Consider the following 53,384-nt stretch of genomic DNA (forward strand, 5'->3'; position numbering starts at 1 on the left):
AGACAAAGCCCCTGACATTCTCATGTCAAGGGCTAAGTCAATGGCGGAGAGAGGGGGATTCGAACCCCCGATACGGTTTCCCGTATGCACGCCTTCCAAGCGTGTGCCTTCAACCACTCGGCCACCTCTCCCCACTTGATAAGTGGGCAACATTGCCGCGCTTCAGTTTTCGATTGCTCCTAAAATTGCGCGCGGACTTCTGTTCTCTATTTCTTCTTGCGCGCCCACATCTTTTCGATATAAGGAATTGCCTCAGGTGTCTTGCAGCCGGTTTCGCCGTGATCGACATGGACTCTACCGATTCTCTCCGCCGCCGCTATCGCGAGTTTGCGCAGTTTTTCGCTGCGGGCACCTATGCTGATCAGTGCGTTGTTCATGGCATAACGCGTGTAATTCTTCACGCCATGAATCTCCTTTTCGATGATCTTAAGCCGATCCTCGAAATATGAGTCCGGTAATCCTGAATCGGGATTCAGTGCTAATCCGCCCACTATCGTCCAGCCTGTTTGGCTGATCCACTCATCCTTCGACTTGATCCATGTCTCAGCCTTTGTGTGAGCGAATTTCGTTTTCCCGATTAGATCGCCGATCATCATACAAACACCATAGTTGCCCAAGTCCTTCACCCAGAGATCGATTTCACTTGATGTGAATTGATCCGGGTCTGCGATCATCATCGCCAGATTCCGCGCATCTGCGTTCTTTGATGCCCACAACTTTTGAGCCAATGCGTGATTTGTCTTGATCTTCTTCTTAAGTTCCTTCAAATCCGCGAAGCTCACACCGAAGAGAGGTTCGGTCGCACCATGCCGTTTATAAATCTTGACATTTTGCGCCGTGCCGCGTTTCTTCAGTTCAGCCATGACGCTGTCAAACGTGAATGAATCTGCCGGAGCTGCCTCCGCCTTCTTTGCCGGCTTTGCCGCTGCGCTCGTCTTTGTTGCCGGTGTCGCGGATTTCTTTGCCTTACTCTCGGTCAGCTTCGCAGCTTCCTTCAGCAATGCAGCGAAGCTGCGAGACTGAATCTCCTCAACAGAGGATACCTTGATATGCCGCATTCCCTTGCCTGTGCCTTCCAGCAAATCACTCGCAAGCTCGGCTCCATTCGGAAATCCGAAGTTCACACGGTTGGCCACACCCGCAAGGTATGCGACATTCCCGCCATTGAGTTCATACCAAGGATATCCCCACTTGACACGCACTTCAGCTTTCGGCAGAGTCTTCATAATCAGCGCGTGCAGCGACTCTGCGATTTCCCTTTGAGTCTTGTTCAGGCTTTTCAAGTATCCTGCAATACCCTTGTCGCCATCCTTCAGCTTGACGGTTGTAGTGCTCATCGGTAAGCCTCAGGCCGCGTTAGAATCGCCTTGGAACATCCCGAAAATATTGCCGTCCAAATCCTTTCCGTAGGCAACCCAACCCATGCCCGGAATCGGCATCTTCGGCACAACGATAGTCCCTCCTGCATGCTCGACTTTTTGCATATGGCTGTCGAGATTCTCAACATCCATCGTGCACACCCAATTCTGCAAACCGTTGGACGGCATCAATCCTCCGTCAATCCCCGGTCCCTCACCGGTCATAGCCAACCAGTACTCGTGTCCGCCGAACTGCTGAAACTTCCAGCCGAACAAATCACCGTAGAATTTCTGTGCCTTCTCACAATCCTTGCTCTGCAGTTCGAAATGAATCGGTCGTCCCATGCTTCTCCCCTTTCGAGAATTGTACGAACTATATTTTTCCCGGCAACCCTAAGACTCTTCTCAAACTCCCCAGCTGTCCGGCATGGTAAGCCTCGTGCATCATAAAGAACTGCGCACGCTGCCCGAATGTCTGCGGACGATCAGTGGTGCTTTCAGGATATCGCTCGTCCCAATTCCCAGAAAAGCCTTGAATTGCAGACTTCAATTGCTCATATGTCTCAAGCTCCTCCCGCTTCAGCTCTGCAAGCGACAGGACTTTTGTCTTATCCACTTCATCCCACGATGCATTGTAGAACTTTGCCCACTCGATGTTCAGCGGCATGGGCAGTCCGAACATTTTGAACAGGCTTCTGCGAACAACCACGATGTGACCGAGGACACGATTAACAGGATTGCCGCCGGGTTGCGGTTCCGTAAGCGCCATCGATTCCGTCACACCTTCAAGGTTCGTGACGATACAAAAGTGACTGAACTCAAGTTGAGCAAGTAAATCCGCTGCAGTCATGTTTGTGTTTATGTTTGCCCGTGAATCCGCTGACATTGAATATTCCCTCAATAACCTTCGACAAACCTTGCGGCAGTCACTCCGTACTTACTTGGCCTCTCGCCACCACGGCTCCGTGATCGGACCGTATTCCACGTACATCAGTTGCCCCGGACGGGGTGTTGCCACACGTACATCCGCCGCCGCTGCGGCTTTCAACAGTCGCTCCGCCGGCTCGTCCCACGCATGAAAAGCCAAATTGAAGGTGCCCCAATGAATCGGCAGCATCATCTCGCCGCGCAAGTCCATATGCGCTTGCACCGCTTGTTCCGGCCACATGTGCACACTCGGCCACAGCTCTTCATGATATGCGGCCATCTCAATCATCGTCAATTCGAACGGCCCGAATTTCTCGCCGATCTCCTTGAAACCCTCGAAGTAGCCGCTGTCACCGCTGAAATAAATGGAGCGCGCATTTGTGCGAATCACCCAGGACGCCCACAACGTCTGATTGCGCGTAAACCCGCGTCCCGAAAAATGCCGTGCAGGTGTGCAGACAAATTCAAGCGCTCCCTCTGCAAAGCTCGCCGTTTCCCACCACACGTGCTCGCGGATTCTGGTTGTCGGAACTCCCCATGATTCCAAATGCGCGCCTACTCCCAGCGGTACCACAAATGGCACATCCAGTTCTGCCAGTTTTTCAATCGTCGGCATATCCAGATGATCGAAGTGGTCATGGGAAATCAGCACGACGTCAAGCGTTCGCAGAAGGTCGTCGGGTATATTCACCTCGTGAAATCTCACAGGCCCCATCAGACTTGTCGGCGAACAGCGTTTGCTGAACACCGGATCGGTTAAGATGCGAAAACCGTCCATTTCGATTAGAACCGTCGAATGCCCGATCCACACGATCCGCACGCCATTCGAATCTCGCTCCGCAAACGCATGTGTGTCAAACTCAGCCGTCTGCACCGGAGTCAATGGAGTTCGCTGCTCCCTGCCCAGCAACATTTCCTTGAGCATGGTCAGAAACGATCCCATCTCATCAGACCCGAACGAACTTGGATTCTGCAGCGATTTCCCGTTATAAAGCGGTGACGTATGCAGCCTCTGCAGTCGTTCACCCGCTGGTGTCGCACCGAATTGTCTGAACATACTAGTGCTGAAAAACGCGAGCGCGAACAATGCCGTGGCCGCGGTGAGAAAGAACAAACCTGTTACTTTCAGGATTTTGCGCACGCCGCCTCACAAATTTCCCCGCGGTACTGTCTTTCAATTAAACCGGACGCGGCGGAAGTCATCATCGTTCACGACAACTCCCGCCGCTGTCCCGGCGGAGAGAGAGGGATTCGAACCCCCGGTACCGACAAGCGGTACAACGGCTTTCGAGGCCGCCGCATTCGACCACTCTGCCATCTCTCCACACTTTCAAAATGCCGTTGTGAGCTACCTGACCCGCAATGGCATTGCACTCATTATCTTCCGCCATCTACTCCTTGAGCAGTTTCGACACTTCCTTCGTAAACACTTGGCCGAAAATCTGCATCGTGCGCATCAGTTCGGCCATGTCCGGAAAATCTTTGCCGTCGAGACTTGCCGAATCGAATATCGCATCGCTGACGTCCTTGCCCGTCGCGGCGGAAGTAATCTGTCCGCTCACAATCTGCACGTCGCTTTGCACAGCGCGCATCGAGTGCGGAATCATGTAGCCCTCTATGCCGCGCAAGTCGCCAAACTCCATGCGAACCGGTTTCGTGTCGAGCGTACTCTCCGACTGCACCAGAACGAAATGCTCCTTGTCGTACCAGCTTTTCATCGTTACGGCGGTACCGTCTTCTTCGCGCAGCGGAGTGGTAATCACCCAGCATGCCCGACCGTTAACGGTCTCTTCTCCGGCAATGGTCGAACCTGCTGCAGGCTCTTCCCAATATAAGTATCCGCGTACACGATTGTCAACATCTCCGCGCGGAACTTCGAGCTTCATCCCCAGAATCTGTGCCCAGACCTTTTGACCGTCAAACAGCACGGATAGCGGAAACCCTTCCGTCTTGCCGGTTTGCCTAAGCGTCGCGTCCGTGCGCCAGCGTCTGCCGCGCGTGTAGTACTTGGCCTCAATGTCATAGCTCTCGTGACCCGGCTGGGAAATGGTGCCTGTCACGTCCAGCCGCAAACCTCCCAAAGTTTCAAGCTGGCGCGCGTGATGCGCCTTTGCATCACGCGTGAATTCCTCAATGTCATATGCGTACGTGTGTCCTGCCAGCGCAAGCAGACAAGACAAAACTGCGATTCTCATATACCCTCCACTTTCCCTCACCATCAAACTCAAACCGGCGTACAGCGAAACCCTTCCGGTTCGCTCTCTTCCCACTCCTCAATCGGATCGTCTTTTATCGCTTCAAGCATGACGGGACGTGCCGCCAGCCAATCCTCTTTTGTCTCCCAAATCGCCAATCCAATCAGCGCGCCTGTGTCCTTGTCCTCAAGTTGATACACATCCCGCAGACCCTTGCACGTCTTCATTGCCGCGCCGAATCTGCGCATGGAGTCAATCAGAAGGTCACGCTTCTCAGGCTTGGGATGTCGATGTATGCCAATGGAAACAAACAAGCTGCGTACTCCGGTTGGAAGGGCTTAAGGCACGACCGCAAGGCACTTTTGAGACACAATAGGTATTTATCGCATGCTATTGCAAATACCGAATCTTGTCATTAACTTATTTCGGAGGCGGGCACCGCACGCATTCGTTACCGCAGCCTTTGTTTGTAAGTTCCGCCAAATTAAAGAACGGGAGAAACCATGAAGACACTGTGCCTTGCATTAATCATCTGCGCTTGTGTGCTGACCGCGGCCGCGCAGACCACGGGCGAAGCCGCAACAACGGCAGCTGCGATTCACAAGACCTTTGCCAAACCCGATGAAGTCCGCGAGTTTCCGCTGGGGAAACTGGAACTGGTCAATGTCGGCGGGGTCATGATCGGCCGCGCTACCTTCCAGCCGGGCTGGAAGTGGTCAACATCGCTAAAGGAAGCTTCGGGAACCGCGAGCTGTGAGGCACCGCACTTTCAATATCACGTCGCCGGTGTCCTGCATGTCAAGATGGATGACGGAACTGAATTTGATTTGAAGCCCGGCGATGTTTCCATGCTGCCTTCAGGCCACGATGCTTGGGTGGTCGGAGATGAGCCTGTCGTTGTGGTCGATTGGCACGGGATGACAGCGTACGCCGGTTCCAAATAATTTCGCCAGACTCTGAATATGATAGCCCTGCGTCCCGTGACGCGGGGCTTTCTTTACCCAACCCTCACCACCAAATATTCCTTCTTCCCCTTGCGCAATACCAGCAATTCCCCGTCAATCAGCAAATTCGGATTCACAGTGCTCGCCGCATCCGTTATCCGGCCCGATTCAATCATGCGGCGGGCTTCTCAGGCTTAGGATGTCTATGTATTCCAATCGAGACGAACATACTCAAGTCTTTTACTTAATGCTACTTCTTCGCTTTAGTGCAAAACAAACACTCAGGCAGGGCTACTTCTTATTCTGCGATTTTCGCTTCAGTTTTCTTATCTCAGACTTTACGGCATCAACAACACCTGTAGTAGGCCTTGATGCTACAAGTAACTCTTGAGGTGTTCCTATATGGTCCTTTTCCCCCAAATAGAACTGTCGAAACTGTTCAATTGAAGTTACCGAAATCGCTTTTACACTTCTTGCCATTCCTCACCTCCTAGTATCGTGCCATATGACGTGGATTCAGCGACGAATCAAAATACAATTTGCGTTCCTTCCATACAAAGCCGTCATTCTTGGAAATGATGGCAACATCGACAGGTCCTCCGACTGTCTCTTCGTCAGTTGAAACTCGCCTCTTAAAAGAAGTCAAGTTTACCAATGTCAGTGCCATTTCAGCCAAATCTGCTTTATCGAGAGATTTAACAATACTCACAATCGGAGAGACAAAGTTCTTGCGCCTATACTCTTCCAGTTTTCCAGAAAAGGCCGACTTCGCCTTCTTACCAAGATCAGTGGCAAAGTCATTTGTTAACTGTTTCTGGTTCGGCGCTAAGCCAGCGATACCATCGACATGTGCAATAGTTTCTCCAACTATTATGTCAATTACAGAACCAATATCGTTTTCAATGGCCTTTTGATACCCTGGGTCAACACCTTCCATAACTGTGCTTATCATGTCACCTTGCGCAAACGGTACAACAAGTGCGCCGCTTTCAAGTGTTACTTCCCTTTTTGCAATCTCTTGAATTCTCAAACCATTTTGAAATATACCAAAGAACCTTTGATAAACAAGATGCGGAAAATACTCAGCTTCACCATACCCTGCAAACACAATCCCAGAGTAATTTTCTGGGAAAAGTGATTCACGAGTCACAGCCATCGTAGCAATTTTGCGAAGGTTCTTTTGGTCAACTTGTGACAACGGCAATTTTGCAAAGGCGGCAGAAATTGTCTTATCAATTTCGGCAGAAAGCGAAGCTTCAAGTTGCCGCTCAATGCGCTTATTGTAACCAGCGCGGTAGCTTTTCTTGCCAAAATCCAGCTTTGAGCGCTCAATTGCCGCCGACAAAACTGCCCTAACATCTCTTGGTGTGGCGCGTCCTTTGTTTCTTATTGTCCTTTTTATGCCGGGTTCGACCAAAGTTTTTATCAATGACACAAAACAATTATAGAAAACCGTCATTATGTAGTTTTGCTGTACATCATTGGAAAACAAATCAGTTCTTGACGCAAGGTATCGCTGAAAATCACTTGAGTATTCTTCGAGTGTTCCAAAAGTGCGTTGTTTAAGGTCTTCATCGCGATACGATTTTATTAAGAGATCCCATGGAAAACCAATAAACTCTGCTGATCCAAAGATCATTACACCTATTGGTCTTGTGGCCGAAAGCGCAAAAATCTTTTCAGCTGTTGGCTTTATCTTTGTTGCACCTGTGGTTGAAAAAGTTGCAGCGCTGTCCGCCGCAAGCACTACGCCACGTTTGTTTAGGATTGCAATTTCAGCTGTCAAAACGTGTTTCCTCGTTCTTGTTTTCAGACCTGAACGCTACAACTCGCCCCTTCAGAAAATCCTCACCACCAAATATTCCTTCTTCCCCTTGCGCAATACCAGCAATTCCCCGTCAATCAGCAAATTCGGATTCACAGTGCTCGCCGCATCCGTTATCCGCCGATTCAATCATCCGCCGCGCTTCGCCTTTAGATTTGAATAAGCCAGTTTCGACGATCAAATCAACAACATTTTTGCCGCTTTGAATTTCACCCTTTGCAATCGAGTGCGAGGGTACGTCGGCAAATATTCCCGCGACGTCTTTGGCAGACAAACCATCCAACGCTCCGCCAAACAAAACTCTCGCCGCGCGTTCCGCCGCTTGCACTCCGCCCTCCCCATGCACGAGCTTCGTCACTTCTCTCGCCAGCTCCGTCTGCGCAATTCTCTTCTCCGGTGAACTCGCCGTCACCTGCGCAAGTTCCTCAATCCGCTCGCGCGTCAGGAACGTAAACGTCTTCAAATAGCGGTCTACGTCGCGGTCGTCGGTGTTATACCAGTATTGATAAAACTGGTACGGCGACGTCATATCGGCATCCAGCCAAACTGTTCCCGCCTCGGTTTTCCCGAATTTCTGTCCGGTGGAAGTTGTCAGCAGCGGAAACACCATCGCGTGCGCCTTCCCCTGCCGTTTGCGGCGAATCAAATCCGCCCCCGCCGTAATATTTCCCCACTGGTCACTGCCGCCGATTTGCAGCGTGCAGTTGTAACGGTCAAACAGTTCAAGATAGTCGTACGCCTGCATCAAGCTGTACGTGAATTCCGTGTAGGAGATACCTGTCTCACTCTCAAGCCGTCTGCGCACGGACTCCTTTTGCATCATCACATTGACGGAAAAATTCTTGCCGATTTCCCGCAGAAACTCCACCATCGTGACGGTGTTGAGCCATTCGGCATTGTCAACGAAAATCGCGCGATTCGCCACTCCGTCAAATTCGAGAAACTGCCGCAGTTGTCTCGCCATTCCTGCGACATTCTCGGCAATCTGATCCACCGTCTGCAAATTCCGTTCAGCAGATTTTCCCGACGGATCTCCAATCATACCGGTTCCGCCGCCCATCAGCACAATGGGGGTATGACCGAATAGCTGGCAACGGCGCAATTGCAGCAGCGGAACGAGACTGCCAACGTGCAGCGATTTCGCAGTCGGGTCAAAGCCCGAATAGACCACCAGCGGCTGCTTAACGGCTTCAGCGGTTTCCGCAGTCGCATCGAAGACCAGTCCGCGCCATTGAAACTCTTCAAAGAGCGTCACGAATCTAACCTTTCGGAGTCGGTGTCGCGCGCTGCTTGCGCGTACGCAATGCGCGCAATCTGCTCGACACGGTGAGCGCTTCCAGTGCGGCGAGTGTAGAAATTTCGGTGACGCTGACGCGTTTGTCGACACCGGTCGCGTACACGTTTAGTGCGGAATCGTGCCACCACTTCGTATCATCGTCCTGCCGCATTGTCAGATGAGTGCGCGCGGTGGCAAGCTGTTCGGCATACTTTGCCGGGCGCAGACTCAAGCCGCGAATCGCCATGGCCGTATGCCACGACGTCAGGCCGAGCTCATCGCCGAAACCGCCGAGCACATGCTGTTGAGTGATAATCCAATCGAGCGCCCGTTCAACCTGCGCACGAGCGCCGCCAAAAGCATCGAGGGCTTCGGCAGCCAGCACGGTACTGGCCAATTGCGACTTCATGGTTGACGCGGGGAAGGCGCCGTTCTTCAACTGCTGTCTCTTGACGAAGGCAGCCGCTTTGTTCATCACTCCAATAGAGCTCTGTTCACCGCATTCGCAAAGCGCGAACAAGGCCGCGCTTGTTGCATCGGCACTCGCTTCACGCAGGCCGCGCATGCGATACCATCTGTATTCAGGAATCACAGAGTAGCTGCCGTCCGGGTTCTGTGCCGCTGCCAGAAATGCCGCAGCACGGCGTCTGGCCCAATGTGTTTCGAGCGGAACGTCTCCGAACAGCGAGAGCGCATCCAGCACAGCGGCGGTGGTTAAGACATCCACATCCTGGCCGCTGCCTATGGCCCAGCCGCCCGACGGGTCTTGTTGATGCAGAAGCAGCATAACTGACGGTGCGACGTCGTTGTTTTCGGCACCCGCCAAGAGCAATGCGCGCACGGTCGCGGCATGCAATGCCACGGTCATATCGCAAGGCGATTGAATTAAATCCTTCCCGTCCCACTGCTGCAGCACGCGCATGAAGCGAAAGCCGCGTTCAAAGAGCGAATCCGAACCGGGCAATCCGGCCTGCCGGAGCGCGGCCATGGCCAACGCAGTCGTGCGCACATTGCCTTCCCAGCTGCCGTCACTGAGTTGTCTGCGGATGAGCTCTGACATTCGAGTGTTGTCACGTCCTGCGTCGTTCATGAGCAGATGCGCGGCGAGCTTGCGGGACGTGTTGTGGTTGCGGAAGCTCCATTCGACCGCAACTCGGAGCGCGGGCTTGAGCAGATTCTTGAAGCGTATCGGTGCACCAAGTCCGGTCGTGTGCCCCAAGAGCAACAGCGTTTCGGCGCGCAGCTGCTTGCGCTTCGGATGCTCTTCAAGCCAAGTCACAGCCTTATTCAGATGAGGGCGCGCTTCAGGTCGTTGTGATTGCGACAGTGCCTGGACGATTTCGAGTGTCCGAGATAAATCATTGCTCCAACTCCCGTTTTCTTCCTGCTCGTTGAGAATCGGCCGCACGAGCGGCGCAACGTCATCGGCGGGAAGTTTGCCAAGAAGCGTTCCCAAAAGCAAAGCCATGGCATTTCGTTCAGCGCACGGTCTGATGGAGACCGGCCAAACGGGAATGCTGCTTTCTGCGCGCTGCATCAAGCGAGTGCGAAGTTGCTCAAGAGAATTAGGAGTCGGATTGGCCAAGTTTTTTTTCGTCCCGCTTTTTGGCGAAGAAACGTGAGAGCGCTTCCGAGCATTCGGCTTCGCGCACTTTTCGCACGAGATGCGAGCGGTGGTTCAAGCGCGGATCGGAGAGCAAAGTGTAAAGTGAGTCGCAGGCACCGGCTTTAGGGTCGGCGGCGCCATAGACAACATAAGGAACGCGAGCGAGCACAATCGCACCGGCGCACATGGCGCAAGGTTCGAGGGTGACGTAGAGGGTACAATCTAACAAACGGCGGCTGCCGAGTGCTTCAGCCGCCGCCGTTATCGCAATGATTTCCGCGTGCGCGGTCGGGTCCTGGAGACTTTCCGTGAGGTTGTGACCCCGCCCGATCACCAGCCCGTTGTGCACGATGACACAGCCGATAGGAACTTCGTCTTTCTCAGCTGCGAGTTCCGCTTCTGCCAGAGCCGCGCCCATCCAGCGGTCGTGGTCAGGTTTTCCGAAGGATTCGAGGAAGCTGTTGAAGCTCATTGTGCGACAATTTCCACCAGATTCTGCTTCACCGGATCAACCTCGATTTTCGGTTGTCTGTACGCCCGTAGGGATTCGAACCCCAAACCTTCTGGTCCGTAGCCAGACGCTCTATCCAGTTGAGCTACGGGCGCAAGTGCTGACTTCTTAAAAATTAAGGACTTCCAAAAAGTCGCAAGTGAACCCAAGTATATGAATTTTGAGGACTAAAGTCAACTGGCAACTTGGACGGGTTTCTGGATCTCGGGACAGCTGGCAGAGTGCGAGCAGAAAAGTGCAGAGGTTTACTAAAACACAGCCTTAAGATAACAATAATTGAACGCATGGTCAATAACTATTTTCTGAATATTGAATTTATGAAAGCTATATAAAATAGATAATTAATGGATTTTCTTCCAATTTGGAGGCAAGATAGAGAAACTGTGAAAAAGAAACAGCCCGACGAACACCGGGCTGTTAATTTACATATAGTTTAGAAAAAGGCATCGAGATCGTCCTTGACAAGAGATTGCCTGACGACGAGGAAACAGTATTCCCTTTAACAAGACATTGCCGCGAGCAAAGCCTTGACTTCCCCCCGCTCATGTGAGCCACGAATGGAGTTCCGTAACGAAATCAGGGCCGCCGTCTTCTTGTTTCTGGAGTCGCCGGCCTAGACTTCAGGTAACGACTTACCGATTACTCCTCTTCTTCCCGTCCGGCGTCAAGCCTGCTCATCAGCTTGTGCATTGCGGTCATGACCATAGAGAAGCTCACGTGATAGAGTCCGATGAGCACGCTCAGGACAATTAACATGACACCGGCAAGCCGGATGTACGAATCTGTCATCGCGGTGACAATGAGTCCGGTGATGGTGCCAAACACAACAACGACGTATCCAACGGATTGCAGGACTTGCGACATGCGGTCAAAGCTACGCCACGAGAAAACCGGCTGTTCCATGCGAACCTCCTTTACGAGTTCAAGGACACTCCGCGCAGGCGTCGAAAAGCTGCTCAGTGAGCGCGGTCGGATTGCGGATGCTCCTGCCACGGTGGCAGAAGCTTGATTAAGAGAGCAAGAATGAGGACTGGAAGTATGGCCTGACCAAGCGCCATGAGACCTCCTTCCCAGCCAACAAGACCAACCTTGTAGGTTGTGAACCCGCGCAGACTCTTGCTGAAGAGCTGCCCGCCGATCACCACGTTCCAGCGCATGAAAAATATCCCGGCAAGTGTCAGCACAGAGGAGAGCCAATACATCCAGACTCTTGTTTGCGGCTCAATATTGCGAAGCTGGATAAGTCCAAGCATCGTGATGGGAATCAGCGTGCCCAGAATCAACTGGAAGAGGATATGCGTCTCAAACAGGTGTCCATGTACGAGCGCGTAGAGAATGTCGAAGGATTCCTCGGAAGTGTAGGTACGCTGTATCACGTCCAGCCCTTCGAGAGCGAAATCGATGATAAACACATACAGCAGATACCGTCCCAGCGTGTCCAGGCATTCCATGTTCTGCCCTACGCGCCGGATCTTGTTGGAGAGCAGATAGATCAGCATCACCAGTGCAATTCCCGAAACAATCGCGGAAAACAGGAAAATGACGGGCATCAGTACACTCGACCACCACGGATTGGCCTTCACCGATCCGAAGATGAAGCCGACGTAGCCGTGCAGAAGAAACGCGGAAGGGATACCGATTATGGTAATGGTTTTTACCGCAGCCTCGTCGAAGCGAATAGCTTTTTCGGAGATATCCGTCACACCCAGAGTGAGAGTTTTGTAAAGGAACTTCTTGAAGCCCGTGCTCTGCTGCGACCAGACGACGAAATCACGGCGATAGTCGAACCAGATTTCGAGGAGAAGCACGACCATCAGGTACCACATGTAAACGAAGCCGAACATGGCCATGGCAGAGGTGAGATGCGGGGTCACGAGGATCTCCCAAAACCGCCACGGTTTGGAGAGGTGCGACAGCAACGGCAGCGGGGCAATGAGCATGAAGGCCAACGCGGTTAGCAAGGCCAAACGATAGGTTGGCCGCACTTCGCGCACGTTAAACACCCGTTCGAGAGAGGCAAGAATGAACGCGCCCGCGACGAGTCCTGTCAGATAGGGATAGAGAACGATGAGGATGCTCCAATGCGCCTCGACATCATTGGGATAAATATACCCAACGACATTTTTCAAGGCCTCATAGAGGTGACTGTAGTCGGGCATCAGCGCACCTCCTTATCGATGCCGTGGTAGAACACCTTCGGATAGGTGTTAAGGTGAGGCTTCAATACATGTATTTTGTGTTCGCGCAGGAATTGGTTGAGAGGCCCCTGTTTGTCTTTCAAGTCGCCGAAGAGTCTCGCCTGAGTGGGACAATTCTCGACGCAGGCCGGCTGCCGGCCGTCATGGATACGATGATAACACAAGGTGCATTTGTCGGCGACGCCTGTAATCGGATTCAAGAAGCGTGTGCCGTACGGACAGGCCTGAATGCAGTATCGGCAGCCGATACAGTATTCGGCATCGACAAGCACTGCGCCATCTGGAGTTTCAAACGTCGCGCCGACGGGACAAACTTGCACGCACGGCGAGTGCTCGCACGCATTGCAGAGTTTCGGGACAAAGAACGATTTGTCGGGCTTTTCCTCGCGCTGGTTTTCGAGTGAAAATCCTTCGTATCCGCCGTTCGGCGAATCGACAACCGTCTCCTCGCCATACTGCTGATACCGCTCGACCCATGTGCGGAAATAGAACGGCTCTTTGGGTACGCCGTTTTCTTCTTTACAGGCGACCACGCAATGACCACAGCCGATGCACTTCTCGACGTCAATGGCCATTCCCCACTTATGCTTACTCCAGTCGTAATCGGCGGGAATTTGTTTGTCCGACGCAACTTCGTCCGCAAGAGCAAGTTTTTCAGCGAGCGGCGCAAGAGCAATCGCAACGCAGGCGGTGCCGAGCGTTTTCAAGAAATCACGCCGCGACGCATCAGCCATTTCAGCGGGGCTGACACCAAGTTCAGGAATTGGATTATTCGCCTGACTGAGCATGCACGTCTTATTCTCCATCACAGCCTCACTTGGTTTCAGACGGGTTGTGCACGACATGGCAAGAGTTGCAAGGCTCGTTGTCTGCGTGCTCCGCAGTCTCTATTTGCGGAAAACGCGCCGGTCGAGCGGCGCGTTTTTCATGACAGCGTTGACAAGTTGAGGTAACTTCGGGCTTACGGATGTTGGAGGCTTGGGGATCCTCGGCATGTACGGCTCCCGCGCCGTGACAGATTTGGCACGAGACTTTCTTATGCGGTCCGGCGACATGCAGCGCGGCTTCTTCATCATGACACTCGACGCACACCGACTTGTTGATGTAGTGAGGTTCTTTGTCCACTGCGGCGGACAGGGCGCTTCCGCGATAGTGGCCGTACTGACCGAAGGTGTCCGGTCTGGCCCACCATCGCGTGGCGATGAAGGCAAGACCGATTACGGCAAAGATCATGATGAGGCGGGAAACTTGCGGGGGCATCGCAGCTCCTTAGCTTAGGAACGAAACAAGCGGATCGGGTAACGGAACGAATCGTGTTTCAGCGCAATGCGTTTGTCGCCGGCGTAGTCGATGCGAATCAGTTTGCTTGGAAAGCAATTCGACGCCATCGTGACAAATGGTACATGAAAAGTAACACATTTCGCAGCAGTGTCAAGAGTATTCGTACAGAAAGGTAATTTAGCATGGAATTGATATATGATGAATTCTCAGTATATAAGAATATGATGTTTTGAACCATATTTTTTATTGCAGTTATTTTGTTGGAGGCATACTGGCAGGTCTTCATCCCCAGAAATTCAAAAGCCCGACCAACGGCCGGGCTTTTGTGAGAATCGAATCCGGAATCACGCGTTCAGTTGACGAACCCAGCCATTCTTGCGGTTGACTTGCAGTTTCCTGGCGGAGTCGTTTGCCGCACTCTTGACGATTAAGGTGTATGTGACATCGTCACTCTCGACGATTTTCACCCGACCTTCGAGGTTGTTCTTGGCAAGGTATTGCTTGGCAATACTGTGAGCCTGACGGGACGAGAGCTGCTTGGAGAGATGCCCGTTTGCATCGTAGCGAAGGTGCTTCCACTGGGACTGATCCCAACTGCAGGACTCACCACACATGGCGGCGCACTCGGCGGGAGTGCAGCACCCCGGCGGGCAATTGGACGGATCGCACGCGGCAGACGACATATTGCAGTCACCGGCGAAGCTTAACGCGCTGAACACGAGGACGACAAACAGAACAGGGAGTTTGAATGAGATGTTTTTCATAGGTTCTCCTAATAGATGAATGGATTGGTTTATTGTTCTGTCGGAATACAAACGCAGTTACAGCAGGACATACATTCGGCAATCGCAGCGGAAACGAGCGCAGTATCATCAGGCAGAATGCAGCATTGATTCAAGTCGTTCAGAGCGGCGCCCTGCAGACTGCAGAGCGAAGCAAGTTCCGCGAGGAGCACTTCCCGTTCCTCTGCGGGCATCTTCTCGCTGAGACTGATGGCACGGCGGTTAGTGGCAAGCATCGAACTTAGAATTGCAGGACGAACGGTGCCGTCCTTGGTGGAGGCGACGAACTCATTGAGCCTTCGTTCCGAGATGCAGACACACCATTGAGCTTTGCCGCTTGGCGAAATGGTCAGGAAGTACCGCACATCCTCATACATCCGTTTGACCGGATACATGAGTTGACCGGGCTGGCTGTGACGCGAGGCAAGAACTCCACCGGCGGCAACGCTCAGCATGATTAAAATGGAGGCCGCCCATGCGAACATCTGCTTGCGCATGCTCCATTGAATGACAGGAGCCGGTTTCGACTGAATGATTTTGTCGAGGCACTCGCGTAGTGCATTCGCGGAGGGTTCAGGGCGGTGCAAACTTTTCAGACTATCTGCAATTGCCGCAAGTTCACGCACGTCTGCAGCGGCGGAGGAGTCCGCATCGTTTTGCAGGAGCCGCTCAAGCGAGTCGGCCTGAATATTATCATTATTGTGCATGTACGTCCTCTTTAAGAATGCCGCGCAATTTGGACAGCGCGCGGAACTGCAGTGCCTTGACGGCACCTTCTGTCTTGCCAAGCGTATCGGCAACTTCCCGCAGTGAATAGCCTTCGATGAATCGCATCAATACCACCTGGTAGTGTTCTCCGGAAAGAGTTTTCAGAGCGTCGGCCAGATCAATGGCCTGCGTCAGATCGCTGGATGGCGCGGGGGCATCCGGCGTTTCATCATCCGATTGCTCTTGAAAGGCCTGCTGTCTGACGGCGCGGCGGCGGTAGTAATCAATGATCAGGTTTTCCGCGATTGAATAGAGCCACGACAAGGGTGAATTCGGAGACTCTTCCCGAGAATTCAAGGTACGCAGGAACACCTCGGACGTGAGGTCTTCAGCGTCCGACCGATTTGTTACCCGGTAGGCGATGTAGCGAAAGATTGTGCCGTGATACTGTTTACAGTAATCCGCGACCTGAGATTTATTCAGAAAGGCTACCCTTTAGGCTGACTGCAGTTTAACCGTTCACCCTATTAGACGCACGAGATTTGAAAAGGATACGCGTGCGGCCGGAATGAGGTCAGGCGTACTAGTGAAGTGCAAGAAAGGCAGCCATTTGGCTGCCTTACGTGCTGCGGTTCGCGACTCTACTATTGGTGCAGAAATCCGGTGATACCGATACCAAGCATGATGGTTGTTCCGGATTCGTCCTCCAAGCTTTCCAGATTGATGGACAGTTCGGGCGTGATTGCCACAGTGTTGCTCAGGAAGAAGGCGACACCGCCAAGCAGTTGAATGGTGGAGCCGCTCTGGTCTTCTTCATTTGTATTCGGGTTGCCGTCGTCATAGGAGTTGGATTGCAGGAAAATACCGCCACCCAAGTAGGGGTTGATAGTACCGACTCTCTTATCTACCTCTTTTCCGAAGTAGTAGCGGACGGACGGTCCAATTGCCAGCCCACTGCTGCTGGCATCACCGTGACTGGTATTTGTGTAATCCAGGGTACCTCCGATGCCGAATTTGTCCATGATTGTGTAGTGGACAGTTGGTGAAAGCGAGAACGTCGTTCGAGTCTCATCGCCATAGAGATCGCCGCTCGAGGTTGAGAATCCAGCCGTACCTTGCAGGATCCAGGTCTTTTTGAGGACCATCGCGTGTGCCGGCGAGGTCAGAAAGGATAGAACCAAGAGTGCAGCCAAACAGAGAATCCAAGGTTTCAGTTTCATGTTTTTCCCTCTTATTATTCGGTTTGCATTGGTTGGGCAGACTCATTAATTTAGGGCACCCGGACATAATGTAGCAAGATTTTGACAGAAAAGACAGTGTGCGCCTCCTCAAGCAAAAAGTGCGGGCACCACTCTCTTCAAATCGGCGGGGAGAAAAAGGAAAGGGCGGGGAATCCCCACCCTCTCCGAATCAACATGTTCGGCCATTACTTATTTTACCGAAGATGTGATTCAATGGATTTCAGGTCTGTGCCCGTAACTTGTTCAATGAGGGAACCATCCGGCGCGTAGAGCAGTAGAGTCGGAGTTTCAGCGATCCCGAGTTCAGTCAATTGAGGTTGGGTCAGACTGAAATAGTCCACCTGCTTAACTGCGATTTCAGGATGCGCGGCGGCGAACTGCGCGATTTTGGGTTCAAAGTCGCGACAGGTTCCGCATACTTCGGACATGATTTCGATCAGTGTCATGTTTTGGGGGTGAACGACTCCGGACAGACCGCAGTGGCCGCAGCTTGACGCACGCTGAAAGTTCTGAGGTCTGACAGCCGAGAATGAGTTGTTTGCCGCGCTGGTGTGGACAGCGGAGGCCGAACGTTTCACATCAAAAGTCAGTCCAATCGAGTAGATGGCATCGGAAACCAATTGTCCTCCATTGACGAAGGAGTAAACGGGGATCTGGACACTTGGCTCAAAGCTGACTCCCGTCGACTTCAGAGTGAGTTGTGGGATGATGTATCCCCATAAGCCGCCTGTGTTTTGGACCATTGCTCCATTATCGAAGTCATGCGCGGAAGTCAACAGCGCACCACTGAGCCCTGCATCAACCCAATCAGCCAGTGCGCGTGAAGCGCCAGCTGTCGCTTGATATTCGTCCGCATAGCGATAGCCGTGTACATTGGTGCCGCCTGAAAGTCTCGCGGTTGCGGTGGCGGTGATGCCGTACCGTCCGAGTTTTCGTCCGAAGGACAGACCGAGGAGCGGGTCGACTGTCCCGTAGCCCGGCTGCAGCACGGGGTCGCGCGAATTGCCATAGCCCCAATCGTGGTCGGGATTCGAGTCACCTGTGGGGAGCCTGAGTCCTGCAGTTATTGCGAAGATGGTTTGGTCTTTAGTAGGAGCAGAATGAACGAGGTAGGTTGCCGAGGCAAGTACATCTCCAACTCCCGAGAATTCGCGCAGGTAACGGTCGCCGGATTCAACATCGGTTTTCGGGGCAAGAATGCTGCGCAGCGGCAGCAAGCCATGCAGTCGTACCCGTTCGCTGAGCGCATAAGTCGCTCTGAGATTTACTGTGGAGAACTTGGTGATTTCCTCCTTGGGATTGGCCGTTACATCGTGTCCTCGATGCGCGTGATTACTGAGTTCATATTCATACGCGATACCGAGCTGAAGATTACCAGGTTCGAAGGCTTGTGTAGCCAGAAAACTCCCGACCGGGAGATTCGGGGAGGCTCACTTGACTTGACCTGAAGCGGTCAGGTTCAAGGAGAGAAAAAGGAGGCAGCAGGCAGCTATGGAGTTGGCGCGGTTCATAGGATTTCCTTGTTATTAAAGAATAGATTATAAGAGTAAAAGGTCTAATACTCCTAATATACTTTACGGCCGGTTCAAAAATCAAGACTCTGACGGAAGAATTTGTAGGAAATGTCTGAAATGGATTTGCCCCCTTGACAAACGGGTTTTGTTTTTGTATCTTACCGACAGGTTAATTAACTAATTTGTTTATTACGACCATGCAAGATAGATTAAGTCAAACATTTTCAGCACTTTCAGATCCAACTCGGCGAGCAATTCTGGCTCGTTTAAGTTCCGGCGAAACCTCTGTAAGTGACCTGGCCAAGCCTTTTCGGATGACTGCACCGGCGATAACTAAGCACTTGAAAGTGCTGGAGAAGGCGGGGCTGATTTCGCGAACGCGGCATGCCCAATGGCGTCCTGCGAAATTGGAAGCACTACCTCTGAAGGAAGCTTCGGACTGGATTGAACAATACCGGAAGATGTGGGAAGAGCGCTTTGACCGTTTGGACGATTATCTTCGGCATTTGCAGTCCAAACCGTCCGGCACAGAATAGCCGGCGAGCCGGTAAGTAACAATAATTCAAATGGGTCTCGATAAACAACCAACAGAACAGGGGAAAAAGATGTCAGCAACGACTCACAGCACGGCACGACACAAACTGCACGTCACGATGCCAACCGACACGGAGGTACGGATGGAACGCATGTTTGACGCGCCGCGGCAATTGGTGTGGGACGCGTTCACAAAAGCAGAGATGCTTGAGAAGTGGTGGGGTCTTCGAAGCACCACGACGAAAGTCGAAAAGCTTGAAGTTCGCGTCGGGGGGAAATACCGATTCCTGCAGACTGATCCGACAGGAACGGTGCATGCGTTTCGCGGGGAGTTCACAGCGGTGTCGCCGATTGACGCGCTGGGCTACACCTTCGAGTATGAGCCGATGGCCGGTCACATCGTGCAGGACGACGTCACATTTGAGGATCATGGACGGCAAACGAAGATTGTCGCGGTGATGACGTTTACATCAAAGATGGACCGTGACGGCATGGTGAACTCGGGAATGGAATATGGAGCGGCCGAGAGCTACGATATGCTCGACGAGCTGCTGGCAGAGCTGGGGGCGAGTGTGATATGACGAAGACAGCGACTGCACAATCAGCGGCTGAACGGGAAGTCGTGACCTCACGACTTATCAACGCGCCGCGCGAAATGGTCTGGCAAGTATGGACGGATCCAAAGCATATCACACAATGGTGGGGACCGAACGGATTTCGCACAACAATTCGGGACTTTGATTTTCGAAATGGCGGGACGTGGCGATTTACGATGCACGGTCCGGACGGAACGGACTTTCTGAACCGGGTTGTCTTTGAAGATATCGAGAAGCCCAATTACATCTACTATAAGCATACGGGTGAAGGCGAACATTCACACATCTTGTTTGAGGCGGTGGTGACTTTTGAAGACCGCTCGGGCAAGACGAATGTAACGCTGCGTTCAATTTTCGCGACGGCACAGGAGCGGGACTTTGTAGTGGAGAATTACGGCGCGATTGAGGGGGCTGTGCAAACGCTGGAGCGATTGGAAGCAACGGTGATGAACCGGCAGTCGGCAGACACGAGATTGTCATTGACGCTGCCGTCCGAGAATCAAGTATGTTTTACACGGATGTTTGAGGCGCCGCGTGAGTTGGTATGGAAGGCGTGGACGGAGGCAAAGCACCTGCAATGCTGGATGACCGGACCGGAGGGTTGGACGATGGAAGTCGTCGAGCAGGATTTGCGGCCGGGCGGTCAGTGGCGCTATGTGTGGCGGCGGCCGGAGCGGGAAGACATGTGGTTGCACGGCCTATTCAAGGAAGTCGTGTCACCGGAGCGAATCGTATCGACCGAGAACTGGGGTGAACCGTGGCCTGAGTCGGTGAACGACGTCGTGTTCACGCAAGAAGACGGTCAGACAAGAATGACTATGACGATAACCTATCCTTCGCGTGCCGCACGGGACAGCGCAATTCAGACTGGCATGGACGACGGAATGGGAGTCAGCTTTGACAGGCTGGACAAACTGCTTGCGAGCTTGTGATGATGAGCAGCGAAGTTGACAAATACTTGAAGGCTCTTCCAAATGAACAGCGTGAGGCTCTCGTGCAGCTGCGGGATACGATTTGGTCTGCAGCCAAGGACGCTGAGTTGAAAATCAGTTACCGGATTCCAATGTTTCATTATTGCGGAGGCCTGGTGGCATTTGCGGCGTTCAAGAATCATCTCAGCTTCATGGTTATGAGCACGGACGTGTTCGAGGCACACGCAAAGGAGTTGTCCAACTATTCGACCGCGACAGCGACCATTCATTTCACGCCGGACAAGCCGCTTCCGGTTACGCTGGTTAAGAAGCTTGTGAAAGCAAGAATGAGGGAAAACGAAGCCAACCTAAAGGCTCGCGAAGCGAAGAAGTCGAAGAAGTAGTGAGTACGGCACCATTGCCCGATTAGACGTCAGCAGGACCGTGGAGTGTTGATGCACGACGCTGTAGTCAGGTCGGGACGTCGAGCGAAGAAAAACATAAAGAACCGGGAGAAAGAAATGTCAGCAGTAGATAAGATGAAGGTAGAAATCCTCGACAGGAAGATAGTTTTCACGCGTATGTTTGATGCGCCGCGGCAACTGGTCTGGGACGCATTCACCAGGAAAGAGCATTTGCTGGAATGGTGGGGACCACACGGGTTCACAAACAAGGACTGCAATGTTGACATGCGTCGCGGCGGAAAGTTTACCATTACAATGGTTGGGCCGGACGGAGGGGAGTATCCGTGTTTGTTCATCTTCGAGGAAATTGTGCCGATTGAGAAGCTTGTGTGGATGGACAAGGTCATTGAAGGAGATTTTTGGGGGCCGGGCGGGCCGCCGCCGGATAGCAGAATTACCTTGCTGCTTGAAGAGATTGGTGGCAGGACCAAGATGACAACCATTACCGAGTTTGAGACGAACGACGGCCGGGACAAGATCGTGGCGATGGGTGCAACGGAAGGTTGGGCTCAGAGCTTCGAGCGTTTGGACGAATTGTTGAAGAAATAGTCTCTAACATTTGCCAAATGGAAGCGGGTATGCAACGATGCATACCCGCTTTTACTGTGAAAAAAATTTCACAGCTAAGCATAGCAGGAACTTCTGCTTAGGCAAATACGACAAATTTTGTAGAGATTACACAATGCCTCCCCGTCTTGAGCGACCGGGAAATGTAATAAAATATCCGGATTTGTTACTGTGTAAATTGCAATGTGTTAGTGATAATGACACAGAACAGTGATGTTTGTCATTCGGTGAAAATCCACTTGTGATTTGTTAGAGTCTGCCGTATCTTGCTATGTAATTTGATGCGGACGGACAATCGAGCAGGCAATGAATCTGCCTGCAACGGAGATATTTCTGTATGAAGACCGCGCATTTCTCTTCTCATCCCTTTCGCTGGGCAATCCTGTTTTCGGCCGTTGCAGTCTCCCGTGTTGCTGCGGTTGAACTGAACTTTGAAGCGACGTGGTGTAACATTCCTTCGGCAACGCGACTCGCGTGTGACCGGGGATCGCACATGCTTTATGTGACCTCGCCTCTCGAGCAGGCGATTTTCGTGTTCGGATCGGACGGAGTTTTGGCTGGCACAATTGAGCTTGACGGTCCTCCGGGAGCGATCGAGTTTGCACAGGACGGGAATTTGATCGTATCAGTCGGCAGTGCGGTGCGCAAGATATCGACCACCGGGGAACTGCTGGTGACGTATGGGTTGGCGGAAAACTACTTTGTCGATCCGCATGACATTGTGAGCGTGCCGGACGGCAGAGTGTTCGTAGCGGACGACGACGATATCATAAAGGTGTTTTCCGGGACGGGAGAGCCGCTTGGCACTATCGGACAATACGGATACTTCAACGGACGGTTCGACGAACCCGTGGCGATGGCCTGCAATCCGCTGACCGAGGAGCTGATTGTCAACGACCAGAACAATTACAGATTTCAAGCCTTCACGCTGGATGGGAATTGGTTAAGGCGGTGGGGATTGGAAGGCAACGGACTCTACACAGACGGTGCAACATTCCGCACATTTGGAATCGACGTGGACGGATTGGGGCAAATATGGACACTCGATGTATTGGTAGATTTGGTGCAGGTGTTCGACTCCGCAGGAGTGTTCGGTTTCTCGGCTGAATTGGGTACGCCGGAAATTCGCGGAGGAATCGACATCGCGGTTGACGGGGAAGTACTGTATGTGTCGTCGCCGTCGACAAATTGCGTTTGGGTTTACGGTATCAGTGAGGGGAACATCCCGGTCAATCCACCTTTGGATTTGACAATAATGTGGACTGAAGAGGGCGCACAGTTGAATTGGAATCCGCAATTGGGTGCGCTTGGCTATCGCGTTGAACGAACAGAAGATTTGGAGTTCGCAGAAGCGGCGGTCGAGGATATTGCCTTCACAAGTGACACTACGTTCACGGATGCGTGGAACACAAATCCGTTTGAACTTTGTTACTATCGAGTTGTGACGGAAACCGGCATCAGCGAGCCGGGTTTTTCTGCCAAGCTTGCTTCCGAGCGATTGAATGACGGGCGATATACGAACCCTCTCGACACGCCTCACGATTCTCCACATCATGTGACAGAGGGCGTGAATTGCAACAGCTGCCATTTACGGCCGTACATTTATCCAAGCCCGCGTGAAGAGTGGTGGTTCGGGGATCACTTGTGCCGAAGCTGTCATGTTGAAACCGGATTTGCCGTGGCGGTGCAGACGCATTTGGGTGCGGACTCAATCGCGTGCAGGGTGTGTCACAGTCCGCACTATCAGCAGCCGCAATACCCGCACTATTTCATCCGCAACGAGAATCCGATGGGGAACAGCAACGGAATGTACTTCAATCACGAAACGGATTTCATTCACGGCGCGCCGTTGTACGACGGCATTTGCGAAATTTGTCATACACACACGGAGTATTACCGCAACGACGGCACGGGTGAAGAACACAATACCGGCAGCAACTGCATCTCCTGCCACACACACGAACGCGGCTTCATGCCTGTGGAAGACAGACGCAACGAATAGATAGAACCGGACCTCCTTGGAACAGACCATGCAAAGAAAGCGGCCTCGAGATTTCCTCGAGGCCGCTTTTGACTTAATGCGATTGCGTGCTTACTTCAAGTCCGTCAACTCGCCCTGCAAATTCGCCATGGCGCGTAATCTCGACACACGGTCACTTGTGGGAGGGTGTGTCGAAAAGACGGCGCTTTGCTGTCCTTGTGCGTTGCGGACAGGATTGACGATGAAGAGATGCACAGTCGCTCGATTAATCCACGGAAGCGGATTGACAAACATGGATTGTTCGATTTTGAGCAATGCATTGGCAAGCCCGATGGGGTTGCGAGTCAGTCGGGCAGAGGTTGCATCGGCAAGGTATTCTCGTTTGCGGGAGATGGAGGCCTGCATGAGCAATGCGGCAAGCGGGGCCAGGATCGAGAGCACGATGCCGACTATCAGAATGATGCCTTTAGAGCTGTCCTTGCTCGATGCACGGCCGGTTCTTCCGCTGCCGAACCAGAGCGAGCGGCGATATCCGTCGGCAATCAGAGCAATTGCGCCGACCATAGTAGAAACGAGCATCATGAAACGGATATCGAGATTGGCGACATGTCCCATTTCATGCGCAATGACGCCTTGCAGTTCATCGCGGTCAAGTTTTTCGAGCAATCCTCGCGTGACCGCGACCGCTGCATTCTCGGGTTTCCATCCAGTTGCGAAGGCATTGAGTGCAAAGGAGTCGATGACATACACTCGCGGCATAGGGAGTCCCGCGGCAATTCGCATTTCATCCACGACATTGAACAGAACTTGGTCGGATTCCCATGAGGCTTCGCGCGCACCGGTGAAACCCAAAATGATGTCATCGCCGAGGTGATAGGAGACGAGCATCACGATGATTGCAATCGCGGCACCGACGGGCAAACCGAGGTCTCCGAAATCATAGGTTTTTCCAATAACCCAGCAAAGGGCGATCAGCAGAATGGGAAGTCCGATAAACAGGATCATGGACTTCCGTTTATTGGAGCGGATCTCGGCGGCAAAGTCGCGGCGGTAGTCGTTCACCGCAAGTCAACCTTCACATTCTGCTTTTCCTCTTCAGGAACTTGGTAGTACTCTTCCTTCTTGAAGCCGAGACCCGCGGCAAACAGATTTGCCGGGAAAAGTTCCTGCTTGGTGTTGTACGTCATCACGGTGTCATTGTAGTATTGGCGTGCGAACGCGATTTTGTTCTCGGTCGAGGTCAATTCTTCCTGGAGCTTCATCACATTCTGATTGGCTTTCAGGTCGGGATAGTTTTCAAACACTGCAAAGAGCTGACGCAGCGCTCCGGTCACCTGATTTTCGGCGGCGGACACAGCGGCGGGACCTTGTGCGGCGACAGCGGTGTTGCGCGCCTTGATGACTTTTTCGAGCGTTTCCTGCTCATAGGACATGTAGTCTTTGACGACTTCGACCAAATTGGGGATCAGGTCGTGACGACGCTTCAACTGGACGTCAATCTGAGACCAAGCACCTTTGACTTGGTTGCGCAGCGTGACCAGACCGTTGTAGAGACCAATCACCCAGACAACCAGTACGGCAGCGATACCGAGAAAAATCAGAAATCCCATGTGGCTCTCCCTTGATTTGCAGCGTGGAAAAATGAAATTTACGGGTCGCACGGGTCATATGCAAACGGGGCCGCGAGCGAAGCAACTAAGTCGAACTAAATTAGAATGTTAATTTGCATAGACTTGGCTTCATGAAGTGAGTTATCGCTTAGTGTGTGATGCCATTGACAAAGTCGGATGGAGTGCCTAACTTGAGTTCTGGGGCGGTGCACTATCAAGGACGGTGCAATTCGGGACAACTTTCTTTAGGAGGAACGCCATGAAAGAAGCACCCACCACCTTTGCCGCAACAGCTATAGTTGCGGTTTTCTTGTTTCTGGGAACCAGCAGGAGTTTGGCTTGTTTGGATTGTATTTGTTTTGAGGACAAAACATGTACGAACCAGGACTGCGGCTTCACACCAAATGCGAACTGCACAAGAACCGTATTTTCTCCGACGTGTACGGGAGATTACATTTTCACGACTCAGACCATGTGTTCTCACGTGGACAATTGTGTTGAGTGTCAATCTTGTGCGAGACTGTTTCAATTGGACGGAGCAAATGAATTTGCGGTTTACAACGGCAGCTGTCATACAACCGGTTGTACAGGCGGGGATTGCTTCTTCAATTGCAGCGCGACGGGAGATTACGTCAACTTGGACGTGACCAAGACTTACGTGATGTACGTTTGCAGAGTTCCATGCCCGGGTGGCCCCTCATGCGAAGACTGTCACGCCGAGTGCACCGCTTACGCATGTCTTTCTTACGGAGTAATGACGTGCGCACCATAGACTGCCAGAGAACATTTTCCATCTTTGTGCTGACAACGTTGGTGCTTGTCGCATCGAGCCTTGGAACTGTCCGTGAGGTTCCGGCACAGTTTGCGACAATACAGGCCGCGTTAGATGTTTCAATAACCGCCGATACGATATGTGTTGCTCCGGGCAGGTACCATGAGTTTCTGGTCTGCTCAACGAATACGCTTATGCTGACGGGTTGGCACAGCGGAGACACGCTTGAGGAGTTCAGAACAATCCTCGACCCGATTCCAATGGGTTTGGACACTCCTTCAGTTGCTGTGTTTTCAGGCGACTCGATTCGCATCAATAACTTCGCGTTCTACAACCGACCTGAAATGAGGGAGCCGGACTGGCCAACGCGTGTCGGCGGCATTCGTCACACAGGGTTATCACTGTTCGTGACAAACTGTCTGTTCGACTCCGTTTCGAGAGCCATACATGCAGACCATTGTATCAAGGCAACCCATTGCGTTTTCCGTGGTTGTCTGTGGCATTGTCTTTATCCTTCAAATGAGGGAGTTGTTTACGCAGACAATTGCAGTTTTGAGGGCTCAAGGTGGTGGCTTGTTTACGGCACCTCAGGTTCAACAATTCGAAATTGCACATTTCGTCGCAGCGAACCAGGCGGTACTCACTTGCTGCAGTTGCACGGACGTGACATTGAAGTCAGTGGTTGCACCTTTGGTCCGAGCGAACACGGCTTCTCAATCCTGCCAATATTTCCACAGGGGAATTGCAGGATTTCGGAATGCGTCTTTGAAGACATCTCGGGAACTCCGACTGTAATTGAAATTTCTTTGGACTGTCCGGAAGCAGCTGATACACCAATTGAAGTTCGAAATAACATATTCCGAGATTGCCGCGGGGTCGTTGCATATGGTGGAACTAATCCAATTGGCTTGGGCTGCCAGTCACAAAACGCCGGCTATTTAGGAGTCGTCCGGAATAATCTTTTCGTGGATGGGACGGGAATTCAGACAGCACCGGGCGTGGGTATCGGAGGATCAGTCGAACTATACGACAACATATTCCAGAATCTCGTCTCAAACGAGTACGCAAATGTGTACGCGACTGCGCGTCCGAACGATACCATTTACGCTCGTGGCAATCAGTTTCTTTTGCCAGGCGTGGGAGCACACTCAGCAGGCGCTTATTTTGACGCCAGCGAGAATTGGTGGGGGGACAGCACAGGGCCGTTTCATCCGAGTTTGAATCCGGATGGACTGGGGACAGAGGTGGGAAACGGTGTGATTTTCGAGCCGTGGTTGACGGTTCATCCTGACAGCGCAGATACGAACAGCAATTCCATTGAGCAGCCTGTTCTGTTGCCGAATGAGTACTCTCTATCGGCTTTTCCGAATCCGTTTAACGCGACGACGATGCTGAGCATTCGTGTTGCCAAACCGGGAGAGTACGAGGTGGCATTGTACGATGTAACGGGGCGGGAAACTGCAAAGTTATTCAATGGGAGTATTGTTGCAGCACACGACGTGAAAATCAATGCCGAGACGTTTGCGACGGGAATCTATTTTGCGCGGTTGGTCGGTGAGGAAAGAGAACTTGCCGTGGTGAAACTGGTGTTATTGAAGTAAAAATTGTGACGGGCTGTCGTTTCAACCAATTGAAACAACCAAATTTAGATTCTGCTTAACATTTTAACATACAAGCTTGCGAGGCTTGACAAAGTCAGATTGAGTGCCTAATTTGGGTTCAAAGATGGTGCGTTGCAAAGTTGGCGCACTATTGAACAATGATTTTCAGGAGGAACGCCGTGAAAAAAGCACCTTCCACCTTTACCGCAATTGCTCTGCTTGCGGTTTTTTTGTTTCTGGGAAACGGAAACCTGGGCTTGGCCTGTTCGGAGTGCATATGTTTTATCGACGAAACCTGTTCTAACCAAGGGTGCACAGAGAATCTGACGACAAACTGCAAGAGAACAGAGTTCACACCAGAATGCGATCAGGCATATACGTTAACAGTTGGCACAATCTGTACAGGTGATAGCGACTGTGAAGACTGCCGGGCATGCGCGAACTTGTTTAAGCTCGACAATGGAGTCGAGACCTGGCTTTCCAATTGCCATACTCACGAATGTGATATTGGCAATTGTACAACGAACTGCGGTCAGTCTCAGACGCTCTCATCGAACGACACTTACGTAATTTACATCTGCAAAGTGCCTTGCCCGGGCGGTCCGGATTGCGAGGATTGTGCAAGTGACTGCATAGCCTATGCCTGCCTTTCCTATGGTGCATTGTCATGTACTCCGTAACTGGATCCCACTCATGCTGGGTGGCCGCATGTTTAGTCTGTCTTCTTGCAGCGAACTCCAAGGGGGAGATACTTGATGTACCTGAAGAGTACACGGCCATTCAAGAAGCGTTGAGTGCGACGGCGACTGGGGACACTGTCCGCGTTGCTCCCGGACGCTATCACGAGTTCTTGACCTGTTCGACGGATGGGTTGGTTTTATTAGGTCAGCACTCCAGTGACACATTGCCAGAATTATGGACGATACTGGATCCAATCCCAGGCGAAATTGACACTCCGTCGACGCTGGTTTTAACTGGTGACTCTGCCACAGTACAGAATCTCGTACTTTTCAATAGACTTGAACTCCGACAACCTGAGTGGGCTACACGCACGGGCGGAATTCTATTCTCAGGTGAGACACTCAACATAATGAACTGCCGCTTTGACTCGGTTTCTGTTGCCGTCGAGGGCGGGAACGATGTTAATGTGAAGAACTCAGTATTTATTGGTTGTCAATGGCAGTGCATTAGACCGGCGTCATTTGGCAGTTTGACGGCCGATAGTTGTTTCTTTGATGGCGAAGGGAATTGGCTGGTGCGCTGTTACAGTAGCTCGTCCATTCGAAATTGCACGTTTCTCTGCAGCGCGACGCACAACGATTTGCTCTCTTTTGCAGGCGAGAATATTGAAGTGATAGGCTGCAGGTTTGGACCATGCTATTCTGCATTTCCTGTTTTGCGTGCGACGACTATGGGGAACTGCCGTATCGAAGGCTGCGTATTTGAGGATATTGAGCGCGCCAGCGCATTGATTGAAGTGTCCATGGATTGTCGCACGGACGAAGGAGTTCCGGTTACAATTCGTGGCAACCGGTTCCAGAATTACCAAGGCATTCCTCCCGCTAACGGAACGAACGCAATCAGTTTGATTTGCCAAGGCTTTGAGCATGGCTATTTCGGTTTGATCGAAGACAATATTTTTGAGGACGGATTCTCGATTTCTGCGCCGGGTGTCAACATCAGCGGTTCAGTGGACATAGTTCACAATTCATTCACTAATCTGCAACCCGACAGTCTCGCAGATGTAAAAGCCAGTCAGCGTGATTTCGACACTATCCGTGCTCGCGACAATCAGTTTTATGAACCCGGCATTGCAGCCATTTCCGGAGGCGCTTATTTTGACGCGAGTGAGAATTGGTGGGGGGATAGCACAGGGCCGTTTCATCCGAGTCTGAATCCGGACGGACTGGGGACGGAAGTCGGAAACGGCGTGATTTTTGAACCGTGGTTGACGGTTCATCCAGACAGTGCCGATTCGAACAGCAGTTCCATTGAGCAGCCAGTTCTATTGCCGAATGAGTACTCTCTATCGGCCTATCCCAATCCGTTTAATGCAACCACAACATTGAGCATACAGGTTTCAAGACCAGGTGTATATGACCTGATTCTGTACGACGTAACGGGGCGGGAGACTGCGAAGTTGTTCAATGGAAGAATTGTCGCAGCGCATGACGTGCAGATAAACGCCGACAAGTTTGCGACAGGAATCTATTTTGCGCGGTTGGTCGGTGAGGAAAGAGAACTTGCCGTGGTGAAACTGGTGCTCCTGAAATAGTTGCTGATTACATGCTAAATAGAAAAGCCCCGCGAGAAAATCGCGGGGCTTTTGACACTTAGGTTCCGGCGGGGCGATATTCCACCGCTCGGCGAACAACTACTTCGTCAGTTTGTCGGGGTTCATGGCAAGGAAGGCCTCGTGAACGAAGATACCGTCCTTGCGGATGAGCACGCCGTCAATCCAGATTTCTCCGCCGCCGTATTCGGGACGCTGGATGCAAACCAAGTCCCAGTGAATCTGGCTGCGGTTGCCGTTGTCGGCTTCGAATTCGTAGGCTTGTCCGGGAGTGAAGTGGAACGAGCCGGCAATCTTCTCATCGAACAGAATATCATCCATCGGGTTCAGCACGTAGGGATGAAATCCGAGCGCGAATTCGCCGACGTAACGCGCGCCTTCGTCGGTGTCAAAGATTTCGTTGATGCGCTTGGTGTCGTTGGCGGTCGCATTGACAATTTTGCCGTCCTTGAACTCGAGCACGACGTTCTCAAACGTGAAGCCGCGATAGGTCGAAGGCGAGTTGTAGCTGATCTTGCCGTTGACCGACGTGCGGACCGGTGCGGAGAAGATTTCCAGATCGGGAATGTTGAACTCGCCGCCGCACGGTTTCCACGGAATGCCCTTGATGGAGAATTGCAGGTCTGTGCCCGGTCCCTTGATATGCACCTTGTCGGACTTCTCGAGGAAGTGTTTCGCGGGAATCATAGCCTCGTTGGCCTTCTTCCAATCCACGTCACAGCAAACTCGATAGAAGAAATCTTCAAAGGCTTCATGGCTCATCTTGGCCATCTGTGCCATTTGCGGCGACGGATACTTGAGAATCACCCAGCGTGTGTTTTCCACGCGCTGTTTGAGATGCACGGGTTTCAGCCAGTGTTTTTCGTAGAGTGACATTTTGTCACCGGGAACATCGGAGAGTTCCTTGGCGTTGTAAACTCCGCGCACGGCAATGTAGCAATCCATCTGCTTCATGCGGTAGAGCTCACTGTCGGCAATCAATTTGATGCGCTCTTCGGTGGCATTGTGGAACAACGTCCGGATAACGGCCTGCTGCTTGAATTCGAGCACGGGCAGACCTCCGGCGTCGCAGACTTCCTGGAGCAAAGTGGAAATGAATTTATGCGGCGTATCAAAGCACTCAATCAGGACTTTGTCGCCGGGTTTGACTTTTGTGGAGTGTTTGACCAACACTTCCGCGAGTTTCTTGTGACGAGGATCGTACATGATAGCCTTTCAAAGTTTCGTCTGATAGTCCCCAGAGCATTGTGAATAAGGTAACAAAACCCGTGCTGATATTCAACCGAAGTAAGTGCGACCAGTGTTACATAGTGGCCACTTCGAGAGGCATATGTCGGGTACTTGGCTTGCGAACGTCCGCAAAAAAGCGTATCTTTCTGGGCTTTTTACACGGACAAGATACACAGAACTATGAACTTAGAGAATTCCAGCGGGCTTGCACACCCGGGACACGCGCAGAATTTGGCCTGGTGGGATGAGGTCACTCCGGTGCATGTCCGGAGCGAATTTTATGATGTAACAGGTTTCCTCGAGGGAAAACCGGCTCTTGACCGATTGGAGCGGGACTGGCTCGGGGATGTTGCAGGGATGCGGGTTTTGCATTTGCAGTGTCATTTCGGCAAATCCACCATTGAGATTGCCCGGGCCGGAGCTGCGGAAGTGGTGGGAGTGGATTTCTCCGGTGTTGCAGTGGACTCGGCACGGGAGCTGGCGAACCAGACGGGAGTTGCTGACCGAGTGCGGTTCGTACAGTGCGACGTCTTGAAACTCGATGAGATTCTGTGCGAGAAGTTTGATATTGTGTTCACGAGCTACGGAGTCATCTTCTGGCTGTCGGATCTCTATCGCTGGGGACAGGTGATTGCGAACATGCTTGCGCCCGGCGGAAAGTTCGTGATTGTGGAGGTTCACCCGGTGGTGATGATGTTTGAAGATGTCAACGGACGGATTGAGCGCAAGTTCAACTACTTTCATTGCGAAGAGGGCATTACCATGCCGCCGATGCCGGACTATGCAGACAAAAATTATGTTCCGGTCAACGATACTCTGGAGTGGCAATGGACATTGGCGGACGTCTTTCGCGCGCTGACGCGGGCAGGGCTGCGTGTCACGCAGATGGAGGAATATCCGACCTGCTGTTTTATGCCGTTTGCGAACATGGTGGAATGCGGTGACGACATGTATCGTCTGGCGGACGGCGAGCCGGAGATGCCCTTGACCTTTGCGATGGAAGCAAGGTTTTGAGTTGCAACCGCATCTGCTGATAGCCTTGCAGGGGGGCGGCGCGTACGGTTCCTATCAAGCGGGAATGCTGGACGAGTATTTCCGGCAAAAAGGCCAGCCGTATGACGGCGGATACGGAGTGTCGGTCGGCGCACTGAATGTCGCGCAGCTATTTGGAACGAAGAGCGGTACGCCTGAAGCGAGCCTCCGTGAGCAGCCGGCGAATGCGGCGAGTTTAGCGGAGCTATGGCAGAAGGAGATTACGGGTAATGAGTCGGTCTATAAGCCCTATCGCTCGACCGGTGTGGTGACGGAGGGTGCACGGCGTATACTGGGCAAGGGAATATTCGGAGATTTGGCCGTGGCCGCACTGCGCAAGCAGCCTGCGGTGTATGACACGAAGCCTTTGCGGGCACTGTTGGAAAAGAATCTCGCGGGCAGGAAGTGGCCGCGCGCTGTGGAAGTTGGAGCGGTGAATCTCGAATTGGGACGATTCTTCGAAATTCCGCTCTCGGCTCCCAGTCATGGCCTGACTCCTCTTGATGCGGTGATGGCCTCGGCGGCCATTCCGATTGTGTTTCCGCCCATTGAAGGATTCGTGGACGGCGGAGTGACCGATGTGACTCCGCTGCGCTCAGTGTTCAACCACTTCCGCGAAGTCCGTGATGAGCGCAGGTCCCGCAATCAACCTGAAATCAGACAGGAGTTGCACGTCTATCGTGCGTCCTCGTTTCCGCAGCCGAAGCGCGGGCCGTTCGACCGGGTAGTGAAGGTGCTCGAACGCACGCTGGAAATTTTCGTGGACAACACCGACCGTGAAGACTACGAGCGCGCGGCGTTTATCAACGAGCTTGCAGGCAAGATGCACTGCACACAGGTTTCGGCGGACAAAAAGGTCAAAAGCGAGTTCGTTTCGTGGCACCGCAAATACGGTTTGATTGATATCTACGTGATCGGTCCGTCGAAAAACGAAATGGGCAAGTTTTCTGACTCTTCGCGCAATTTTTCACCGAAGGCAATACGTGAAGGATTGATACTCGGCAGACGAAGAATGGCGGACTTTCTGCAAAATAGGGACGAATACCTACTCGAAGTTGTTCTGTTCAACGATGATGTGCCGGAGTTGGGGAAATAGCGGTTAACTATGAGAGATTTCTTTTTTTCACACAACCAAACTCAATGACACCTGTTTACTTAGTAGACGCCCTCCGGACTCCGGTGGGCAAGCATAATGGCATTTTGAAATCAGTGCGGCCGGACGACATGGCGGCGTTGGTGCTGAAGAGAATCATCGAGCGCAACCAGCTTGATCCGGGCCTCGTGGACGAGGTGTATATGGGGTGTGCCAATCAGGCCGGTGAAGACAACCGGAATGTCGCGCGGATGGCTGTCCTGTTGGCCGGATTTCCCTATACGATACCGGCGGTGACAGTCAACCGCCTGTGTGCATCGGGGATGGAAGCGGCCGCGATAGCCTTTCGGGCGGTTGCATCCGGTGAAGGCAATTGCTACATTGCAGGAGGTGTCGAATCCATGACCCGCGCCCCCTTCAGCGTTCCCAAGCTGGAAAGTGGTTTCTCGTTCGGGAATTTAACGGCATGGGACACAACTTTGGGCTGGCGCTACCCGAATCCGGCGATGAAGGAGCTTTTTCCGCTGGAATCCATGGGGGAAACGGCGGAGAATATCTATGAAAAGTGGAATATCTCGCGCGAATTGCAGGACCAGTTTGCCTATGAGTCTCACCAAAAAGCGGTGACGGCGCAGGCGGCCGGGCTTTTTGCCGACGAGATTGTCCCTGTGGAGATCTCGCAGAAGAAGGGTGAAACTGTCATGATTGACCGCGATGAGGGTCCTCGTGCGGACACCACACTGGAAAAACTTGCCACTCTGAAGCCGGCATTCCGTAAAGGTGGAACTGTAACCCCAGGGAATTCGTCCAGTCTAAATGATGGGGCGGCGGCGTTGCTGATCTGCTCGGAGAAGTTCGTGAAGGACCATGGCCTGAAGCCGCTGGCTCGGATAGTCGCTTCAGCGTCGGCGGGTGTGGACCCGCGCTACATGGGAATCGGGCCGGTGAACGCCGTGGAAAAGCTACTTTCTCGGACGGGACTGACGCGATTTGAAATCGGGCTTTGGGAAATCAACGAAGCTTTTGCCGTGCAGGTATTGGCAGTAGTTGCCGAGTTGGATCCTCACATTGACCGGGTGAACCCGAAGGGCGGTGCCATCGCGATAGGCCACCCGTTGGGAATGTCTGGTGCGCGCATTTTAGGCACTCTTGCACGCAGCATGCGCGATGCCGGCACCAAGTGGGGGATAGCCAGCCTCTGTGTTGGAGTTGGGCAGGGCCAAGCTATGCTGCTGGAAAATATAAATTAAGCTGGGTCTGCCAGATTTGCCAAATTCGCAATAAGTTGGCATAATGTTCGCTGTATCGTTTTCATAATCCATTCACAACCTTTTCAGAAAGTAATTTTGGTGCCGCGGGGCACCGTCACCAACCCAATGATTGTCAGCACCGCGACGATGGCGGATCTGCCCCAGCTGCTCGAGCTGGTCGCCGAATACCAATCCGAAGGCGAAGAATTCGAAGCACAGCCCGAGAACATAAACCGGGAGTACTTGACAGAGATTTTGGAGAATGACCGACTGGGATTAGTTTTCATCGGTCGCACATCAAGCGGAATCCCCGTGGGTTTTCTGTTGATGTATTTAACACCTTCGACGCTTGAAGCGGACAGGGTTCCAACGATTTTGGACATGTTCGTGCGTCCCAGCCAGCGCGAAAAGGGCTTTGGACGGCAGTTGTTTGACCATGCCATTCGCTGGGCCAGGAAAGAGAAGTTCGCGCACATTGACTGCCCCGTGGAAAACATGAACATGGTGGCACAGTACCTCTTCGACTACTACAAGGCCGATTCATCCGGCCGCATACTTTACTCTATTGACCTTACGAAAGAATAGCTTCGTTTCGATTGTTATTCTGCTTTTGACAGGACTTGTTTGGGCGAAGACCCCAAGCGAGCCGCGGAAGCATTTTGGCCGTTCGCTGCCGCAAATGGAGGCTTTGCGGTCGCCGCATTCTCCGCTGGACGTGCTCTATTCTTGGACGGAGGGACCGGATTCAATACTGGATCTTGAGACCATCGTCGCGACGATAAATGTCCCTGAATCCTTCAATGTCGAGGATGTGGACGCGGGTGTGACGATTACGCATCCGTATGTGCGCGATCTGACGCTGTGGCTTGAACGGGATTCGGTGTATATTGACTCCTTCATCGCGCGAATCGACACCATTTGGGACACGGACTCAACGTTTCATCGCGATACGCTGTGGGGCACGGAGCCGATTGACTCGGTGGCACGTGTGCTTCTGCTCGATTTGTTTCCCGGCGACGACATCGAGAACATGACCGGGTGCTGGTTTGACGACGATGCAGGCCGGGGAATTTATGAAGGACTTCCGCCATTCACGGGCGGTTTCAGGCCATTGCGTTCAATGGATACCCAGTTCGCCGGGCATGACGCGCAAGGCGAATGGCGGCTGATTGTACGCGACCGCTTCTTGTTCGACGAAGGTGTGCTGGAAGGGTTCTGGCTGGAAATCAACGGTATTCCCTCTCTAACGGGAACGGTGACCAACAGCGTGAATGGAAATCCGATCGCCAATGCGACGGTGCTCGTGATGGACACCAGTCTCGCGGATACGGTTGGACAAGTGAGCACGCTTACCAACGGCACTTACAGCTTCTCGCGATTCCCCGAGGGAACTTACCGGGTTCAGGTGAACGCCGCGAACTATGATTCGGCATACGCGGACGGGATAGTCGTGACAACCGGTCAAACCACGGTGCAGAATTTCACGCTTGTTCCGCGGGTCGGATTCACTGATGTCCCCTACACCGGTTCGCCAGTGCCGATTCCTGATTTGACGCAGGTCATTGTTCCGCTCGAGGTGACGGGATTAACGGGGAATATTCAGGACTTGGATGTGACAGTAAGCATCACGCATCCGTACATTGCGGACATGTTCATTGCAATTCAGCATCCGAATTCGGATTCGGTGGTGTTGTTCAACCCGCCGCTGTCGCCGAGCCTTGGCGCCAATATGACGAATTGCCGCTTTGACGATGAAGCTTCCACACCTATCGGCAGCGGCACAGGGCCATTCACCGGTTCGTATCGTCCGTTTTCAAATTTGAGTCAACTGGATACGTTGGAACCGTCCGGCACGTGGAACCTGATTGTCGAGGACGCGGGTGAGGCCGATGAGGGGACCCTGCAGAGCTTTACCTTGCATTTTGAGTTACCGTTGACGGAAGATGCCGAAGAGCCGGTCGTTGTCCGCGATTTTCAATTGCACCCGGCCTATCCGAATCCGTTCAATGCGAGTGTGAACTTGACTCTGGATGTCGTACGTGCGCAGAATGTTGAATTACTCGTGTTTGACGTCACAGGCCGCCTGGTTGAAACGCTTCACAGCGGCATGTTGAACATGGGGTCGCACCGCTTCATTTGGTCTCCGTTGTCGCGGGCTAGCGGAGTGTATTTCGTGCGCGCTCAAACACTCGACGCGAATCAGACAATCAAGACACTGTTGCTGAAATAGCACTACGCTTGCTGCATCAAAAGAGATATGGAGAGCTGTTTAACGCCAGTTCAGAGACAAGCATTTATTTAGAGATTGTCTCATGCTTCCAATTGTTTCTGTAGAATAGAAGTGACTCTGAATGCGTTCATTCGTGTCCTCTAGAGAGTCAGATAGATCAAATAGAAATGAGGTTACAATGTTTCGAATCGTTCTTATTATTACTGTTCTTTCTATTAGCACGTCTTATGCCCCTGCCGCATGTCCTGGGGATCCTGGTCTTGTTGTCAGACTAGTGCAGGGCACAGGTTATTCTGGGAATGTCGTGTTCACGCAATCCAACACATGCAAGTCGAAATACAACTGGCACGTGAACCGAGCAGGATGCGCGTCTAATATGGGCGTGTTTGCGGAACTAATTGACCTGACAACAGGTCAGACAATCATTTCAAGCGGGGTTACCGGGACAGGGACATGTACTGAGACAGTCACCCTTGTGAATGATCATCAATACGAAATGAGGTTTGATTATCAAATCGTGCAAGTTAACTGCCCTGCTGGGACCATAATTATTGAGTTTAAGCTCTGTTGAGCTTCACAAGCGATTCGCTAGCTCGGCTTTGCGAAACTACTGTTTTCGTTACCGGCTAACTACAATTTCAAGGATACAATTACTTAAGGCGATAGTTTTTTATCGACTTTTCATAACATTTGGTTTGCACTCTGAACAACCGAACAAAACTAATTGGAGAAGACACATGCAAAGAATTACAAGACTATTTGTTTTGACTTTGTTGCTCATTGTTGTTGGGGCGGCATTTGCGGGCAAGGCGCGAGGCCCCGAAGCCAGCTTGGTGAGCAAGAGCGGCGAGGTTCACAACATTTCGCCTGGCGTCTCGGCTTTTCGGCTTCCGGAAGTCGGCTCACGTCGTCCAGGTTCCCTAGACGAAGTGATCATTTCTGAAGATTTTGAAGACTACGCGAACGGCAGTTTGCCCCCGGGTTGGACCCAAGTTGACGTTGACAACGGTTCCTGCCCTGTGACGGGTTTTGGCGGTTTCTCTCGCTGGATTGTGTTTAGTGGTATTCCAGCTCATTCCGGTACAAAATTTGTGGCAAACGCTTACAATGCCCCACCTGTCCCGAACAACGATTGGTTGATTTTACCGCAACAGAACTTGACCGGTGAAATCACGCTTTCTTATTGGGCAGCATCACAGGATCCGTCGTATTTGGAAACCTTTGAAATTCGCGTTTCAACGACCGGCAGTACCCCAGCTGACTTCACAAATCTGGTCTCCACACATGTCGATGTTCCGAGTACCTACACTCAATACACAGACGATCTTTCAGCGTACGCCGGCAGCCCATTTTACATCGCATTCCACTATACATCTGTCGATGAGTTTATTCTCAAGGTTGATGACATTTTGCTCGAAGCCGGTGAAGCCGCTCCGACGGGCACGATCTCGGGCACTGTGACCAATTTCGAAACGAGTGCTCCGATTGTCGGCGCGACGGTGGAGATTGAAGGCGGCGGCAGCACGGAAACGGATGCCAACGGCGCGTACAGCTTCGATGTTCCTGCGGGTACGTACACGCTGACGGCCAGTGCGCAGAGTTTTGAAGATGAAACCATCGCGGGCGTTGAAGTGGTAGTCGAACAGACGACGACCGTTGACTTCGCGTTGGTGCCGTCGAGCACGGTCACCACCGATTACCCGTCCGCTGCAACTCCGGTGAACATTCCGGATCAAAGCCCGACGGGTGCCAACAAGACGATGACGATTACCGACGACTTCCTGATTGAAGACCTTGATGTCACCGTCAACATTACGCACACTTGGGTGTCAGACCTTGACCTCTACCTGATTTCTCCTTGGGGTGATACGGTTCAGCTTGCTGAAGACCCGACGACGTTCCCCCCGGGAGCAAACATGACAAATTGCCGCTTCGACGACGAAGCTGCAGTCGCCTTCAATTATGAGACACTTACCGCTCCGTTCACCGGGAGCTGGCAGCCGTTCGAAGAGTTGGGTGCCTTTGAAGGCTTCACGACGCAGGGAATCTGGACACTGCGCGCGGTGGACAACGAGCAGGCTGACGTCGGCTCCATCGGTGTTTTCATTGTCCACGTGTTGCACGAAGCGTCGGCGGTCGGTCCGCGCGGCGAAGGCATTCCGACTGGTTTTGCCATGCACGAGGCTTTCCCGAATCCGTTCAATCCAAGCACGCGCATTGACTTCGACGTTCCGGCGACGACGAATGGCGAACTGAAGATTTACAACTCGCTTGGTCAGGAAGTCGCGACGCTCGTGAGCGGTCAGCTTGCCACGGGTCTGCATTCGGTATATTTCGATGCGTCTGCACTGACGTCAGGAATCTACTTTGCTCAACTTCGCGCCGGTTCGTTTGTTGCAACGCAAAAACTCGTATTGATGAAGTAACGTCGTTTCAAATGCCTGAACGGCACGTCGAAATGTGAACGTTGAAGCGGCAGCCTGAAAGGGCTGCCGCTTTCGTTGGTGAGAATGTCACTTACTATTTCTGACCCACGAATGCCTCTTGTCAAGACTCAACGGACGTCACCAAACTAAGTGAAATCATGTGTTATGCAATGAACCCACAGAGCGGCAATTCGAATTTTGAGTTGCACTGCGGCGAATGCGAGCGTATATTATGGCGTTGCGGACACGCAACATTCATACGACCTCCCTGTCATCCGGTTACCTCCCAACCGGATGAGACAATGAAGCCCTCACCGAAAGGTGGGGGCTTTTTGCTTCGCGCAAGTCACGCAAACTGCAATTCACAGAGGGGGTGACAAAGAGACGCGCCTCTCTTCCTTAGAGTAATCACTCCCAAAGTAAATAGGCTCCCGCACGAATTGAAGCACGGGTTTTCACCAAGTTTCTCACCGTGCGAAAAGTCCATGCAGTGCGCTCAAACACTTAGAAGCGAAACGCGCTCGGGTGAGAAGATTAACATGTCATAACGGAAAGTAAACGCAGTTGATGTAGAATATTTTGCTTTGCAGACCCGCTCCCAAATTGCAGTGGACACATCTCGCGGCTTATATTGCATGCGTGACTGAATGAATATCATTGCACTACATGAGGAGTTCCATGAAGACAATTTGCGTACTGCTGTTGTCCGCGCTACTGGCATCACTGTCGTTTGCAACTGACACGGAGCCATGTTTTCCGGAAGGCTGCCGCACACAAACACAGGGCGGCTGGGGCGGAAATTGTAACGGTAATAACCCCGGATGTTTCCGTGATGCGAACTTTGGAACGGTGTTTCCGGAAGGACTGACCATCGGCGGCAACTTCACAATTCACTTTTCGAACTCAAACGCAGTTCGCGTTTTTCTTCCCGCCGGCGGAACTTCTGCGTCATTGACGGAGAACCACAACGATCCAACAAGCACGGAAGCCGGTGTGTTTGCCGGTCAGGTGACGGCGTTGGCGCTTTCACTTGGATTCTCTGAAGCGGGTTTACCGGGCTTCTGTGATCTTGGTTCACTGTATTACCTTTGCGTTCCGGACCCGGACCGTCACGGTGAAGACGACGACGAAGAATGCGATAGTCCGTTTGCCGGCATGACGGTTGATGAGCTTTTCGCTTTGGCCAATGAAGTCCTCGGCGGGAATACGAACGGCCTGCCGGACGATACCGACATTTCCGATTTGAATGATGTTATCACGGACATCAACGAAAACTTCGTAGACGGCACGCACGACGAAGGTAAATTGGTGTGCGATATTCGGCTTGCCGCAGAGTTGAGTTCCTTCACGGCGGTGGCACGAGACGGCGCAATTGAACTGATCTGGTCAACAGCATCTGAGAACGATGTGGAGCGCTTCGAAGTTGAGCGCTCGGCGGGCGAAAGCTGGTCACTTACCGGTGTTGTGAACGGCCAGGGCGACAGCCCGATTGGTCATAGCTATCGTTTTGTGGACGAGAGTGTGACCGCCGCAACTGTTTACAGCTATCGTCTTGCCGAAGTTTCGGCCAATGGCGATCGTCAAATTCTGCCGGGCATCGTGACAGTGGAAGCGGGTGGCGAGACCGCGCTTCCGGCTGAGTTCACCTTGACACAAAACTACCCGAATCCGTTCAACCCGAATACGCAAATTTCTTTTGCGCTGCCATTCGCTTCAAACGTGACACTCGCGGTATTTGACGCGCTCGGACGCAGCGTGGCGACTCTGGTGGACGGCTCACTTGCCGCAGGCAGTCACACGGTAAACTTCGATGCCGCCAATCTTTCCAACGGCATTTACTTCTATCAGTTGAAGGCGGGAGACTTTTCCGCTGTTCGTAAGATGATGCTGATTAAGTAACAACTGCACAAAAAACTCAAGCGCCCGTTCACAGTGTGGACGGGCGCTTTGCATTTACGTATCTTCGATTACTTTCCAAGCTTCTGGCCGTATTCGTTCCAGAAACTGTTCTTGGGGTCCTCGCGCGCGTAGAATTGCAGTAGACTTCGCGCGCGCAGCGTATCACCGGTTTTGGCCACAGAGTCCACCAAACACGCTCTGGTTATCCACGTCTTCATGGTCGCTCCATATTCTAACGTTGAGTCAATTGCCAGCGCGGTGAAGACAATCTCACGCGCGCGCGGCAGGTTGTCGCGCTTGGCCTGCGCAGTGGCGACGTAAAACAGGTTGCTCGCGAATTTCTTGTCCAGATGAGCCGCTCGTACCGCCGCGCTGTCCGCGTCATCAATTCGTCCCGCCAGCTTGTAGGCCTCGGATAGATTGTAAACGTAGCGCGGATTCTCTTCCGCCTCCACTGCTTTCTCCCACGCCGCGACTCGCTTCTCGATTTCGCCCGTCTTCTGGTAATACAAAGCCATGTTCTCCCAGCCATAAGTGGAACGGGATTTATCGAGATGCAGAAGATTCTCGAAGCGGGCGATAGCTGTCGTTTCCACGGTTTGAACGAGGACAGCCGGAATCAGAATGAGTACAATTACCGCAGCCAATGACGCACGCAGTTTCGGGAGCAGACTGTCGAAATTGAATTGCGACAAACGCCATGCCGCAAAAAACACGGTTGGCCACAATGCGGACGTGACGATATCCCAATCGCGTGCCATGCCGAGATTAGGACTGAAAACCATGGCGAAAAACGCGCCCGAGCTGGCCGCAAGCAGCAGAAAATTTTCTTGATTCTGTGCGCGAAGATCGCCGCCTCTTTTCGCAGTAAAGAGCAAACCGATCAGCGCTGCTCCGCACGCCCACCACGCAAGATTGACGATATCTACAAGATGCCGCACAGAAAAGAAGGCGTAGCCGTCATCCGCCCACATGGGAAGCAACGGTATCACGCTTATCCATCCCTCCCATCCTTCCACCGCGATGTAACCGACCAGGCCAAGCGTTGCGAATCCGGCAGCGACATACTTCGCGCGCTTCCACGGAGCAGCAAAGTTTTGCTGTTCGCGGTCATGCGGTTCAAAATGCATCGTCCATAAGAGATAGACCAACGCGGGAAGCAGCACGACCGCCATGTAGTGCAACGCAACTGCGACAAGGAAAAGAAAAACTGGAGCCACGGGGAGTTTTCTCGGCGGCTCAGTAGCCTTCAGGCCGGCAATCAAGAACGCCATCATCGCCAACGACACCCACGCATAGTTTTCGACATAGCCGAAATATGCGAGCCAGCCTCCGCAAGTCAGCATCACCAGCCAGAATATGGTAGGCTCATGTTCAGGTTTTGAACGCACAAACCGCAGCAAGAGCAGAATCAGGAGCACACCCGCAATGCTTGACAGAATCCTGAAACACCATTGCGCAATCTCACGATACTTAAGTTGACGCTCAACCCGTGCCTGTTGTCCGGCACGTCCTTTCTCAACTTGTATCTTCGGGCCAAAAAGAGTCATGCCTATGCGAAACGCGCCTTCATGCAGCAGCATGGTGCCGGGCTCCTTTTGCGAAAAGAATCTGCCCGGCGGAATCTTCTCCTTCGATTCAATCATATCGCCGATATGCGCGAGTCGCGTTGTGGCAAGCTGGCCGTCACCCAATAGATTGCCGTGAACGCTGAGAAGCATGAACACTGCAAAGAGGAGTCCTGCCAGTTGGTACGGCTGAAGTCTGACCTTCTTCAGGACAGAGTGTTCGACGACGATTGGTCCGTAGGGCGAGAGAAGCACTCCGGCCAACACGAGCAGCGGCAGCGCTGCGGCCAAATGCAGGAATGCGAATTGATGGACTGCCCAGAGCCGCAGTGATGGCGCAAACATCGCCAGCACGGACAGGGCAAGCGTTGCAATACCGAAAGTCCAAATGTATTTCACGACCGTCGGCGAGCCGAGCGGCCGCTCGACAGGTCGAATGTCCGGCATCGGCTCTATCTTAGGCGACTTGCGCTTGGCCATGCTGCAGCTTGTTTAGTTCATCGAGTCTTTCCTGCTCCACGACCTTCCGGCTTTCAATCGTGAAAATGAAGAAGTGAGCGAAGGAGATGGTGTACATAAACGTCCAGAACAACAGAATATAGACAAATGGCGCGACAGATTCGGTGCGTGTCATGTGAAACAGCAATCCGCCGGTCAGAATCAACAATGCAAAGATATAGGTTTGCGGTGTCTTCCAAAACGGTCTGTGCAGATTCATCGCTCTTTTCGGCGCAATCTCAAACAGCTTGACGTCCTTCCACAATCCGCGGATGACGGACGTGACATACACGGGTATCGTGTTGGCGAGCAACCCTTGCAGCAGGACAAGATTCCGCAGCGAATATCCGCGCAGCCGCATGTGAACATAAGGGAAAAGCGCCACCGCCACGTACAACGGATAAACGGACAGATAGACGTAATCAATCGGCCGCATTTCATTCTGTATGTACCAATCCGCACCGCCCACTCCGAACCGGACAAACAACAACAGCAGCATCGGCACCGTGGCCAGATACCCGAGCGCCAGCGTTATGAAGTAGTAGCCTGAAGACCACAGATAGTCTATGCCGAGCGCGAACGGCACGCGCTTCTTGCTCCACATGTTCTTCCAGACAATTTTCGCGACGGACGTGTTGCCGGTTGCCCAGCGTCGTTGCTGTTTCCAATAGCCGTAAACGGTGTTTGGCCCCATCCCGACGGCATAGGCCTTGCGATGATAAAGCGACCTCCAGCCCTTGGCGTGCAGCCAAAACGACGTCATCAAGTCCTCTGAAACCGTCTGCTCGTCCCAGCCGCCGACACTGTCCAATGCGGATATCCTCATCACAAGATTGGAACCGCAGCACAAAGCCTGCTCGGTTGCGCCTTTTGCCTCCATGACTGAATCGTAGAGCAGCATCTCCTGCATGGCGGCGGCGCGGGTCGTCCACGTCTCTTCTGCATTCGCATACAGCTGCGGGGTCTGCACAAACGCGACACCATCGTCACTTTCAAGCAGCGGCACAAGCTCGCGCAGAGCTTCGGGTTTGATTTCATGATCCACATCAAACACACCGGCGTATCTGGCGTCGCCGCGAATGTCCGGCAGCGCATCGTTTAATGCGCCGGCTTTATGTCCGCGATTTGGCACGTGATGAACCGCTACTCCGAGCCTTTCCGCCACGGCGGTGCATGCCGCCTTCTTCTCGGGAGACCGCGAGTTCTCAATCAGGTATGCACGGAAGTTCGGATAGTCAAGAGCCTTGACACTGCGCAGACTGCGCTCGAGAATCTCCGGATCCTCGTCACAGCAGGCAATCATCACAACAACTTCGGGGACGGGAGATTGAAGCGGAAGAGTGGGCGGGAGTTTATAGCGGTGAGTTGCGCGCCAACAGTAGAAGATATACAGCAGCCAGTGGGCAAGAACGAGGAACTCACAGAGCAGCAGCAATACGAGTCCCAATGCGTGCACAGGCTCCCATCCGGTCGTATTCATTCGTGCCGCATTGGCAAGCTGACCAACGACATACTCGGCAAACGGCAGACGCAGTCCTTGCACAATCACAAAAACGACAGCCATCACAAAAAACCACGCCGTGACGGTTCGCCGCAGTGCCGGAGTCCTTCGGTATTGGTCGAACACGGTGTTTATCTCAGTTCGCGGCTTATAGCCCAGCAGAATCAGGGCCGCAAGCGAAAGCAAAACAACGGCCGCGTAGAGTCCAATCGAGAGTATCATGTATTTGCAGAGTCCGGCAGCGTCGGGCCGAATTCCGGTGAGTCCTCAATCTGTTCGCGCAGTGTGACTTTCAATGGACAAATCCAATAGCCGGTGGGGTTGATATCTTGCATTGCCCGGACATCGACCGTCCTCACTTCCTTGCCCCACGACCTCAGGAGCGGCAGCATATCGTTCTGCGCCGTCTTGTGACTCGCGTATGACTCGACAACCCATATACGCTTCGCGTTCTCAAGCAGCGGCTCAAGCGCCCCCACCGAATCCGCGCGAATAATTTGCGGACGCAGGTGCGGAAGCATGTAATGCTTGAGCGGCTGGTCTGCAAAGGGCGGGAACGGAATGACAATATCGGAGGTTGTGACGCGTGCGGAAAGATATTCACCTGCCTGCCGCCAGGGATCTTTGTCCACTTTCGTGTAGTAATTCCAGAGCGGATAGACGGTCAAAGCAAGCAGGGCAATGACGAACAGCTGTCTCGGCAAGGCCTGCAGGCTTGCAGACGCGGTAGCCATGAGGAAGATAACCACCAGCATTCCGGGTATCGTATATCTTAGCACGAACACCGGGGTCACAGTCACCGAGACGATCCACGGCAGCAGCCAGAAGCACACACCAAGTATAAGCAGAAAAAAGAATCCCAACCGCAGTCGAGGTTCGCTGTAGAAGCGCAGCGCCGCAAGAACCGATATCAGCAGAATTGCCGCCAGCCCGACTTTCGCATTCATGAAATAGCGCACGGGAGCCAGCAACAGGTCTTCAACGGAAGGCCGGGGAATCCAGCTTGCCATTGTTTCACCGCCCATCTTGTCAAACATCGCCGCCGCGTTCTGCACAGTCTCCGGAATGCACAGGATGAGTAATAAGACAAACGTCAGGTAATATGGCCGGGGATATCTGCTCGCGCCGCGGTATTGCCGTTCGCGCCGGAACGCATAGAAGATTATGATATGGCTGAGAATGAGAAAGACCGCGAAGACGTGTGTGTAATAGGCAAGCGCTGTGACCAGAATGTAGCCCCACGCTGACGGCCAGCGATGCTGCTTCATCAGGTTCAGCAGCAGGATGTAGGAAGCAACGGCAAGAAAGAGCAGCAACGCGTAAGGCCGCGCTTCCTGCGAGTAATAGATGGCAAACGGATGCACTGCAAAGAACAGTGAAGCGAGCATAGCTCCCGTACCGCTGAACAGTTGCCGCCCCAACTGATACACAAGTGGTATCGTAAGTGTTCCCCAAACAACAGACCAGAAGCGCAAGGATACTTCACCCGTCCCGAAAATCAGTCCCCACATCTTCACCCACATATAATAAAGCGGGCCCTGCGTTTCAGAGTCCCAGCCGTATAGCAGGTCCGGCAGAGTGTCATGAACACGTTTGGCCGTTACGACTTCGTCAAGCCAAAGACTCTCCTGCCCAAGTCCGTACATCCGGACGGCAAATCCCAGGAGCAGGATGAATCCCAGCCAGCGGGAAGTCTCGACTTCAGACCGCAGCACGGCTCAATGGAGTTGTTGTTATCGCAAATGTCATATAATTTCACAAAATACAGGTTACAGCGCAGAATCTCAAGGCGAATTGTCCCGCAAATTGCAATGACATGGTAAAATTGGTTTATTAGTTATCACCAGACTGATCTCACAAACTGTTTAATTAGATAATTTATAAAGGTTTAGAATGAAACTCGGATTTGTCGGATTGGGGAAAATGGGGGGCAACATGGTCGAACGCCTGTTGCGTGGAGGCCACACCTGCATCGTCACCAACCGTTCCCCGGAGGCCATCGAAGTTGCAGTATCAAAAGGCGCGGTTGGAGCGCGTGACCTTGCAGACGTGGTGGCTAAGTTGGACGGGACCAAAGTCGTGTGGCTGATGATACCCGCAGGCAATGCGGTTGATGATGCCATCTCCCAACTCAAGGGCCTTCTGAATCCCGGCGACATCATTGTGGATGGCGGCAACTCCAATTTCCGCGACTCCATGCGCCGCGGCGAAGACCTGAAGGCACACGGCATTCACTTTGTGGATTCCGGCACCTCCGGCGGTGTTTGGGGACTAAAGGTCGGCTACTGCCTGATGGTGGGAGGAAGCGAAGCGGCGTTCAAGACTCTCGAACCTGCACTGAAGACCTTGGCTCCCGAGAATGGCTATCTCCACTGCGGTCCGGTTGGTTCAGGTCACTTTGTCAAAATGGTGCATAACGGCGTCGAATATGCAATCATGCAATCCTATGCCGAAGGATTTGAACTGATGCATCGCGGCCCATTTCCCATTGACTTGCCTGCCGTGTCCAAACTTTGGGAGAACGGGAGCGTTGTACGCTCATGGCTCCTGGAACTTGCCACACTTGCTTTGCAGGACGACCCGAAGCTCGAGAAAGTAAAACCATGGGTAGCCGATTCAGGGGAAGGCCGCTGGACCGTTCATGAATGTGTTGACTATGCCGTGCCGGCGCCAACCATTGCCGCCGCGCTCTTTGCCCGCTTTGCCTCGCGTGATGAAGAAGGATTCGGCTTGCGGCTCTTGAGCGCCCTTCGCAATCAGTTCGGCGGTCATGCCATGAAGACCGAGAAATGACTTCCGCAACTTCCAATCCCTTTCGCAGCGGCATGCTGATGGAACATCCCGCCGAGGCCTGTGTGCTGATTATCTTCGGTGGAACAGGCGACTTGGCCCAGCGCAAACTTTTTCCATCGCTCGCTCATCTCGTTCGCGAAGGCCGGCTTTCGGAACAAACACAATTCCTGTGTGTATCGCGCAAAGACCTTAACCAAGACGCGTTCCGTGCCGAAGTCGTCAATAATGCTCGCAGCATGGCTCCGGGGTCAATACCCGACGATGAGTTTGCAGCGAAGTTTGCAAGCCGCATCTTCACGGTCACCGATGCTGGAAATAACGGCAGGTTTGATGATCTGAAGTGGCGCTTGGGTGAAATGGCCGGCGCGGGTGGGCCGCGAAATCATTTGATCTATCTCTCGATACCGCCAACGGGCTATGCGCCCACCATCGCCGCGCTGGGTGCAGTCGGGCTTGCCGACGCCGAACCCGACGCTTGGAGCAGAATCATTATCGAAAAGCCGTTTGGAAGCGATTATGACAGCGCTCAAGAGCTCAACAGCGCGGCGGCCGCAGTCTTTCGTGAAGATCAAATCTATCGCATTGACCACTACCTCGGCAAGGAAACCGTTCAGAACATCCTGGTTTTACGGTTGGCCAATACGCTCTTTGAACCGATTTGGAATCACCATTACGTCGACCACGTCGCCATTACCGCCGCGGAAGCGTTGGGAGTCGAAGAGCGCGCGCAGTACTACGAGGAGTCCGGTGCGCTTCGCGACATGATTCAGAATCATCTGATGCAAATACTCGCCATGATTGCCATGGAACGGCCTGCCAGTCTCGCCGCCGAAGCTATCCGCGATGAAAAGCGCAAAGTTCTCGATTCCGTGCGGCCGTTCGGTGAACGGGATGTCGCAACTGTCGCTGTGCGCGCGCAGTATTCCGCAGGGGCAGTCGCAGGAAAGACCGTCGCCGGATATCTGGACGAGAAGGGCGTTCGCGCTGATTCCCGCACCGAAACCTATGCCGCGTTGAAACTCCACATTGACAACTGGCGCTGGAGCGGAGTGCCGTTTTATCTGCGCACAGGGAAGCGTCTTGCCAAACGCGTGACGGAAGTTGCCATCGTTTTTCGGCAGGTGCCGCACATGGTCTTCGCGCAATCCCCCGTGGACAGACTCGAGCAGAACGTACTTGCCATCCGTATCCAGCCCAATGAAGGCATCAGTCTTAAGTTCGAGGCCAAACTGCCCGGACACGCGCTGCATGTTCGCCCGGTTGAAATGGATTTCCGCTACGGCACGTCCTTCGGCGGCAGACTTTCCGATGCCTATGAACGGCTATTGCTTGACGCGATGATTGGTGACCAGACGCTGTTTGCGCGCCGCGACGCGGTCGAAGAAGGCTGGCGAATTGTCCAGCCGGTTTTGAACGCGTGGGCGAAGGATACAAGCGAGCCCTTGCCGCAATACGTGGCAGGAAGTTGGGGACCGGCGGAAGCGGATCTCCTGCTTGCGCAGCAGAATCATCGCTGGAGAAAATTGTGAGCGGTAACAACATAATCACTCCGCTTGCGCCGCCGCACGAAGTGGACGTGAGCAAAATCGAACAGGAGCTCGAACAGCTTTGGCGCGAAGCTGAATCCTCAGACCATCCTATCACCCGCGCGACCGCTTTCAATCTTGTGCTTGTGTGCGACCGTGGCGCTGAGGAACAGGCGCGCGAGTTGATTCCCGAGCTTGCGCTTGTGCATCCGACACGCACGATTCTTGTCGTGCTGAATGAATCCGCTCCGCCCGCACAGCGTGCGTGGGTGACGGCGCATTGCCGCAAACTTGAAGGCGAAAATCGTCAGATATGCTCCGAGGCAATCATTGTTGAGATTGACGGAGAAGCTTCGCTGCGCGCTTCTTCATTGATTCATTCTCTCTCGCTGGGCAGTCTTGCCACGGCAATCGTTTGGCACCAGTCTCTTCCGCTCAATCACTCTCTGCTGTGCACGCTTGCATTGTCAAGCGAGCGCGTGATTACCTGCGCGGCGCATCATCTCGCTCCCGCATCCACACTGAAGTCATGGCTCGAACTATACGAGAGTGTCCCGCCGGAGTGTGTGGTCACCGATTTGTTGTGGGCTGAACTCTCCGGATGGCGCGGCGCAGTGGCCGAACTCTTTGATGAGTGTCCCCGCTGGCGGGAGCTGCGCGAAGTCCGTGTCCATTCTCAGGGCGACAAACTAACTTGCGGCGCCTTGCTGTGCGGAGCATGGATTGGCTCAACTCTCGACTGGACATTCCAGAGCGTCTCGCTGCTTGGCAGCCGGCCGGTGATTGCCTGTCAGCAGGACCGCCGGATTGTCTTCTATCCTGACGGAGGCAGCGCGCCAACCGGTATTGAATTTATTTTTGCCGATGGCGGCGCTGCGGCAGTTATGCGCGCCCAAAATCAATTCTCAATCACCTGCGGCGGTCACACACATGCGGCTCGTGTTCGCGACGCCGACATGTTGTCGCTGCTCTCGCACGAACTGCACGCGTGGGGACGCGACCCGCGCATGGACAAGGCAGTGCGCATGGCACACGATTGGCTACCGGAGCTGCTCTTCTCATGAACCCCGAAATCATCTATTGCGAATTCCCCGACGACGTTGCAGAAGCTGCGGCAGCACTTTTGCATGAACTTCAAGAGGAAGCTATCGCCGACCGCGGAATTTTTCGTATCGCACTCTCCGGAGGTTCGACTCCCGCCTTGCTGTTCAAACAGCTTGCCTCAGCCGACTGGAAAGAGGAAATGGATTATCCCAACTGGGAAGTCTTCTGGGTGGATGAACGCGCCGTGCCTCCGACACACAAGGACTCAAACTACAAGCTTGCGCATGACCTGTTTTTGAGCAAAGTTGAAATCGGCAACGTATTCCGCATGCCTGCCGAACATCCGGACTTGAAGGAAGCCGCTGATGCCTACGCCCGCACACTCAAGAGTCGTTTCACGCAGGAGAGTGTCGCGTTTGACGCCGTGCTGCTCGGCATGGGCGCGGACGGCCACACCGCGTCACTTTTCCCGGGCACACCTGTGCTTGAATCCGGCGCACTGGTCGAAGCCGTCGAAATTCCCGGAAACGCGATTCCCAAGCGTTTGACCTTGACACTGCGCGTCATCAACAGTGCGCGCGCTGCAATCTTTCTGGTGACAGGAGTGGAAAAGGCTGCGCGTTTACGCGATGTCTTAATCGACAACAACTACAAATACCCCGCGACACGTATTGAACCCCGCGAAGGCCGCCTGATCTGGATTATCGACGAAGACGCTGCCACCGAGTTGAATGAATAGCGTACCACTGTATTCACAAATGCAAAACGGGCGACCCTTGAGGTCGCCCGTTTTCTATTTCCTATCTTCTATTTCCTATTTAAACAGGAAGTACAATCCGCCAAACGGGCGAATCTGCACATCTTCGCCTTCGGGCATGTAAGCTTTCACACCTGCATTGAATTGTACGACGTCAATATCTAATTGAATCGAACCGTCAAGCATCGGCGCTTCCATGTAGGGGAAGAATTGCTCTTCTATCACATCCTTTAGACGGTCAATCGAGAAAGACGACGACAACGAGTGTATTCGTCCGCCGCCTTCAACACGCAGGCGATACGTCTTTGCGCTCAAGACCGTCCAGCGCAGGGCTGCCGATACATGCGCGATACTCGCGTCAAAGGAACTAACATAAGTAATAGGTGGAAACGGATTATCAGGAAAGTCAATGGTATTCCGCGCTAAGACATCCGTTAGCAAATGCAATCCGCCTCCCACCATAAGTTGTGTCTGATCGGAGAACTTGTAATTCAAGTTGCCATCCAAATCAAACTCGTTCTTGTGTGTCCATGACCACTGTTCACTAATAGTTGCCGTGCTGTCGCGCCAAAAGAAATAGCGAGAATCATCCGGCCCCGGCCAGATTGCGGCCAGTCTCATCCACAAACCGATCCGCTTCCCTGCACCATACGGAGCGAGCTTGTCAATTCCGAACTTCGTCGCGAGTTCGTAATGTCCCAAATCCTGCGTGGCGGACTCTTCATACGCGTCGTCTTTCCATCCCGCTCTTACTCTATCCCAGAACAGATTATCCTGAAAGTAGGTGCGAATTCCCGCAAATGCAAACAGCGATCGATCCCACGCTGGAATATACATGACTTCGCCTGATGTCGAGAGAAATCTTGCAGTCAGGGAGTCCGTTTTCCACGGTGCAAGCTCCGCTGAAAATCTGAGTCCGATGCGCGAATTGATTTCCTGCCGTCCCGCAATCCACCTGTCCCACACGCCGAACTCCCATTCATTGCCTGCCGCGAAGGTCAGCCGGCCTCGCGACGCTTCTCTCTGTGCCATCGAGTAGCCGCCGCCGAGCATGCCAAGCGCTTCGCGATAGTAGAGTCCGCGCGGCTGTTCCAGTAATTCACTTGGAACATACACCGTATCACGAATGATAATCGGGTCCTTTTCCACCGTCACAATCTCCGGCACGAACACGGTGTCACGCTGATAGATAACCACGGTGTCAAATTTCGACGGCTCGGGACGCGGAAAGCTTACCCGCGTCGAGTCAAAATTCCACAACCGAATCTGCGCGCCGTTGGTCGTGAACTTGAAATATCCCTCGACCCCGTTGCCCCGGTAGCCGCGTGCGAGTCGCTCCTGCAGTCCCGCCAGCAGCCCGTAGCTGAGCGCCTTTCCTCCCCGCGCTGAAATCGCAATCGAGTCGAAAACCGAATGATACTGCCTGCCTTCGTACACTTCCGTGTTGGGTGGCAGTTTGAACGACCGCAGCAGCGAATCCAGCCGCTCGCTGATGGGTTCGAGCCGCAGCACTCTGCCTGTCGGATACAGCACCACCGCGTCGTTCTGGTCGAATCCGTCGTTCAGCAAATCCGTAATCAGCACGCGTTCAATCGTCTCGTTGCCCAGAAACAATTCATCGCGCAAAACCTGAATCTCCGCCGCGCTCGTGACATTCTGCTGCGTAACGAGCTTATAATCCACCTCGGCATTTACAGCCATCGTCATCATCATCGCCGCAATCGCGGCAAATAGCCATCTCAAGTGCTTCACTTATTGTCCCCCTAACAGGGCTTGATATTTTTTCATCTGCTCCCAATTTCCCTTCGAGCGGTAGGAAGCCACCAAAATTTCATATGCCGCCGTGCGCTGCTCAGGCGTCAACGGATACTGCAGCGCGCGCTCAGCGTTCTCGATGGATTGTGTCAAGTCATTGGACGCAATCTGCGCTATCGACACAAATCCGCCGCCTTGACCTTCCCACGGCACCTTGTCCGTAACTTTCCTTGTAATCTTTCGGACACTCTTCGCCCAAGCGGCTGACAACTTCACCGAGCCGTTGAATGCCCTCGGTTTTGTTGCCGTGATTGTAGGTGACGAGCGACAATCTCCACGTCAAAAAGTCCTTCGCTTTCACCGTGCGCGCAGAGGAGATGCCGCCCAGATACGCTTCCCGCGCACCGTTCCAATCCTCTTTGTTCTCAGCCGCGAATGCCGCGTCACGATACTCCGCCGCCGCGATGCCGCCGTTATCCCAATTTATCCAGTCAATCGTCTTCTGTATCTCCGCCGAGTCTTCCGGCGTCGAATACGATTGCGCCAGCGTGAACATCTTCAGCGCGTTTTGATCCTGATAGGTTTTCAAATACGCTTCACCAAGATACAAACGGTAGTTATTCGGAATCGAATCCGTTGAACCCGTCACCAGTTCGCGAATCCGCATCGCCTGATCAAATCCCGTGACCGCCTTATCATATTGCTTCGCCGAGTAGGCCGCGTAGCCATAGGCAAACCACAGATTGTCTTCGCCTTGCCGTTCATTCAGAATTTCGCGGTAGAGCGGCAGCGACTTGTCCCACTCTTCCATTCTGTCATACGTCGCCACGAGCCACAGCTGCAGCTCCTTCATCTCCGGCTGCTTGGCATAGGCTTTCTCGAAATTTTTCGCCGCGGCCTTGAAGGACGACATCGCGCGTTTGCGCGTGTCCAACTCTTTGGACGACTTCGTCGTGTCGCCCATCGCCTGACCGATCAAACCGAACACACCGCCGCGTGACTTGAGCGTCGTATCTGTCCCTGCCGCGCGCATTGCGTTCGCCTCTTTCAAGAACTCCTCACCCGCCGCGAAATCCTCTTTCCCGCG

General features: G+C 53.0%; 48 protein-coding genes, 3 tRNA genes and 2 pseudogenes. 22 read left to right on the forward strand and 31 right to left on the reverse strand.

Annotated features, from left to right (window positions below):
* Positions 1 to 41: 41 nt before the first annotated feature.
* The 8 genes from HUU59_11930 to HUU59_11965 all read right to left on the reverse strand — a co-directional run bounded on the left by HUU59_11930 (position 42) and on the right by HUU59_11965 (position 4,794).
* Positions 42 to 131, reverse strand: a tRNA-Ser gene (locus tag HUU59_11930).
* 75 nt (positions 132 to 206) lie between these two features.
* Positions 207 to 1,337, reverse strand: a complete 1,131-nt coding sequence (locus HUU59_11935) for a DNA alkylation repair protein (protein NUO20150.1) — start codon at positions 1,335 to 1,337, stop codon at positions 207 to 209.
* 9 nt (positions 1,338 to 1,346) lie between these two features.
* Positions 1,347 to 1,703, reverse strand: coding sequence for a VOC family protein (locus HUU59_11940; GenBank protein ID NUO20151.1), 357 nt, complete (start codon positions 1,701 to 1,703; stop codon positions 1,347 to 1,349).
* Between the two features lie 28 nt (positions 1,704 to 1,731).
* On the reverse strand, positions 1,732 to 2,244 hold the full coding sequence (locus HUU59_11945) for a DinB family protein (GenBank protein ID NUO20152.1): 513 nt from the start codon (positions 2,242 to 2,244) through the stop codon (positions 1,732 to 1,734).
* 51 nt (positions 2,245 to 2,295) lie between these two features.
* Positions 2,296 to 3,342 carry an MBL fold metallo-hydrolase gene (locus HUU59_11950; GenBank protein ID NUO20153.1) on the reverse strand — a complete coding sequence of 349 codons (1,047 nt, stop codon included), beginning with the start codon at positions 3,340 to 3,342 and terminating at the stop codon, positions 2,296 to 2,298.
* A 179-nt stretch (positions 3,343 to 3,521) separates the two neighbouring features.
* Positions 3,522 to 3,609: transfer RNA gene (locus tag HUU59_11955), tRNA-Ser, on the reverse strand.
* Between the two features lie 67 nt (positions 3,610 to 3,676).
* Complete coding sequence (locus HUU59_11960) at positions 3,677 to 4,480, reverse strand: hypothetical protein (GenBank protein NUO20154.1); 804 nt, start codon at positions 4,478 to 4,480, stop codon at positions 3,677 to 3,679.
* Positions 4,481 to 4,509: 29 nt separating this feature from the next.
* Complete coding sequence (locus HUU59_11965) at positions 4,510 to 4,794, reverse strand: hypothetical protein (GenBank protein ID NUO20155.1); 285 nt, start codon at positions 4,792 to 4,794, stop codon at positions 4,510 to 4,512.
* Between the two features lie 282 nt (positions 4,795 to 5,076).
* Between HUU59_11965 and HUU59_11970 the strand changes: the two genes are divergently transcribed.
* On the forward strand, positions 5,077 to 5,424 hold the full coding sequence (locus HUU59_11970; protein NUO20156.1) for a cupin domain-containing protein: 348 nt from the start codon (positions 5,077 to 5,079) through the stop codon (positions 5,422 to 5,424).
* A 490-nt stretch (positions 5,425 to 5,914) separates the two neighbouring features.
* Here HUU59_11970 and HUU59_11975 read toward each other — a convergent pair whose 3' ends face one another.
* From HUU59_11975 to HUU59_12045, 15 genes and pseudogenes are all read right to left on the reverse strand, one after another.
* Positions 5,915 to 7,210 carry a hypothetical protein gene (locus HUU59_11975; GenBank protein ID NUO20157.1) on the reverse strand — a complete coding sequence of 432 codons (1,296 nt, stop codon included), beginning with the start codon at positions 7,208 to 7,210 and terminating at the stop codon, positions 5,915 to 5,917.
* Positions 7,211 to 7,261: 51 nt separating this feature from the next.
* A pseudogene (locus HUU59_11980) lies at positions 7,262 to 8,504 on the reverse strand (tyrosine--tRNA ligase).
* Between the two features lie 4 nt (positions 8,505 to 8,508).
* A complete protein-coding gene (locus HUU59_11985) occupies positions 8,509 to 10,110 on the reverse strand; it encodes a terpene cyclase/mutase family protein (GenBank protein ID NUO20158.1) in 1,602 nt (533 codons plus the stop codon).
* Positions 10,091 to 10,603, reverse strand: coding sequence for a nucleoside deaminase (locus HUU59_11990; GenBank protein ID NUO20159.1), 513 nt, complete (start codon positions 10,601 to 10,603; stop codon positions 10,091 to 10,093). The genes HUU59_11985 and HUU59_11990 overlap by 20 nt, the downstream gene beginning before the upstream one ends.
* 60 nt (positions 10,604 to 10,663) lie before the next feature.
* Positions 10,664 to 10,737: transfer RNA gene (locus HUU59_11995), tRNA-Arg, on the reverse strand.
* 544 nt (positions 10,738 to 11,281) lie between these two features.
* Positions 11,282 to 11,545: a hypothetical protein gene (locus tag HUU59_12000; protein NUO20160.1), complete on the reverse strand. Its 264-nt coding sequence runs from the start codon at positions 11,543 to 11,545 to the stop codon at positions 11,282 to 11,284.
* 53 nt (positions 11,546 to 11,598) lie between these two features.
* Positions 11,599 to 12,801 carry a polysulfide reductase NrfD gene (gene nrfD / locus HUU59_12005; GenBank protein ID NUO20161.1) on the reverse strand — a complete coding sequence of 401 codons (1,203 nt, stop codon included), beginning with the start codon at positions 12,799 to 12,801 and terminating at the stop codon, positions 11,599 to 11,601.
* Entirely contained in the window at positions 12,801 to 13,574 is a 774-nt protein-coding gene (locus HUU59_12010) for a 4Fe-4S dicluster domain-containing protein (GenBank protein NUO20162.1), read from the reverse strand. Before HUU59_12010 ends, nrfD begins: the two co-directional genes overlap by 1 nt.
* Positions 13,503 to 13,685: pseudogene (locus HUU59_12015) on the reverse strand (twin-arginine translocation signal domain-containing protein). Before HUU59_12015 ends, HUU59_12010 begins: the two are co-directional and overlap by 72 nt.
* Positions 13,654 to 14,100, reverse strand: coding sequence for a hypothetical protein (locus HUU59_12020; GenBank protein ID NUO20163.1), 447 nt, complete (start codon positions 14,098 to 14,100; stop codon positions 13,654 to 13,656). The pseudogene HUU59_12015 and the gene HUU59_12020 overlap by 32 nt, the downstream one beginning before the upstream one ends.
* A gap of 365 nt (positions 14,101 to 14,465) precedes the next feature.
* On the reverse strand, positions 14,466 to 14,885 hold the full coding sequence (locus HUU59_12025; protein NUO20164.1) for a hypothetical protein: 420 nt from the start codon (positions 14,883 to 14,885) through the stop codon (positions 14,466 to 14,468).
* Between the two features lie 29 nt (positions 14,886 to 14,914).
* Positions 14,915 to 15,610, reverse strand: a complete 696-nt coding sequence (locus HUU59_12030) for a hypothetical protein (GenBank protein ID NUO20165.1) — start codon at positions 15,608 to 15,610, stop codon at positions 14,915 to 14,917.
* Positions 15,600 to 16,094, reverse strand: coding sequence for a sigma-70 family RNA polymerase sigma factor (locus tag HUU59_12035; protein NUO20166.1), 495 nt, complete (start codon positions 16,092 to 16,094; stop codon positions 15,600 to 15,602). Before HUU59_12035 ends, HUU59_12030 begins: the two co-directional genes overlap by 11 nt.
* 161 nt (positions 16,095 to 16,255) lie before the next feature.
* On the reverse strand, positions 16,256 to 16,831 hold the full coding sequence (locus HUU59_12040) for an outer membrane beta-barrel protein (GenBank protein ID NUO20167.1): 576 nt from the start codon (positions 16,829 to 16,831) through the stop codon (positions 16,256 to 16,258).
* Between the two features lie 215 nt (positions 16,832 to 17,046).
* A complete protein-coding gene (locus HUU59_12045) occupies positions 17,047 to 18,069 on the reverse strand; it encodes a hypothetical protein (protein NUO20168.1) in 1,023 nt (340 codons plus the stop codon).
* A gap of 3 nt (positions 18,070 to 18,072) precedes the next feature.
* On the opposite strand from HUU59_12045, the gene HUU59_12050 reads away from it, so the two are divergent.
* From HUU59_12050 to HUU59_12080, 7 genes are all read left to right on the forward strand, one after another.
* Positions 18,073 to 18,300, forward strand: coding sequence for a hypothetical protein (locus HUU59_12050; GenBank protein NUO20169.1), 228 nt, complete (start codon positions 18,073 to 18,075; stop codon positions 18,298 to 18,300).
* Between the two features lie 263 nt (positions 18,301 to 18,563).
* Positions 18,564 to 18,902: a winged helix-turn-helix transcriptional regulator gene (locus HUU59_12055; GenBank protein ID NUO20170.1), complete on the forward strand. Its 339-nt coding sequence runs from the start codon at positions 18,564 to 18,566 to the stop codon at positions 18,900 to 18,902.
* A gap of 69 nt (positions 18,903 to 18,971) precedes the next feature.
* Positions 18,972 to 19,481: an SRPBCC family protein gene (locus tag HUU59_12060; protein ID NUO20171.1), complete on the forward strand. Its 510-nt coding sequence runs from the start codon at positions 18,972 to 18,974 to the stop codon at positions 19,479 to 19,481.
* Positions 19,478 to 20,428 (forward strand): SRPBCC domain-containing protein, encoded by a 951-nt coding sequence (locus HUU59_12065; protein NUO20172.1) that lies wholly within the window; start codon positions 19,478 to 19,480, stop codon positions 20,426 to 20,428. Before HUU59_12060 ends, HUU59_12065 begins: the two co-directional genes overlap by 4 nt.
* Positions 20,428 to 20,811, forward strand: coding sequence for a DUF1801 domain-containing protein (locus HUU59_12070; protein NUO20173.1), 384 nt, complete (start codon positions 20,428 to 20,430; stop codon positions 20,809 to 20,811). Before HUU59_12065 ends, HUU59_12070 begins: the two co-directional genes overlap by 1 nt.
* A gap of 117 nt (positions 20,812 to 20,928) precedes the next feature.
* The gene (locus tag HUU59_12075) at positions 20,929 to 21,420 is read left to right on the forward strand and encodes an SRPBCC domain-containing protein (GenBank protein ID NUO20174.1); all 492 of its coding nucleotides are present in this window, start codon (positions 20,929 to 20,931) and stop codon (positions 21,418 to 21,420) included.
* Between the two features lie 355 nt (positions 21,421 to 21,775).
* Positions 21,776 to 23,440 (forward strand): hypothetical protein, encoded by a 1,665-nt coding sequence (locus HUU59_12080; GenBank protein ID NUO20175.1) that lies wholly within the window; start codon positions 21,776 to 21,778, stop codon positions 23,438 to 23,440.
* A 90-nt stretch (positions 23,441 to 23,530) separates the two neighbouring features.
* On the opposite strand, the gene HUU59_12085 is transcribed toward HUU59_12080, so the two are convergent.
* Together HUU59_12085 and HUU59_12090 are read right to left on the reverse strand one after the other, a co-directional pair.
* Complete coding sequence (locus HUU59_12085) at positions 23,531 to 24,481, reverse strand: M48 family metallopeptidase (GenBank protein ID NUO20176.1); 951 nt, start codon at positions 24,479 to 24,481, stop codon at positions 23,531 to 23,533.
* Positions 24,478 to 25,029: a LemA family protein gene (locus tag HUU59_12090; GenBank protein ID NUO20177.1), complete on the reverse strand. Its 552-nt coding sequence runs from the start codon at positions 25,027 to 25,029 to the stop codon at positions 24,478 to 24,480. The genes HUU59_12085 and HUU59_12090 overlap by 4 nt, the downstream gene beginning before the upstream one ends.
* Before the next feature lie 759 nt (positions 25,030 to 25,788).
* On the opposite strand from HUU59_12090, the gene HUU59_12095 reads away from it, so the two are divergent.
* From HUU59_12095 to HUU59_12105, 3 genes are all read left to right on the forward strand, one after another.
* Positions 25,789 to 27,402, forward strand: a complete 1,614-nt coding sequence (locus tag HUU59_12095; protein ID NUO20178.1) for a right-handed parallel beta-helix repeat-containing protein — start codon at positions 25,789 to 25,791, stop codon at positions 27,400 to 27,402.
* A gap of 179 nt (positions 27,403 to 27,581) precedes the next feature.
* Positions 27,582 to 28,082 carry a hypothetical protein gene (locus HUU59_12100; GenBank protein NUO20179.1) on the forward strand — a complete coding sequence of 167 codons (501 nt, stop codon included), beginning with the start codon at positions 27,582 to 27,584 and terminating at the stop codon, positions 28,080 to 28,082.
* On the forward strand, positions 28,070 to 29,677 hold the full coding sequence (locus HUU59_12105) for a T9SS type A sorting domain-containing protein (protein ID NUO20180.1): 1,608 nt from the start codon (positions 28,070 to 28,072) through the stop codon (positions 29,675 to 29,677). The genes HUU59_12100 and HUU59_12105 overlap by 13 nt, the downstream gene beginning before the upstream one ends.
* A 99-nt stretch (positions 29,678 to 29,776) precedes the next feature.
* Here the strand turns inward: HUU59_12105 and HUU59_12110 are convergent, their stop codons facing one another.
* Positions 29,777 to 30,901: an aminopeptidase gene (locus tag HUU59_12110; GenBank protein NUO20181.1), complete on the reverse strand. Its 1,125-nt coding sequence runs from the start codon at positions 30,899 to 30,901 to the stop codon at positions 29,777 to 29,779.
* Positions 30,902 to 31,105: 204 nt separating this feature from the next.
* Here HUU59_12110 and HUU59_12115 point away from each other — a divergent pair, with 204 nt between their 5' ends.
* The 7 genes from HUU59_12115 (at position 31,106) to HUU59_12145 (ending at position 40,855) form a co-directional block, all read left to right on the forward strand.
* Positions 31,106 to 31,939, forward strand: coding sequence for a class I SAM-dependent methyltransferase (locus HUU59_12115; protein NUO20182.1), 834 nt, complete (start codon positions 31,106 to 31,108; stop codon positions 31,937 to 31,939).
* The gene (locus tag HUU59_12120; GenBank protein NUO20183.1) at positions 31,917 to 33,053 is read left to right on the forward strand and encodes a patatin-like phospholipase family protein; all 1,137 of its coding nucleotides are present in this window, start codon (positions 31,917 to 31,919) and stop codon (positions 33,051 to 33,053) included. Before HUU59_12115 ends, HUU59_12120 begins: the two co-directional genes overlap by 23 nt.
* A gap of 44 nt (positions 33,054 to 33,097) precedes the next feature.
* A complete protein-coding gene (locus HUU59_12125) occupies positions 33,098 to 34,300 on the forward strand; it encodes an acetyl-CoA C-acyltransferase (GenBank protein ID NUO20184.1) in 1,203 nt (400 codons plus the stop codon).
* Between the two features lie 126 nt (positions 34,301 to 34,426).
* Entirely contained in the window at positions 34,427 to 34,885 is a 459-nt protein-coding gene (locus HUU59_12130; protein NUO20185.1) for a GNAT family N-acetyltransferase, read from the forward strand.
* Positions 34,866 to 36,530: a proprotein convertase P-domain-containing protein gene (locus HUU59_12135; GenBank protein ID NUO20186.1), complete on the forward strand. Its 1,665-nt coding sequence runs from the start codon at positions 34,866 to 34,868 to the stop codon at positions 36,528 to 36,530. The genes HUU59_12130 and HUU59_12135 overlap by 20 nt, the downstream gene beginning before the upstream one ends.
* A gap of 737 nt (positions 36,531 to 37,267) precedes the next feature.
* Complete coding sequence (locus HUU59_12140; GenBank protein NUO20187.1) at positions 37,268 to 38,956, forward strand: carboxypeptidase regulatory-like domain-containing protein; 1,689 nt, start codon at positions 37,268 to 37,270, stop codon at positions 38,954 to 38,956.
* 678 nt (positions 38,957 to 39,634) lie between these two features.
* The gene (locus tag HUU59_12145; GenBank protein ID NUO20188.1) at positions 39,635 to 40,855 is read left to right on the forward strand and encodes a T9SS type A sorting domain-containing protein; all 1,221 of its coding nucleotides are present in this window, start codon (positions 39,635 to 39,637) and stop codon (positions 40,853 to 40,855) included.
* A 68-nt stretch (positions 40,856 to 40,923) separates the two neighbouring features.
* On the opposite strand, the gene HUU59_12150 is transcribed toward HUU59_12145, so the two are convergent.
* From HUU59_12150 to HUU59_12160, 3 genes are read right to left on the reverse strand one after another with little or no spacing between them, the layout of a single operon-like run.
* A complete protein-coding gene (locus HUU59_12150; protein ID NUO20189.1) occupies positions 40,924 to 42,903 on the reverse strand; it encodes a tetratricopeptide repeat protein in 1,980 nt (659 codons plus the stop codon).
* Positions 42,881 to 44,644 carry a glycosyltransferase gene (locus HUU59_12155; GenBank protein ID NUO20190.1) on the reverse strand — a complete coding sequence of 588 codons (1,764 nt, stop codon included), beginning with the start codon at positions 44,642 to 44,644 and terminating at the stop codon, positions 42,881 to 42,883. Before HUU59_12155 ends, HUU59_12150 begins: the two co-directional genes overlap by 23 nt.
* Entirely contained in the window at positions 44,641 to 46,137 is a 1,497-nt protein-coding gene (locus HUU59_12160; protein ID NUO20191.1) for a glycosyltransferase family 39 protein, read from the reverse strand. The genes HUU59_12155 and HUU59_12160 overlap by 4 nt, the downstream gene beginning before the upstream one ends.
* Before the next feature lie 178 nt (positions 46,138 to 46,315).
* On the opposite strand from HUU59_12160, the gene gnd reads away from it, so the two are divergent.
* Genes gnd through pgl form a run of 4 tightly spaced genes read left to right on the forward strand, consistent with a single transcriptional unit; the run spans position 46,316 to position 50,524 of the window.
* A complete protein-coding gene (gene gnd, locus HUU59_12165) occupies positions 46,316 to 47,215 on the forward strand; it encodes a decarboxylating 6-phosphogluconate dehydrogenase (protein NUO20192.1) in 900 nt (299 codons plus the stop codon).
* Complete coding sequence (gene zwf / locus HUU59_12170) at positions 47,212 to 48,744, forward strand: glucose-6-phosphate dehydrogenase (GenBank protein ID NUO20193.1); 1,533 nt, start codon at positions 47,212 to 47,214, stop codon at positions 48,742 to 48,744. The genes gnd and zwf overlap by 4 nt, the downstream gene beginning before the upstream one ends.
* On the forward strand, positions 48,741 to 49,805 hold the full coding sequence (locus tag HUU59_12175; GenBank protein NUO20194.1) for a glucose-6-phosphate dehydrogenase assembly protein OpcA: 1,065 nt from the start codon (positions 48,741 to 48,743) through the stop codon (positions 49,803 to 49,805). Before zwf ends, HUU59_12175 begins: the two co-directional genes overlap by 4 nt.
* Positions 49,802 to 50,524 (forward strand): 6-phosphogluconolactonase, encoded by a 723-nt coding sequence (gene pgl, locus HUU59_12180; protein ID NUO20195.1) that lies wholly within the window; start codon positions 49,802 to 49,804, stop codon positions 50,522 to 50,524. The genes HUU59_12175 and pgl overlap by 4 nt, the downstream gene beginning before the upstream one ends.
* A 75-nt stretch (positions 50,525 to 50,599) precedes the next feature.
* Here the strand turns inward: pgl and HUU59_12185 are convergent, their stop codons facing one another.
* Positions 50,600 to 52,294 (reverse strand): hypothetical protein, encoded by a 1,695-nt coding sequence (locus tag HUU59_12185; protein NUO20196.1) that lies wholly within the window; start codon positions 52,292 to 52,294, stop codon positions 50,600 to 50,602.
* Positions 52,295 to 52,451: 157 nt separating this feature from the next.
* The coding region (locus tag HUU59_12190) for a hypothetical protein (protein ID NUO20197.1) at positions 52,452 to 53,384 on the reverse strand (933 nt) is incomplete at its 5' end.

It is taken from the genome of bacterium (assembly GCA_013360195.1).
Taxonomy (GTDB): Bacteria; Electryoneota; RPQS01; order RPQS01; family RPQS01; genus JABWCQ01.

Coding starts and splice junctions, on each gene's coding strand:
- HUU59_11935 (NUO20150.1), bottom strand. CDS start 1,337: ATGAGCACTACAACCGTCAAGCTGAAGGATGGCGACAAGGGTATTGCA.
- HUU59_11940 (NUO20151.1), bottom strand. CDS start 1,703: ATGGGACGACCGATTCATTTCGAACTGCAGAGCAAGGATTGTGAGAAG.
- HUU59_11945 (NUO20152.1), bottom strand. CDS start 2,244: ATGTCAGCGGATTCACGGGCAAACATAAACACAAACATGACTGCAGCG.
- HUU59_11950 (NUO20153.1), bottom strand. CDS start 3,342: ATGTTCAGACAATTCGGTGCGACACCAGCGGGTGAACGACTGCAGAGG.
- HUU59_11960 (NUO20154.1), bottom strand. CDS start 4,480: ATGAGAATCGCAGTTTTGTCTTGTCTGCTTGCGCTGGCAGGACACACG.
- HUU59_11990 (NUO20159.1), bottom strand. CDS start 10,603: ATGAGCTTCAACAGCTTCCTCGAATCCTTCGGAAAACCTGACCACGAC.
- HUU59_12000 (NUO20160.1), bottom strand. CDS start 11,545: ATGGAACAGCCGGTTTTCTCGTGGCGTAGCTTTGACCGCATGTCGCAA.
- nrfD (NUO20161.1), bottom strand. CDS start 12,801: ATGCCCGACTACAGTCACCTCTATGAGGCCTTGAAAAATGTCGTTGGG.
- HUU59_12010 (NUO20162.1), bottom strand. CDS start 13,574: ATGGCTGATGCGTCGCGGCGTGATTTCTTGAAAACGCTCGGCACCGCC.
- HUU59_12020 (NUO20163.1), bottom strand. CDS start 14,100: ATGCCCCCGCAAGTTTCCCGCCTCATCATGATCTTTGCCGTAATCGGT.
- HUU59_12025 (NUO20164.1), bottom strand. CDS start 14,885: ATGAAAAACATCTCATTCAAACTCCCTGTTCTGTTTGTCGTCCTCGTG.
- HUU59_12030 (NUO20165.1), bottom strand. CDS start 15,610: ATGCACAATAATGATAATATTCAGGCCGACTCGCTTGAGCGGCTCCTG.
- HUU59_12040 (NUO20167.1), bottom strand. CDS start 16,831: ATGAAACTGAAACCTTGGATTCTCTGTTTGGCTGCACTCTTGGTTCTA.
- HUU59_12050 (NUO20169.1), top strand. CDS start 18,073: ATGCAGTCGTACCCGTTCGCTGAGCGCATAAGTCGCTCTGAGATTTAC.
- HUU59_12055 (NUO20170.1), top strand. CDS start 18,564: ATGCAAGATAGATTAAGTCAAACATTTTCAGCACTTTCAGATCCAACT.
- HUU59_12060 (NUO20171.1), top strand. CDS start 18,972: ATGTCAGCAACGACTCACAGCACGGCACGACACAAACTGCACGTCACG.
- HUU59_12065 (NUO20172.1), top strand. CDS start 19,478: ATGACGAAGACAGCGACTGCACAATCAGCGGCTGAACGGGAAGTCGTG.
- HUU59_12070 (NUO20173.1), top strand. CDS start 20,428: ATGATGAGCAGCGAAGTTGACAAATACTTGAAGGCTCTTCCAAATGAA.
- HUU59_12075 (NUO20174.1), top strand. CDS start 20,929: ATGTCAGCAGTAGATAAGATGAAGGTAGAAATCCTCGACAGGAAGATA.
- HUU59_12080 (NUO20175.1), top strand. CDS start 21,776: ATGAAGACCGCGCATTTCTCTTCTCATCCCTTTCGCTGGGCAATCCTG.
- HUU59_12090 (NUO20177.1), bottom strand. CDS start 25,029: ATGGGATTTCTGATTTTTCTCGGTATCGCTGCCGTACTGGTTGTCTGG.
- HUU59_12105 (NUO20180.1), top strand. CDS start 28,070: ATGTACTCCGTAACTGGATCCCACTCATGCTGGGTGGCCGCATGTTTA.
- HUU59_12110 (NUO20181.1), bottom strand. CDS start 30,901: ATGTACGATCCTCGTCACAAGAAACTCGCGGAAGTGTTGGTCAAACAC.
- HUU59_12115 (NUO20182.1), top strand. CDS start 31,106: ATGAACTTAGAGAATTCCAGCGGGCTTGCACACCCGGGACACGCGCAG.
- HUU59_12125 (NUO20184.1), top strand. CDS start 33,098: ATGACACCTGTTTACTTAGTAGACGCCCTCCGGACTCCGGTGGGCAAG.
- HUU59_12130 (NUO20185.1), top strand. CDS start 34,427: ATGATTGTCAGCACCGCGACGATGGCGGATCTGCCCCAGCTGCTCGAG.
- HUU59_12140 (NUO20187.1), top strand. CDS start 37,268: ATGCAAAGAATTACAAGACTATTTGTTTTGACTTTGTTGCTCATTGTT.
- HUU59_12145 (NUO20188.1), top strand. CDS start 39,635: ATGAAGACAATTTGCGTACTGCTGTTGTCCGCGCTACTGGCATCACTG.
- HUU59_12150 (NUO20189.1), bottom strand. CDS start 42,903: ATGGCCAAGCGCAAGTCGCCTAAGATAGAGCCGATGCCGGACATTCGA.
- HUU59_12155 (NUO20190.1), bottom strand. CDS start 44,644: ATGATACTCTCGATTGGACTCTACGCGGCCGTTGTTTTGCTTTCGCTT.
- gnd (NUO20192.1), top strand. CDS start 46,316: ATGAAACTCGGATTTGTCGGATTGGGGAAAATGGGGGGCAACATGGTC.
- zwf (NUO20193.1), top strand. CDS start 47,212: ATGACTTCCGCAACTTCCAATCCCTTTCGCAGCGGCATGCTGATGGAA.
- pgl (NUO20195.1), top strand. CDS start 49,802: ATGAACCCCGAAATCATCTATTGCGAATTCCCCGACGACGTTGCAGAA.